The sequence below is a fragment of the Deinococcus sp. KSM4-11 genome (assembly GCF_004801415.1).
Classification (GTDB): domain Bacteria; phylum Deinococcota; class Deinococci; order Deinococcales; family Deinococcaceae; genus Deinococcus.
In genome coordinates, this window is the sequence record NZ_SSNX01000002.1 from 518,310 (window position 1) to 575,980 (window position 57,671).

General features: G+C 67.0%; 46 protein-coding genes and 1 riboswitch (2 of these 47 cut by a window edge). Of the genes, 18 read left to right on the plus strand and 28 right to left on the minus strand.

What is annotated here, in order from left to right:
* The 3 genes from E7T09_RS22085 to E7T09_RS09435 all read right to left on the minus strand — a co-directional run.
* Positions 1–162, minus strand: partial view of an NPCBM/NEW2 domain-containing protein gene (locus E7T09_RS22085; protein WP_240741712.1) — the beginning only. Its footprint begins 2,094 nt before the window's first position; only the first 162 of its 2,256 coding nucleotides appear in the window; it begins with the start codon at positions 160–162; its stop codon lies off the left edge, out of view.
* Positions 163–174: 12 nt separating this feature from the next.
* A riboswitch (cyclic di-GMP riboswitch) is annotated at positions 175–253 on the minus strand.
* A 774-nt stretch (positions 254–1,027) separates the two neighbouring features.
* The gene (locus tag E7T09_RS09430; RefSeq protein WP_168734783.1) at positions 1,028–2,509 is read right to left on the minus strand and encodes a lipopolysaccharide biosynthesis protein; all 1,482 of its coding nucleotides are present in this window, start codon (positions 2,507–2,509) and stop codon (positions 1,028–1,030) included.
* On the minus strand, positions 2,502–3,791 hold the full coding sequence (locus E7T09_RS09435) for a glycosyltransferase (RefSeq protein WP_136388908.1): 1,290 nt from the start codon (positions 3,789–3,791) through the stop codon (positions 2,502–2,504). Before E7T09_RS09435 ends, E7T09_RS09430 begins: the two co-directional genes overlap by 8 nt.
* Before the next feature lie 215 nt (positions 3,792–4,006).
* Here E7T09_RS09435 and E7T09_RS09440 point away from each other — a divergent pair, with 215 nt between their 5' ends.
* Both E7T09_RS09440 and E7T09_RS09445 read left to right on the plus strand, forming a co-directional pair.
* The gene (locus E7T09_RS09440) at positions 4,007–4,723 is read left to right on the plus strand and encodes an NAD-dependent epimerase/dehydratase family protein (protein ID WP_136388909.1); all 717 of its coding nucleotides are present in this window, start codon (positions 4,007–4,009) and stop codon (positions 4,721–4,723) included.
* A gap of 99 nt (positions 4,724–4,822) precedes the next feature.
* Positions 4,823–7,039: a glycosyltransferase gene (locus tag E7T09_RS09445; RefSeq protein WP_136388910.1), complete on the plus strand. Its 2,217-nt coding sequence runs from the start codon at positions 4,823–4,825 to the stop codon at positions 7,037–7,039.
* Positions 7,040–7,403: 364 nt separating this feature from the next.
* Here E7T09_RS09445 and E7T09_RS09450 read toward each other — a convergent pair whose 3' ends face one another.
* Positions 7,404–9,245, minus strand: a complete 1,842-nt coding sequence (locus E7T09_RS09450) for an NPCBM/NEW2 domain-containing protein (RefSeq protein ID WP_136388911.1) — start codon at positions 9,243–9,245, stop codon at positions 7,404–7,406.
* Between the two features lie 875 nt (positions 9,246–10,120).
* Between E7T09_RS09450 and E7T09_RS09455 the strand changes: the two genes are divergently transcribed.
* The 7 genes from E7T09_RS09455 (at position 10,121) to E7T09_RS09485 (ending at position 18,658) form a co-directional block, all read left to right on the plus strand.
* On the plus strand, positions 10,121–11,572 hold the full coding sequence (locus E7T09_RS09455) for an exopolysaccharide biosynthesis polyprenyl glycosylphosphotransferase (protein ID WP_240741713.1): 1,452 nt from the start codon (positions 10,121–10,123) through the stop codon (positions 11,570–11,572).
* 4 nt (positions 11,573–11,576) lie between these two features.
* A complete protein-coding gene (locus tag E7T09_RS09460) occupies positions 11,577–12,755 on the plus strand; it encodes a glycosyltransferase (RefSeq protein ID WP_168734784.1) in 1,179 nt (392 codons plus the stop codon).
* A gap of 11 nt (positions 12,756–12,766) precedes the next feature.
* A complete protein-coding gene (locus E7T09_RS09465) occupies positions 12,767–13,921 on the plus strand; it encodes a glycosyltransferase (RefSeq protein ID WP_240741714.1) in 1,155 nt (384 codons plus the stop codon).
* A gap of 107 nt (positions 13,922–14,028) precedes the next feature.
* Positions 14,029–15,249 carry a hypothetical protein gene (locus tag E7T09_RS22230; RefSeq protein WP_136388914.1) on the plus strand — a complete coding sequence of 407 codons (1,221 nt, stop codon included), beginning with the start codon at positions 14,029–14,031 and terminating at the stop codon, positions 15,247–15,249.
* Between the two features lie 153 nt (positions 15,250–15,402).
* The gene (locus tag E7T09_RS09475; RefSeq protein WP_136388915.1) at positions 15,403–16,899 is read left to right on the plus strand and encodes an O-antigen ligase; all 1,497 of its coding nucleotides are present in this window, start codon (positions 15,403–15,405) and stop codon (positions 16,897–16,899) included.
* A complete protein-coding gene (locus E7T09_RS09480; RefSeq protein ID WP_205746972.1) occupies positions 16,896–17,675 on the plus strand; it encodes a WecB/TagA/CpsF family glycosyltransferase in 780 nt (259 codons plus the stop codon). The genes E7T09_RS09475 and E7T09_RS09480 overlap by 4 nt, the downstream gene beginning before the upstream one ends.
* Before the next feature lie 170 nt (positions 17,676–17,845).
* A complete protein-coding gene (locus E7T09_RS09485; RefSeq protein ID WP_136388916.1) occupies positions 17,846–18,658 on the plus strand; it encodes a hypothetical protein in 813 nt (270 codons plus the stop codon).
* A 100-nt stretch (positions 18,659–18,758) separates the two neighbouring features.
* Here E7T09_RS09485 and E7T09_RS09490 read toward each other — a convergent pair whose 3' ends face one another.
* The 3 genes from E7T09_RS09490 to E7T09_RS09500 form a co-directional block, all read right to left on the minus strand.
* Complete coding sequence (locus E7T09_RS09490) at positions 18,759–19,742, minus strand: WD40 repeat domain-containing protein (protein WP_136388917.1); 984 nt, start codon at positions 19,740–19,742, stop codon at positions 18,759–18,761.
* Between the two features lie 209 nt (positions 19,743–19,951).
* Entirely contained in the window at positions 19,952–22,492 is a 2,541-nt protein-coding gene (locus E7T09_RS09495) for an Ig-like domain-containing protein (protein ID WP_136388918.1), read from the minus strand.
* 199 nt (positions 22,493–22,691) lie between these two features.
* Complete coding sequence (locus tag E7T09_RS09500) at positions 22,692–24,098, minus strand: phosphoglucomutase/phosphomannomutase family protein (protein WP_136388919.1); 1,407 nt, start codon at positions 24,096–24,098, stop codon at positions 22,692–22,694.
* Between the two features lie 149 nt (positions 24,099–24,247).
* Between E7T09_RS09500 and E7T09_RS09505 the strand changes: the two genes are divergently transcribed.
* The 5 genes from E7T09_RS09505 (at position 24,248) to E7T09_RS09525 (ending at position 29,248) form a co-directional block, all read left to right on the plus strand.
* Positions 24,248–25,303, plus strand: a complete 1,056-nt coding sequence (locus tag E7T09_RS09505) for a mannose-1-phosphate guanylyltransferase (protein ID WP_136388920.1) — start codon at positions 24,248–24,250, stop codon at positions 25,301–25,303.
* A 72-nt stretch (positions 25,304–25,375) separates the two neighbouring features.
* Positions 25,376–26,446, plus strand: a complete 1,071-nt coding sequence (gene galE, locus E7T09_RS09510) for a UDP-glucose 4-epimerase GalE (RefSeq protein ID WP_136388921.1) — start codon at positions 25,376–25,378, stop codon at positions 26,444–26,446.
* A 90-nt stretch (positions 26,447–26,536) separates the two neighbouring features.
* Entirely contained in the window at positions 26,537–27,583 is a 1,047-nt protein-coding gene (gene gmd / locus E7T09_RS09515) for a GDP-mannose 4,6-dehydratase (protein ID WP_136388922.1), read from the plus strand.
* Complete coding sequence (locus tag E7T09_RS09520) at positions 27,583–28,539, plus strand: GDP-L-fucose synthase (protein ID WP_136388923.1); 957 nt, start codon at positions 27,583–27,585, stop codon at positions 28,537–28,539. The genes gmd and E7T09_RS09520 overlap by 1 nt, the downstream gene beginning before the upstream one ends.
* Positions 28,540–28,987: 448 nt before the next feature.
* Positions 28,988–29,248: a cold-shock protein gene (locus tag E7T09_RS09525; protein ID WP_136389026.1), complete on the plus strand. Its 261-nt coding sequence runs from the start codon at positions 28,988–28,990 to the stop codon at positions 29,246–29,248.
* Positions 29,249–29,368: 120 nt separating this feature from the next.
* Here the strand turns inward: E7T09_RS09525 and E7T09_RS09530 are convergent, their stop codons facing one another.
* The 12 genes from E7T09_RS09530 to E7T09_RS09585 form a co-directional block, all read right to left on the minus strand.
* Entirely contained in the window at positions 29,369–29,869 is a 501-nt protein-coding gene (locus tag E7T09_RS09530; protein ID WP_136388924.1) for an ankyrin repeat domain-containing protein, read from the minus strand.
* A gap of 128 nt (positions 29,870–29,997) precedes the next feature.
* Positions 29,998–30,900: a hypothetical protein gene (locus E7T09_RS09535; protein ID WP_136388925.1), complete on the minus strand. Its 903-nt coding sequence runs from the start codon at positions 30,898–30,900 to the stop codon at positions 29,998–30,000.
* An 85-nt stretch (positions 30,901–30,985) separates the two neighbouring features.
* Complete coding sequence (locus E7T09_RS09540; protein ID WP_136388926.1) at positions 30,986–31,840, minus strand: fumarylacetoacetate hydrolase family protein; 855 nt, start codon at positions 31,838–31,840, stop codon at positions 30,986–30,988.
* Between the two features lie 133 nt (positions 31,841–31,973).
* Entirely contained in the window at positions 31,974–32,726 is a 753-nt protein-coding gene (locus E7T09_RS09545) for an SDR family oxidoreductase (RefSeq protein ID WP_205746973.1), read from the minus strand.
* A 20-nt stretch (positions 32,727–32,746) separates the two neighbouring features.
* Positions 32,747–33,742, minus strand: a complete 996-nt coding sequence (locus tag E7T09_RS09550; protein WP_136388927.1) for an aldo/keto reductase — start codon at positions 33,740–33,742, stop codon at positions 32,747–32,749.
* 9 nt (positions 33,743–33,751) lie between these two features.
* Positions 33,752–34,075 carry an L-rhamnose mutarotase gene (locus E7T09_RS09555; protein ID WP_136388928.1) on the minus strand — a complete coding sequence of 108 codons (324 nt, stop codon included), beginning with the start codon at positions 34,073–34,075 and terminating at the stop codon, positions 33,752–33,754.
* Positions 34,076–34,092: 17 nt separating this feature from the next.
* On the minus strand, positions 34,093–35,283 hold the full coding sequence (locus E7T09_RS09560) for a UxaA family hydrolase (protein ID WP_205746974.1): 1,191 nt from the start codon (positions 35,281–35,283) through the stop codon (positions 34,093–34,095).
* Positions 35,284–35,425: 142 nt separating this feature from the next.
* On the minus strand, positions 35,426–35,773 hold the full coding sequence (locus E7T09_RS09565; RefSeq protein ID WP_136388930.1) for a UxaA family hydrolase: 348 nt from the start codon (positions 35,771–35,773) through the stop codon (positions 35,426–35,428).
* Entirely contained in the window at positions 35,770–36,660 is an 891-nt protein-coding gene (locus E7T09_RS09570; RefSeq protein ID WP_136388931.1) for an amidohydrolase, read from the minus strand. Before E7T09_RS09570 ends, E7T09_RS09565 begins: the two co-directional genes overlap by 4 nt.
* 4 nt (positions 36,661–36,664) lie before the next feature.
* Positions 36,665–37,636 (minus strand): ABC transporter permease, encoded by a 972-nt coding sequence (locus E7T09_RS09575; RefSeq protein WP_136388932.1) that lies wholly within the window; start codon positions 37,634–37,636, stop codon positions 36,665–36,667.
* A gap of 46 nt (positions 37,637–37,682) precedes the next feature.
* Complete coding sequence (locus tag E7T09_RS09580) at positions 37,683–39,146, minus strand: sugar ABC transporter ATP-binding protein (protein WP_136388933.1); 1,464 nt, start codon at positions 39,144–39,146, stop codon at positions 37,683–37,685.
* Positions 39,147–39,217: 71 nt separating this feature from the next.
* Positions 39,218–40,213, minus strand: a complete 996-nt coding sequence (locus tag E7T09_RS09585; RefSeq protein WP_136388934.1) for an ABC transporter substrate-binding protein — start codon at positions 40,211–40,213, stop codon at positions 39,218–39,220.
* 510 nt (positions 40,214–40,723) lie between these two features.
* On the opposite strand from E7T09_RS09585, the gene E7T09_RS09590 reads away from it, so the two are divergent.
* Together E7T09_RS09590 and E7T09_RS09595 are read left to right on the plus strand one after the other, a co-directional pair.
* On the plus strand, positions 40,724–41,431 hold the full coding sequence (locus E7T09_RS09590; protein ID WP_136388935.1) for a FadR/GntR family transcriptional regulator: 708 nt from the start codon (positions 40,724–40,726) through the stop codon (positions 41,429–41,431).
* A gap of 22 nt (positions 41,432–41,453) precedes the next feature.
* Positions 41,454–43,058, plus strand: coding sequence for a fucose isomerase (locus E7T09_RS09595; RefSeq protein WP_136388936.1), 1,605 nt, complete (start codon positions 41,454–41,456; stop codon positions 43,056–43,058).
* A gap of 77 nt (positions 43,059–43,135) precedes the next feature.
* On the opposite strand, the gene yicI is transcribed toward E7T09_RS09595, so the two are convergent.
* The 6 genes from yicI to E7T09_RS09625 all read right to left on the minus strand — a co-directional run bounded on the left by yicI (position 43,136) and on the right by E7T09_RS09625 (position 53,696).
* Positions 43,136–45,403, minus strand: a complete 2,268-nt coding sequence (gene yicI, locus E7T09_RS09600; RefSeq protein WP_136388937.1) for an alpha-xylosidase — start codon at positions 45,401–45,403, stop codon at positions 43,136–43,138.
* On the minus strand, positions 45,400–47,436 hold the full coding sequence (locus tag E7T09_RS09605; protein ID WP_136388938.1) for a beta-galactosidase: 2,037 nt from the start codon (positions 47,434–47,436) through the stop codon (positions 45,400–45,402). Before E7T09_RS09605 ends, yicI begins: the two co-directional genes overlap by 4 nt.
* Positions 47,433–49,802 carry a glycoside hydrolase N-terminal domain-containing protein gene (locus E7T09_RS09610; protein WP_136388939.1) on the minus strand — a complete coding sequence of 790 codons (2,370 nt, stop codon included), beginning with the start codon at positions 49,800–49,802 and terminating at the stop codon, positions 47,433–47,435. Before E7T09_RS09610 ends, E7T09_RS09605 begins: the two co-directional genes overlap by 4 nt.
* A 175-nt stretch (positions 49,803–49,977) precedes the next feature.
* On the minus strand, positions 49,978–51,639 hold the full coding sequence (locus tag E7T09_RS09615; protein WP_136388940.1) for an ABC transporter substrate-binding protein: 1,662 nt from the start codon (positions 51,637–51,639) through the stop codon (positions 49,978–49,980).
* A 43-nt stretch (positions 51,640–51,682) separates the two neighbouring features.
* Positions 51,683–52,576, minus strand: coding sequence for a carbohydrate ABC transporter permease (locus tag E7T09_RS09620; protein WP_136388941.1), 894 nt, complete (start codon positions 52,574–52,576; stop codon positions 51,683–51,685).
* 160 nt (positions 52,577–52,736) lie between these two features.
* The gene (locus E7T09_RS09625; protein WP_136388942.1) at positions 52,737–53,696 is read right to left on the minus strand and encodes a sugar ABC transporter permease; all 960 of its coding nucleotides are present in this window, start codon (positions 53,694–53,696) and stop codon (positions 52,737–52,739) included.
* A gap of 222 nt (positions 53,697–53,918) precedes the next feature.
* On the opposite strand from E7T09_RS09625, the gene E7T09_RS09630 reads away from it, so the two are divergent.
* Positions 53,919–54,932 (plus strand): LacI family DNA-binding transcriptional regulator, encoded by a 1,014-nt coding sequence (locus tag E7T09_RS09630; RefSeq protein WP_136388943.1) that lies wholly within the window; start codon positions 53,919–53,921, stop codon positions 54,930–54,932.
* Positions 54,929–55,690, plus strand: a complete 762-nt coding sequence (locus E7T09_RS09635) for an SDR family NAD(P)-dependent oxidoreductase (protein WP_136388944.1) — start codon at positions 54,929–54,931, stop codon at positions 55,688–55,690. The genes E7T09_RS09630 and E7T09_RS09635 overlap by 4 nt, the downstream gene beginning before the upstream one ends.
* A gap of 16 nt (positions 55,691–55,706) precedes the next feature.
* On the opposite strand, the gene E7T09_RS09640 is transcribed toward E7T09_RS09635, so the two are convergent.
* The 3 genes in view from E7T09_RS09640 to E7T09_RS09650 are tightly spaced (each overlapping or abutting the next) and all read right to left on the minus strand, a layout consistent with a single transcriptional unit that may run on beyond the window.
* Positions 55,707–56,669 carry a DMT family transporter gene (locus E7T09_RS09640; protein WP_136388945.1) on the minus strand — a complete coding sequence of 321 codons (963 nt, stop codon included), beginning with the start codon at positions 56,667–56,669 and terminating at the stop codon, positions 55,707–55,709.
* Positions 56,662–57,657: an aldo/keto reductase gene (locus tag E7T09_RS09645; protein ID WP_136388946.1), complete on the minus strand. Its 996-nt coding sequence runs from the start codon at positions 57,655–57,657 to the stop codon at positions 56,662–56,664. The genes E7T09_RS09640 and E7T09_RS09645 overlap by 8 nt, the downstream gene beginning before the upstream one ends.
* A protein-coding gene (locus E7T09_RS09650; protein WP_205746975.1) for a carboxymuconolactone decarboxylase family protein crosses the window boundary here: on the minus strand, positions 57,654–57,671 show its end. Its footprint extends 237 nt past the window's final position; the window shows 18 of its 255 coding nt (coding positions 238–255); its start codon lies beyond the right edge, outside the window; it ends in the stop codon at positions 57,654–57,656. Before E7T09_RS09650 ends, E7T09_RS09645 begins: the two co-directional genes overlap by 4 nt.

Sequence of the window (57,671 nt, forward strand, 5' to 3'; positions counted from 1 at the left end):
CACGTCCGCGCCGGTCGGCAGCGTGGCGTCCTCGGCCGCCGGGACGCTGGCTTCCGCGGGGACGTCCGGAGTGGAACTGGAACAGGCGGCCAGGGACATTGCGAGTGTGAAGGCGAGCAGCGTGGCAGAAACAGGGGCACGGGAAGAGCGGAAAACGTTCATGAGGTACCTTCCTTCGGTAGCCCGGCGGACTCGATGAGCGAGTTCCGTGGCTTTGCGTCCCTTCCTCACGGAAGGTTTGCCGTTTCGGTGATAGGTCTCGGATGACGCGGATGCGTCTGCTCTCTGACGGGTTCATGATGCTCAACGCTTCACGACACTTTCATCACATTAAGAGTGGGCTGAAGAAAGCTTCATGAAGTCCTCGTGCGTGAAGATGGGAGCCACGCGCTCAGGCTGCGTTCCCACTGGAACGGAGTGGAGAGGGTTCCTCGTCATGCTTCACTTCGTTAAGAAGGTGAGATTGGGCCGTCAGAAGCCTGTCAGGAATCCAGCGTGTCGTCATTGCCCGTTTCCAGGGCAAACGGCCGGGGATGACGTCTGAGCCGACATTTCCCGATTTCATGGCTCCAGGCGTCCCCCATTCAGGGGCGTGTCATGGGCTGGATAAATACTTGGATTCTTGAGGTGCAATCTGACAACCGCCAGTCGGGTGTACCGTGACGCCATACATGCTGAATGTGGCGTGCTAAGTGGCTCCAAGCGTCTGCCAACTCGCCTGACCTGGCCGGGTGACTTCAGATTGAAAACGGAATCTGACCTCAGGTGACTCTCAGGCACTTCACCGGGCAGAAGTGGTCGAGGTTCGGCGGATTCCAGAGCGGTGATGTAAGCGGGACGCCGTAGGTCTCTGCGTGGCCCGACTCCCCGACCCGGCGCCTGCGAGCCATTGGATGGCGCCCCACTTCCTTGAGGTCACTGACCTTCGCAATCGTTGGCTGGATTGTCCGAGCAGAACGGACTCCGCATGGATGAAGCCGCGCTCGCAGATGGCTGGCGCGGCCTCACACTGGGCTTTCGAAAAGGCTCAGCCAGGGGTGCCGGCCAGTCTGCCCCGAAGTTGCTGCAGACTGGTGCGCGCCATCTGCTGCAGTTCGCTGGGCGGCCCGAGCAGAACGACACCCGCCAGCACGGCCGCACCGAGGAGGAGTTCCGTTACGAACAGGAGCGGGAGGGGAACATTGATGGCCCTGAGGGTGAAGACGACGGCGGCTGTCAGCAGGGCCGAGCCCACGAAATAGAGGCCGCCCAGCCCGTACGACAGGGCAATCTCACGGCCGCTGCCTCCGATGATCTGGCGGGCCACGAAGGCGTAGGCGACGCTACGCACCATGCTGGCTGCCACGAGCACGATGGCAATCTGTTCAACCTGCCCGCCCAGGCGGTAGGTCGTCCAGAAGGCTGTGGCCAGGGCGACGAAGTACACCGCCTGAATGGCGATCTTCACATTCAGGCGTGCCGTGGCCTCTGCCAGCACGGCCGAGAGGTTGGTGAGGACGGCAAAGGGAATAAACAGCGCGAAGGTCTGCATCAGCGTGATGGAATCGAGGTACTGGGGGCCGAGCATGACCTTCACGATTTCGGGCGCGTCGATGATGATGCAGCCGGCGGCGCTGAAGATCACCAGTGCCATCGCGCGCAGGCCCGACAGATAGGCGCGGCGCAGGCGTTCGGGTTCATCCTGCACGGCACTGAACGATGGCGCCAGTACCCTCGAGAGGCTCATGGCGAAGTTCGTGGCGGGCATGGCCAGCGTGCTGAACGTCCGGCTGTAGGTGCCCAGTGCCGCTTTCGAGTAGAACTTCGCGATCAGGAAGGTGTCCAGGCTGGCGCTGATGAACTCCAGGAAGTTGATCACCGTGGCCCGCATCCCGAAGGTGTACAGACCCTGGTAGGCCGACACGCGGAAGATCGGCCGCAGCGTGTGCCGGGTGGCCGAGTACAGGATCACGAGCTGGATCAGGCCCTGCGCGACGGCACTGATCACGAGGCTCTGCGCGCCGTAGCCGAGATAGGCCGCGCCCAGGCCCAGCAGGCCGTGCCCGAGGATGTACGAACTGAGTTCCGCCGTGACGAGCGGCTTGAAGCGCAGGGCCCGCCGGAGCAGGCTGGCCGACAGCGTGTTCGCGCCGTACAGCACGTATACACACGCGTACCCGCGGAACACCGGCGCGACATCCGGGTTCTTGAAGAATTCCGCTGCGAAGGGCGCCGCCAGCCACGCCAGAGCGGTGGCGACGAGGCCCAGCGCCATCGACGAGGTGAGCCCGGCCCGGATGTCGTCCTGACTCAGGGAGGACTTCTGCACGATGGCCTGACCGATCCCAAGGTCCGCGATGAACTGTCCGAACCGCTGGAGCAGCGATGCCGTCGCCCAGATCCCGAACTGTTCCTTGGTCAGGAGACGCGACAGGATCGCCGCGAAGAACAGTTGCAGGCTCAGGCTGGTAAACATGGAGAAATAACTCCACTTGATGGCATTGACTGTTTTTGACTTGAGGCTACTCACGCGCATCCTGATCATAGTTGAATGGAGCGTCGTGCCGCGCCGCGCGGTCTGACCTGGTCGCCGGCAACAGGCGTTGGTACAGGTCGAGATACGCCTGAGCTTGCTGGTCGAAGGTATACGTTTTCATGACATGCGCCCGGGACTGCGTGGCCAGTCGCTCTGGATCCGGCGAATCCAGCACATATTCGAGACCGGCCGCGAGGTCGGCGATATCGAGTGGGACAGCCTGATATCCATGTTCGAGGTGCGTGACGATCTCGGCCGTTCCCGTCCCCCGGAGGCATACAACGGGGGTGCCGCAGGCCATGGATTCCATGGCGACCTTCCCGAAGGCCTCTTCCAGTGAGGGCATGGCCGTCACCTCGGACGCCGCGTACAGCTGGCCCATGGTGCGGTCGTCATTGATCATGCCGAGGAACCGGGTCGGAATGGGCATCTCGGGAAGGTCACCATAGACGGGGCCGCCCACGAGCAGTTCCAGCCGATCGGCGTCGGGGCGGCGGGCCAGGATCTCCAGGGCCTCGCGCAGCTGAGGAAACCCTTTGCGGTGATCCTCAAGCGGGTTCATGGCACTGAACAGGATGGAACGGCGCTCCGGATCCAGCCCCAGCGCCACGCGGGCCTCCACCCTGGACTGCGGCTTGAAGCGCTCGACGTCCAGTGCGTTCGGAATGACGAGGGTTTCGTGCTCCCGCAGCAGGGTGCTGCGGCGCGCCTCGCGGGCAATCCACTCGCTGAGCGCCACGAAGGTCAGGTTCAGGCCTTTGAAGGCGCGTTCCTTGCGGTGCCACAGCCGCCTGGACAGGTCATTCTCGCGGTCGGAACCGAGGGCTGGGCAGCGTCCACATGAGGCGGTGAAGCGTTCGCAGCTGCGGGTGTAATGACAGCCGCCCGTCATGGGCCACACGTCCCGCAGCGTCCACACGACCGGCGCGGCGATGCGGCGCACATTCTCCGGCGTGACGAACCCCTCGTTGATCCAGTGCAGATTGACCACGTCAGGCCGGAGCGCGTTGACCCGGCGGTGCACCAGCCGGGGCAGCGTCGCCGTGGAGAACAGGCCCTGCGCCTGTGGGTAGGAGCGCAGCGGGAGGCGTTCGGCCCGGCGGGCCACACGGGCCATCAGGGTGGTGCCGTAGTGGATCACCTGATCGTCGGTCGTGACCTTGTCCTGAACGAGCATGCGTGACGTGATCCGCTGGGAGAGTGCCTGGTGAAGCCAGTACGCGCCGCGTGCCGCGCCACCACCACCGTCAGAGGTATTGAGATGCAGCACCTGCATCAGGAGCGAACCGCGCCAGGGAACCGGTGCCTTGTCGGAAGGCGGTGCGGGGAGCTCATCATTCAGGCAGCGTAGACGCCGCCACGTTACGGGAATGCAAACGGCCGTCCTGGGAGAATCACCCGCGGCGGTTCAAGAGGGCATGACCGGCGGACGCGCCGTATGGGCGTCACTTTAACGGCGAGGTAACGCTGGAATGGGCACACTGCTGGCACATGAGCATGCGACTTCCGCTGGACGCACGAATATATGTGGCCGGGCATGACAGCCCCCTGGGCCGCATGCTCTGCCGCAAACTTCACCTGGGCGGGTACCGCAACGTGATCATCCGTGAAGCCCATGAACTGAACCTGCGCAACCAGCTCGACGTGAATCTGTTCTTCGAACAGGAACTGCCCGACTACGTCTTTCTGGTCAACGACCACACCAGCGGCCAGATCGCGCAGGTGATGAATCCGGCCGAGTACCTGTACTCCCGCTTGCTGGGCCTGTCCAACGTCATTCATGCCTCGTACGTCTACGAGGTGAACAAGCTGCTCAACATCATTTTCACCGTGGATCAGGACGCCGCGCCGCTCCAGGGCCTGACCACCACGCTGGGCCAGTCCGAGGAGCCCACGACCGAAGAGCTGATCGAGCAGCTCACGCTGGGACTGTGCGACCGGTACCGCAGGCAATACGACTGCGACTTCATCTCGGCCCGCTTTCACCTGGATCTGCTTGACGACGCTGCGCCTGGGCGCGTGGGCACGGCGCGGGCCGACAGCGAGCTGTCTCGCCCACATCCAGCGGGCATGCTCGGCAACTGGGCCAGCGGCGACCAGCTGTATTCCCTGGATCCCACGGACGCCTGCCTGTTCCTGATGGAGCATTTTTCCTCGGCCGGTGCGATCTCCGTGCGTTCCGGCTCGAGCAGTTTCGCCTCTCCGTAAGCGGGAGGCCGGTGTGCGTGGATGGAGTTGGGGAGGGCCAGTGGTTCCAGGAGTGAGACGCGATCGTGATCCGGCGCGGGGTAGCCTGGGTTCGATCTCATGACATCCCCTCCTCTTCCTTCTTCTGCCAGCCCGCGTGTGAGCGTGGTCATCCCCACGCGGGGCCGTCCACACCTGCTCGTGTCGCGCGCCCTGCGCACCGCCCTGGGTCAGACCCTCCGGGACATCGAGGTGATTGTGGTCGTCGATGGCCCCGATACCCCGACCCTCGACGCCCTGAACGCCGTGACCGAAGCGGACGCGCGGGTTCATGTGATCGCGCTGCCGCACTCGGTCGGGGGCGGCGAGGCCCGCAATTTCGGGATCCGCGCGGCCCGGGCCGAATGGATTGCCCTGCTGGACGATGACGACGAGTGGCTTCCCGTCAAGCTGGAGCAGCAGTTGGCGGTGGCCGCGCAGGAAGGCCCGAGGGTGATCGTCGCCTGCCCCTGGATCGAACGGACACCCCGTGGGGACACGGCCATGCCGCCGCGCCGACCGGAGCCAGGGGAACCGCTCGGCGAGTATGTCCTGGCCCGCCGTACGGCCTCCGAGAAGGCCAGCGGTCTGGTCAGCAGCCTGCTTTTCACGTCCCGTGACCTGCTGCTCGACGTGCCCTTCCATCCGGGGCTCCCCAAACACCAGGACTGGGACTGGTTGCTGCGCGCGGCAGCCCGGCCGGGCGTGCACCTCGCCTACAGCGCGGATGTGGGGGCCATCTGGTACTACGAGGAGCCACGGGCCTCGGTCAGCCGCTCGCTGGACTGGCGCTTCTCGTTGGCCTGGGCGCAGGGGCACCTGCGCCGCGGCACCATGTCGGACAAAGCCTTCGCGGCGTTCCTGAACTCGCACGTGAGCACCGCCGCGCAGCTCAAGCGAGATGCCTCGGCCGCCCTGCCCCTGCTGGCAGCGTTTGCCCGTGCCCGGCCACGGGCCTTCGAATGGGTACGGTTCATTTCCGGCTGGTTGATTCCTCTGGAACGCCGCCGCGCGCTCCGGGCCGGCCTGGAACGGCCGCTCGCCTTCGTGCGTTCGCGGGGGGCTGGCCGGCCTTCCATACCGGCGCACAATGACACCGCGCCCGCCTTCCCCCGCCGCGTCGCGCTGATTGATCCGCTGGACACCGGCCATCACACAGGTTACGCCGCCGTGCTGGCCGCCGGACTCGTCGCCCAGGGCTGTCAGGTACAGGTCATCGGGTCGAGCCAGCTGGTGGACGCCGTTCACGCTCAGGTTCCACAGGTGCAGACCGACGTTCTGCCCCTGTACGCTTCTGGGGCGGAGGCATATTACAAGTTGTCCCGTCGCACCCGGGAACAGGTGAACATCCGGTTTTTTCGCGCTGCCCTGGCCCTGGCCCGTGCCCAAGATGCCGACGTCGTCCACCTGCTCTACCTCGACAGTTACACCCAGTCCTTCCTGATTGCCCTCGCCTCCATGAAGGTGCGCCTGGGCCGCATCCGGGTGCGTGCCACGCTGCACTGGCTCTACTTCCTGCGGGCCTACAAGTCCCCCCCGGGCCACCCGCTGGCCGAAGGCTTTCACCGGCTGATCGTGGGCCTGCTGGGCGCTCTCGGCGTGAGGATCATGGTGCACTCGCGCGCCCTGGCCGCCCAGCTGCAATCCAAGGTGCCGGGCCTCGCGGTCGACGCGGTACCGTATTTCGCCGAGCCGCCACGGCTCAGTGGCGAGGCGCGTACGGCGGCTCGTCGTGCCCGGCGTGCGGATCTGGGGTTGCCGGACACGGCCATTGCCCTCCTGGCGTTCGGCGGCACGCGGCACGACAAGGGCAGCGACGTCGCCATTCGTGCCCTCGCCGAGCTTCCGGAGGCCTACCACCTGTTGATCGTGGGGCCAGCCCGCAGCTTTGACGCGCAGGCCCTGGTTGACCTGGCACAGGAGCACGGTGTGGCCGACCGCGTGCACTTCCGGGTCGAGTTCGTGCCGGATGACGAGGTCGAGGGGTATTTCGTCGCCGCTGATGCGGTCGTGCTGCCCTACCGCCGCGTGTTCGCCGGGCAGAGCGGGCCGCTGCTGATTGCCGCCTCACTGGGTGTGCCCGTCATCGCATCGGACGTGGGCGTGCTGACCGAGACCGTCCAGGCCTATGACCTCGGCGTCCTGTGTGCCCCGGAGGATGCCACGGCCCTGGCGGAGGCCCTGCGTCAGGTTCCCAGCCTCGCACCACGCACGCAGACCGCCCGCTTCCAGGTCGACCACACCCCGGCACAGTTCACCCAGTCCACGCTGGAGAGTTACCGTGCTGGTCGCCGCTGAACTGAAACCTGCTGCAAGGCGTAAGGAGGCCGGGCACCCGTAAAGTTCCCGGCGCGGGCGCTGAACGGTAACGTGTCTGCCCGTCATGTCACCTAAGAAGGCAGTGGAGAACAGATCGGTGTCTGGAGAGGCGGAGTAGGAACGGCATTGAGCATGTCAGCCAGCTCACCAGGGCGCTTGACCTGCCAGTTGTCATGGCACTTCTGAGGCATGGCACTGAGCTCGGTTGAGTCCGTTCTTTTCCCAGCAAGGCCGTGATGCCTGGCCTTGCCCGGCCGGAGGGGCCTTGATCACCGGAAAAGTCAGACCCCCAGCCTTGGCTGGGGGTCTGACATCAGGTCGATCTTGCCCAAGGAGCCTGCGCTCAGTTCGTGCCGGCTTTCTGGCTGGCCGAGATGGCGCGGCTCTGCCAGGCGGCGAACTCGGCCGCTTCCGTGGCGAGGGTCGCGAGCGTGGTCAGCGCGGTGTTGTTGTAGCACAACCCCGAGGTGCAGTCAGGCAGCCAGGTGTTGCCCAGGGACTTCGCACCGGTGCTGCTGTAACGCATCCAGGCGATCTTGTTGTCGTGCACGGTATTGTTGTACCAGTTGCCGCCCGACTTCGAGCCCTGCTGATCCCAGACGTAGATGCCGACGTTCTGCGCCGCGATCTTCTGGCCGTTGGGCAGCAGCCCGCTCGACAGCACCCGGTTGTCGTGCACGTTGTGGTCGTGCCCCCCGGCGATCCCGATGCCCTGGTTGCTGGTGCTGATGATCGTGTTCCCGTACACCTCGAAGTAGCCACCGGCCGTGCTGGCGCTCTTGGCATTGCCGTCACCGAGCAGGATGCCGCCGCCCGCGAAGCCTTTGTCCGTGGCCGCATTGATGGCGTAGGCGCCCCAGATGATGTTGTCGTGGATCTTGACGCGGCTCGCGGAGGTGCCGGTGGACTGGTACATGTTGATGTTCTCTTCCAGCGCGCTCTTGCCGGGTTCGTTGATCACCTGGTTCCAGCCGATCTCCGCGTTGCGGAGATTGCGGGCGGTGTTGAACTGCACGAACTGGTAGCGCACGAAGGCGTTCTGGTACCCGCCGCTGCCGTTGCTCTTGCGGCCGTCGATGTTGCGGACACTGTTGCGCAGGATCTTGATGGTCTGGCCGGCGCCGCTGTTGCCGATGAAGTTGCGCACGTAGATGCCGCCGGTGCCTTCCATGTAGTTGTTGTACACGTTGAGGTTGACGGTGTCCTCGGAGTTCAGGAAGCGGCCCATCGCGCGACCGGCAATGTTGGGATTCACGCCGTAGCCCTTGGTGTTGCGCAGGGTCAGGTTCATGTGAAAGCCGCTGATGAGGTTGCCGGGGCCTTTGACGGTGGCGTTCTCGATGGTGACGGGTTCCGTGGTCTTGACGGTGATGGCCGGGACGTTGGGGTTGGTGCTCTGGTAGTTGCCCGTGTACGTGCCACCCTTGGTGATGACCAGCGGCCCCTTGTAACTCACGTTCCCGCTGGGGGTCGGGGAGGGCGTGGGCGCCGGGCTCGGTGTGGGGGCGGGCGCCCCACCCGAGCTGGTGGCCGTGCAGCTGAGCACGCGGGCGTTCGCCCAGTCGGCGTGATCGTAGTAGTTGTTGTCGCCGGCGTCTGTCACGACGAGCTTGAGTTCCTTCTTACCGGAGACGCTGACACTCACGGACTTGGTGCTGCTCGAACCGGTCATCTTGCCGGAGTCGTAGAGTTTGGTGCCGTCGGCCCACACCTGGAAGACCGCTGTGCCTTTGGTGCCGACCTCGTCGTCAAGGCCGATGTCGCTGGCGAAGGTGGCGCACTGGCCGTTCAGAGCGAAGGTGACGGTGGAGTTCGAGTGCGTGCCCAGCCCCGTCGAGTAGGTCTTGCCGTTCAGGGTCAGCGTTCGGCCGTCGCCTGATTTGACTTCGGCGTTGCTCTTGTTGCGCTCGACTGGGCCCCAGCCGCTCTTGGCCGAGGTCCAGCCCAGGCTGGACAGCTGGTTGGTGCCGGAGGTGAGCGCGAGGGCGCTGAGGTCACCCAGACCGTTGTCGGTCGCTTCCCAGGAACGGTCGATCCCGTCGTAGGGGGAGTCGGCCAGGCCAGCTTGATCACCGCTCACGGCGGATGCCTCGGGGACGCTGGGCGACTGCGAGCAGGCGGCCATGGCCAGGGGAACCAGGAGGAGGAGGGCGGTGCGGAAGCGGGCAGGGGAGATGTGGGTCATGTGGTGTCCTCTCGATACGTCTGGCGCGGGGCCACTGGCTCAGAAGGGAAAGATGTTGAATTTGGGTGGCGCACTTCTGAGGACGGGGATGGGGTTCTTGAAAGTCTTCATAAGACCTTCAGATGCCCTGTGACGTACCTTAACCAAACGTTGTGAAAGCTTTATGTACAGCGGAATGTGGAGTTTGTTGTATGTGAGCAAAGATGAGGACGTCTGAATTGACGATTCTGTTGTGTTGGTAACCTTCGATGTTTCGACGTTGCTTTATCATCGAGTCGCCTCCTCATGTAACAGTTCTCATACGTCCGGATCGGTTGAAGAGACCGGATTCCCGTAACCTTCGTTGTCATCAACAGAAAGGATGATGTCGGGCAAAAGAGAGCTGTCTAGACATGATGGTTCGATTTCACTTGGGCCTGAAGCGGCCAATGCCGAGTTTCACGCGACTGGATGGCCATTTCGGTCTCAGCCATCTGCGGCCACTTCGAAATGCTGGTCAGATTCAGATCAGACCATTGACGTGCAGTCCTGCTTGGTGCATGCCCCCAATGGGGTGACCAAGGGAGTGCCGCGGGCTGGCTGGATCACACTCCCGGCAGGAAAACCGGGCAAAGCGCGTTCTTCTCATGGCCGCATGAGTCGAAAAAAACGCTTCCCTCACAGTCGTCGGTACGATGCTGTCACCCGCCAGCATGAACGGTGGTGGGCAGCGTGAACGCTTGTTACTCCCTCTCCAGTCGTCACACTTTTTCGCCTGACGCATGATCCTCGTTTACGATTCCTTAGCGAGCTCACACGCACTGTGAGGGCACGAGAGACCACGAGTGGAAGTCCACTCATCTACCCGATTCGCCTTTTTCCTGAGGAGCCACGAGATGCAGGCCACCAGCAATCCTTCCCTCCTCCGCCAGACGATGCTCGGCCTGAACCGGCGTGACATCGGCCCGTGGAAACTCTGGCGGATTCTCAATGGTTGCGCCGTTGCAACAGGTGACCTCTGCGCGATCATTCTTGCCACCATGCTCGTCTCCGCCCTGTGCGGTCAGGCCGTCCTGGCCCCGTTGTCGTCGGGGTGGCTGACCCTGATCTCGATCGTGTGGCTCCTTGGTGCCAACGTCCTGCACCTGCTCCCGGACTGGGGCATGTCCCCCCCCACGCAACTCGAACGGCTGTCCAAGCTGATGGGAGTGGTGTTCGCGACGACTGCTGCCGCGATGTACATCAGCCACGATGAACCCCAGAGTTTCCACCTGATCCTTCTCGCTGCCATGCCGATCGCCCTGGCGTTTATCGTCGTGACCCGATCCATCCTGAAATCGGCCCTCATCCACTGGAACGTCTGGGGCGTCCCCGTGGCCGTGTACGGGGGGGCCATGACCGGCACCATGATCATCGAGGCGCTGCGTGGCAATCCCGGATACGGCTACCGCCCGGTGGCCGTCTTCGATGACAACGACGCCCTGCAGGGCACCAGCATCCACACGGTTCCGGTCGTCGGGGGAACGGCGAGTTCGCTGGACGTTCCCGTGGCGATCCTGGCGATGCCCGGTATGGGACGGCACCGGCTCGTGGAAATGCTCGAAGGCCCGCTCGCTCCGTATCCCAAGGTCATCCTGATTCCCGACCTGTTCGAGGTCGAGAGCATGTGGGCCCAGACACGTGATTTCGGGGGTGTCATGGGACTCGAAGTGGCCCGCAACCTCCTGAACGGCCCGGCACAGTGGGTGAAACGCACCCTGGATATCCTGCTGGTGACCCTGAGTGCGCCGCTGTGGCTTCCCGTGTGCCTGCTGCTCGCTGGCCTGATCTGGCTGGAAGACCGCACCAATCCCGTGTTCTTCCAGAAGCGCGTCGGCTTCCGCGACGCTCCCTTCACCGCCTGGAAATTCCGGACCATGGTGCCCGACGCCGAGGGTGTGCTGCAGCAGAAGCTGGCCACGGATCCTGCGCTGCGTGCCGAATGGGAGGCGAACTATAAGCTCCGCAACGATCCCCGCATCACCCGGATCGGCCGGTTGCTGCGCCGGACGAGCCTGGACGAACTGCCCCAACTGATCAACGTGCTGCGCGGTGACATGTCCCTGGTGGGCCCGCGCCCACTGCCGCAGTACCACCATGAGCAGCTGTCCCCCCAGACCCAGAAACTGCGGCTGCTGGTGAACCCCGGAATGACCGGGCTGTGGCAGGTCTCGGGCCGCTCGGAATCCGGCAACCTGGGCATGGAACGCTGGGATCCCTACTACGTGCGCAACTGGTCGATCTGGCTGGATCTGTACATCCTGATCCGCACATTCAGTGTCGTGCTCAAAGGCTCCGGTGCATACTGAACCCGTGCAGAGCGAGGGCGTGACCAGGAAACCCAAGGTGTTACAGGTCATCACCCACCTGGCCCTCGGCGGAGCGGAAGAAGTCGCCATCTCGCTTGCAGAATCGCTGCATCAGGACGTCGACTTCACCTTTTTCGTGGTTCAGGGCGGCCCGCGCAGCGAGATCGGCCGGGACTTCTACCTGCGGCTCCAGGCCTGCAACATCCCGGTGTACACCGGCACCATGGTGCCCATGAAGCTCGGCGGCGCGATGGTGGCGGGGCTGAGGCTCAACCGACTGATCTGGCGTGTCCGGCCGGACATCATTCACCTGCACACCGAGATTCCCGAAACCACCTACGCCTGCGCGACCCTGTTCGGTCTTCCCGGCCCGATGAAACTGGTGCGCACCATCCACAACACGTCGCTGTGGCCCGCGTGGGCCCGCATCGGGGCCTGGGCGGAGCGCCGGCTCGGGGGTGCCCGGGTGGGCTCCGTGTCCAAGGGCGGGCTCGACGGCCTGATGCGCTTCCAGGACGCCTACCGGATTCCCCGGACGCCCGAGCAGCAATCCCAGGTGATCTATGCCGGCGTGAGCAGGGACGAGCCGCGCGGCCCTGGCCCGGCCACGTTGAACGGGGATGGCGTTCCGGTGCGCGTTCTGTTTGCAGGTCGCTTCGAATACCAGAAGGGCGTGGATCTGATCCCGGAAATCGTGGAGCAGGCCGCACACCTGACCACTCGGCCTGTGGAGCTGCACATTGCCGGCAGCGGTACCTTCGAGCGCGGCCTGAGGGACTGGGTGGCCACGCAACGCACGTCCTGGAAAATCACGATAGGGCCGCCCATTCCGAACCTGGCCGCCTACCTCAACAACGGCAACCAGGATCTGATCCTGATGCCGTCGCGGTTCGAGGGGCTGTCGTTGGTGGCGGTCGAATCCTTGATGGCCGGCGTGCCCATCATCGCGACGAAAATCGCCGGACTGCAGGAAGTCTTCCACGGGGAGTACGCCCTGCTGGCGGAGGCCGGCGACATGAAGGGCCTGGCTGCCCTGCTGGCCCTGGCGATCAACGATCTTGAGGGTGCCACGGCTGAGGCGCTGGCGCAACGGCCCACCATGTTCGACCGCTTCAGCCAGCGGGGCATGGGCACCAATTACCTGCAGCTCTACCAGCGCGCCCTGGTCGACGCGCCGACGTGAATATCCTGTTGGTGCACAATTTTTACCAGCAACCGGGAGGCGAGGACGTCGTCTTCCGGGCGGAATCCAGCCTGCTGAGCGGCGCCGGTCACTACGTGCAGGAATACACCGTCACCAACGACGACGTCTCTCAAACACCCAGACTGACGCTCGCGGCCCACACCGTCTGGAATGCCGGCGCAGCCTCCAGGCTCGCTCAGGAAGTGAGACGCGGCGCGTTCGATGTCGTCCATTTTCACAACACCTTCCCGCTGCTGTCCCCTGCGGTGTACAGTGCCGTCCGCTCCGCCGGAGCGGCGACCGTGCAGACCCTGCACAACTACCGGCTGCTGTGCGCCAACGCGCTGCTGTTCCGTGATGGCCACGTCTGTGAGGCCTGCGTGGGCCGCCTGCCCCTCCCGGCCGTGCGCTACCGGTGCTACCGGAACAGCCTCGGGGCCTCCGCGACGGTGGCGGCCATGCAGGTCACGCACCGCATGCTGGGCACCTACCAGCATCACGTCGACGCGTACATCGCCCTGACGGACTTTGCCCGCGACAAGTTCATCCAAGGGGGACTGCCGGCGGGCCGCTTGCACGTCAAGCCGAACTTCCTGTCCCCCGATCCGGGCATGGGGCAGGGCGGGGGAGGGTACGCCCTGTTCATCGGCCGGCTCACCCCGGAAAAAGGCATCCGAACCGTCCTGGACGCGTGGAAGGAACTCGGCCACGACCTGCCCCTCAAGGTGCTCGGCGACGGCCCGCTACGTGCCGAGGCCGAGCAGGCTGGAAGTCAGCTGCCCGGCGTCACGTACCTGGGACAGCGGGGACGGGATGAGGTCATGGCCCTCGCCGCCGGGGCCGAGTGCCTGATCTTCCCCTCCGAGTGGTACGAGGGCTTTCCGATGACCATCGTGGAGGCGCTGGCGGTGGGCCTCCCGGTGATCGCCAGCCGGGTCGGGGCCATGCAGCATCTCATCAAGCCCGGCGTGACCGGTGAGCATTTCACGCCCGGTGACGCTGCCGATCTGATCCGTGCCGTTCGCCGGTTTCTGGACTCCGACCGCCAGGCTGCCCGGTCACGCGCGCGCGCAGACTTCACCGATCACTACACCAGCGCCGAGAACCTGCGCCAGCTCATGTATATTTACGATCAGGCCAGACAGGCGCACACCACGCGGCCCTGAAGCTCGTGGGCCGCAGGATCAATCGACGCCCGGGCAGCTCATGATGTGGCGGCCCGGCGTGGCAAAGGCAGGTGGTCATGGGGTTCAGAGGCCCGCGCGGGAAGCCCGTGCAGCGCGCAACAATCAGCTGGTCTACGGTCGTGCTGGTCGGCTGTCTATGTGGTCAGGGTGAATCGGCCACCACCATCAAGTACGCCGGGCCGATCACGATTTTCAAGGGCGGGGTGTACCGGGGCAACTGGGAAAGCCAGAACGCGATGGTGCCAGCCGTGACCATCACCACAGCCCAGCCGGTGACCATCGAATACTCGAACATCCGCAGCCGTGGACAACTGATATACAGCGCGTTCAAGAAGGCCAATGTCACCGTGCGGAATACGCGTGGCGAGGCCCTGAATCCGGGCCGGCCCATCAAGGAGCACCGCGCGCCCGGACGCTTCGTGCACCTTGAAGAGTTCGGCAGCGTCCTGATCCAGAACAATGAGATGATCGGCACGTCTGGAATCTACTTGCGCGCCTACCGCGGCCTGGCCACCCTCAAGCAGACGGTCAAGGTGCTGCGCAACAAGGCCCGGAACATCGACGGCCGGTACAGCACCGGCAAGGATCAGTTTTCCGACACGCAGTTCCAGGTCGCGCAGTTCGTGCAGTTCAACCAGGTGCAGCACATCTCCGGAGCTGAGATCGCCTGGAATGAGGTCATCAACGAGCCCGGCAAGAGCCGCACCGAGGAAGTCATCAACATGTTCCTGTCGAGCGGCGTTCCAAGCAGCCCGATCAAGATTCACGACAATTACATCCAGGGTGCCTACAACGTGCAACCCACCAAGCTGCGCTACGACGGCGCGGGGATGAACATCGGCGACGGGTCGTCGAAGACGGTGGCCGGCGCTGCCGGGTACGTCCATGCCTTCAACAACCAGCTTGTGGGCACGAACTCCGGCATCGCCCTGTCGGCCGGACATGACCTGCTGGCGTACAACAACCGTCTGGTTTCCAGCGGCTTCCTGCCCGATGGCCGGCTGATCACCGGTCAGAATGTCGGCGTGTACGTCTGGGACATGCGTGGGAATAAACGCTACAGAACCTTCTTCAACAACATCGCCCGCGACAATGTGATCGGCTGGGCCAATCCCCGCCGGGGCAAACTCGTGCAGAACCCCACGTGGTTCCCGGACTGCGCCGTCGGGGACAGCGGGCTCACGCTCTGCCGGAACAACGTCTCGCTGCCCGGTCCCATCACGCTCCGGATGGAACAGCAGGAAGCGGCTCGCTGGCAGGCGAAACTGAAGTCCAACGGCATCCGGATCGGAGTTCTCCCGAAATAATCCGGGGGAGTCGCCGCCCCTGGGGGCTGGATACCTTCCGTTAACGCAGGGCATGATTCTCTGTGCTCAGGACGTGGTGCGGCGCACGCTGGTCTGTGACGGCCGCGCCACACATGACGCCCGGAATCCCCTCGTCCCTCCCTGGAGTGCTTCATGACCCTGCCCATCCCTGAACCCCCTGCGCGTCGGCTGCGCCCCGTCCGGCCCGTTCATACCGCCGTGATCGTCGTGGCAGCGCTGGCCGTGGGCCTGCTCGCCACCCAGCAGTTGACCCTGGCCGTCCTGGCGGGCGTGGGGCTGCTCGCCCTGACCTTCTTCGTGCAGGTCGGTCAGCGTCTGCCCGCCTACGCGATGGCGCTGGTGGGAATCTCACTGGCCGGCTACGCCTTCCTGGGACGCGGGTACGCCTACTTTGGGGTGCCTCCACTGTTCATCGGGGAACTCACCATGATCCTGGGGGTGCTCGGCGCTGGCATGGCGCTGTGGCAGGGCACGCGCCTGCGGCACACCTGGGGCCTCGCGGCGCTGGTCGTGGTCTTCATCCTCGTGGGGCTACGCAGCACCGTCCCGCATTACTCCCAGTACCACCTCGATGCCATCCGCGACGCGGCGACGTGGTACTACTCGCTGTTCGCCCTGATCGTGGCCGTGCTGGTCGTCCAGCAGGGTCGGCTCAAGTGGGCGATCGACCGCTACGGCACGCTCATTCCGTACCTGCTGGTCTTCGGACCCATCGCCCTGTGGACGACCAACCTGGTGCATTCCAAGATTCCCACTTGGCCCACCAGCGGCGGGGAGATCCTGTACGTCAAGGCGGGCGACCTGGCCGTCCATCTGGCCGGCATGATGGGCTTTCTCCTGCTGGGGCTCGCGCGGGTGCGGGTGTCCGCGCCCTCCGTGATCCAGTCGGTGCTGTCCAGACGGCATGAATGGTGGTGGTGGACCGTGTGGCTGCTCGGCACGGCCGGCCTGATCAGCAGCCGCGCCTCACTGCTCTCGATCATCGCGGCGCTGGCGTGCATCCTCGCCTTCCGGCCGCTGGCGCGGTGGGGCAAACTGCTGTTCGTGGCGGCGGCGATCTTCTCGCTGCTGGTCGTCATCAATCCCCGCTATGAAACCAGGAGCGGCCGTGAACTTTCCATCGACGGCCTGATGATCGCCCTGGAGAGCGTGGCGGGCGGCACCGGCGACACCGCCGTGGACGGCACCCGCACGTGGCGCCTGAACTGGTGGCACAAGATCGAGGGCTACACCCTGCATGGCGATTACTTCTGGACCGGGAAGGGCTACGGCGTCAACCTCGCAAACTCCGACGGCTTCCAGGTGCATGCCGACCAGTCGCTCCGCAATCCGCACTCCATCCACTTCTCGATCCTGGGCCGCTCCGGAGTGCCCGGACTGGCCAGCTGGATCGTGCTGAACGGCGCGTTTGCCTTCAGCCTGTTCCTGGCCTTCGTGCGCGCCCGGCGCCAGGGGCAGATCATGTGGGCGAACGTCCACCTGTGGCTGCTCTCGTACTGGCTGGCCTTCATCGTGAACGCCTCGTTCGACGTCTATATCGAAGGGCCGCAGGGCGGCATCTGGTTCTGGAGCGTCATGGGCTTCGGGATAGCGGCGCTGGAGCTGTACCGGCGCGGGGAGGAACTATGACGACCATCACTTCGGGCCTACCGGCCCCCACCCACCGCGAGATTCTCGGAATGCGTGTGGACGCCACCGATTATGCCGATGCCACGGAACGCATTGCCCGCTGGGCCGCCCAGGGCGAATCCCGCTACGTGTGCTGCTCGAACGTGCACATGGTGATGGAAGCCCATGACAGCGTGGAATTCAAACAGGTCGTGAACAACGCCAGCCTGGTGACCGCCGACGGTGTGCCGCTGGTCTGGGCCCTCAAGGCCCTGAAAGTTCCGAACGTGAGTCGCGTCTACGGTCCGGAGCTCACCATGCACGTGTGCGAGCGGGCCGCGCGCGACGGTCTGCCCGTCGCCCTGTACGGTGGAACCCCCGAGAGCCTGGAGGCCTTCGCGGCGGTGCTGCGCGAGCGCTTCCCCGGTATCCAGCTGCCCTGCCTGATCTCGCCTCCGTTCCGCACGCCCACCGCCGAGGAGGACGCCGAGTACACGCGGCAGATCGTGGAGTCCGGCGCACGCATCGTCATGGTGGGTATCGGCTGCCCCAAACAGGAACGCTGGATGGCCGCCCACGCCGGCCGGATCCCGGCGGTCATGCTCGGCATCGGGGCCGCCTTCGATTTCCATTCCGGACGGGTGCGGCAGGCGCCTGGCGCCCTGCAACGCATGGGTCTGGAATGGCTGTTCCGGCTGGTGATGGAGCCCCGGCGCCTGTGGAAGCGGTATGCGCGGCACAATCCCCGGTTCGTGGGCCTGTTCCTGAAGCAGTTGCTCGGCTCCCGCACCGGCTGAGCGGCCCCCGGCGGGGGCACCATGCACTTCAGCGTTATGTTTACGGCAGGGACGTCAAGCTGGTGATCGAGATGAGGTACGCGCCGTCCTTCCGTGACCACCCAAAAGGAACTTCTATGATTGACTCCGTTCAGCGCCCGCGCGCCCTTGATGTTGACACCCTTCCCGTGATGAGTACGCTGGCACGGTCTGCCTTCCCGATCGTGGGAGCGGCTGTCCTGGCGGGTGTGCTGGGCTACGTCGTGACCTCGGGGCAACCAAAGGTGTACCAGGCCGGAAGTTCCGTGCTGGTCAGCTCCAGCAACAACAACCAGCTGGGTGACAGCCTGTACTCGGCTCCGGCACTGCCTCAGGGCGCGCTGCGACAGGCCCTGATCTCTCCGGCAGTCGTGCTCGACGTGATCAGCCGAGTTCAAGCCTCCGGCCTGCCGCAGGGTCAGATCAGCACCATCGTGACCAGCCTGAAGAGCGAGATCACCGCCGACAGCGTCAAATCCCTTCAGCTCGTGACTGAGAACGAGACGAACAACGGCGGCGTCTACACCATCAATGGCCGGGCGGGCACCCCCGCCGCCGCCCGCGTCCTGGCCAACGCCGCCGTGACCTCCCTGGTCGCCTGGGACACCAAGCGTGCCCAGGCCCGCATGGCCAAGGCCCGTGCCAGCCTCCAGCAGCAGCTGACGGCCTTGAACACCGAGACGCCCGACAACAACATCAATGCCTCGGCCTACCAGGACACCCGCGCCCGCCTGCTGCAGGATCTCGCCCTGGTCGGTGCGTCGGTCAGCAGCGCAGCCGGCACCCTGGACGTCGTCTCGCCAGCCATCGATCCGTCCGGCTCCGTCGCGCCCCGTCCGCTGCGCAGCGCGCTGCTCTCCGCCCTGCTGGCCATGCTGACCGCCACGGCCCTGGCCCTGCTGCTCGCGAACCTGCGCCAGACCCCCAGTACCGAGATGCGGCCTGAACGGTACACCGGCCGCTGACCGTAGCGGCGCCCTCTCAACCACGTCAAGCGTAGAGCCTCCCGATCTGATCGTCGGGAGGCTTCTCACTGGCCATCAGATGTGTGCAGCTCAGGCCCTCCTAGGGAGAACCGGTCTTCAGCTGCCAGAGGTTGACCTGTCGCACACTTCCGGCGGCAAGCAGGCCGCGCGTGCCGAAACTCAGGGCCTTGATGCTGTCCTGCATGCGGCCGACCTCACCGATCGCCTGGCCATCCTGGGTATTCCAGGTCAGGATGCGGCTGTCTTCTGCGCCACTGGCGAGCACCGCGCCATCTTTCGAGAACGCCAGGCTCACCACGGGAGCCGTGTGGCCCTTCAAAGTGGCTCGCGCCGCGCTGTCCGCCACGTTCCACAGGCGGACACCCGTATCCCAGCTGGCACTGGCGAGGGTCCGTCCGTTTGGACTAAAGGCCACGGCACTCACGAAATCGCTGTGCCCTGTGAGGACGCGCTCCTGCGTCAGGGTCGCCAGCCGCCACAGCCGCACACTGCGGTCGCGGCTGCCGCTGGCGAGAAAGGTGCCTGTAGGATCGAACGCCACGGACGTCACGACATCGTCATGTCCGTTCAGGGTGCTCCTCAGGTTTCCGGACATGACATTCCAGAGCTGCACCTTGTCCGCCGAACCGGGTAGAGGGTTTCCGCCACCACTTGCGAGGGTGCCACTGTCCGGACTGAAAGCCACCGACGTGACGTAGTACGCACCTGTCGCGCGATCCCACTTCTGCTGCCGGGACGGTACGTTCCACACCCGAACGTGCCCATCCGTCCCTGCCGTCGCCAGCCAGCGACCATCTGGGGAGAACGCCACGGCACTGATCCCGGCCGGTTGAACGAGTTGGCCCATCGCGTGGCCACTGCGTGTCCAGAGGTCGAGATGACCGGCGCTGTCACCTGTGGCCAAGACGTCGCCACGGGCGCTGAAGGCCACGCTCTGCACGGTGCCACTGCTGAGCGTGATCTGGGTGACTGGGGGGCTGGGCCGAGTGGATGCTGGAGCGGCGGCAAGGCTGGCACCCACCAGCAAGGGAAGAAGGAGTGTCCAGCGGTTCATGGTGGGCATGGTGGTCACCTAGGGGAAGGAAGAGGAAACTGCTCCCCTCCAGTGTGGACGTCCTTGATGATGAAGCGCTGACCACGCATGATCGCGAACTCATGCGCCCCAGATGCTGGCCTGCGGCCTTCAATAGCTCAGTGTGGCCCGGTGGTCGCCCTCGACAAATAAGGCCGCCCGCCAGCGTGAGCTGGTGGGCGGTGGTGCGGTGTTGGTTGTTACTTCGGCTTGGCGAGCTTGATCAGACCGTTGCCGTTCGATTCATCGAGCAGCGCGACGTACAGGTTGCCGTTGGCGCGGTTCTCGGTGATGTCCAGCGGCGAGAGGGACGTGCCGTTCCCCGCGAAGGTCAGGCCAGCTACACCAGTCTGAACCCCGGTGTCAGGGATGTTGCCGGAACTGTCCGGCGTCAGGACAATCACGTCCTTGCCGACGCTGTAACGCACCACCAGCAGCTTGTCGTTGACGTTCTGGCCGCCTGCAGTGGTGTATTCCTCGATGGCACCGTCGGCCGAAGCATGGAGGCCGAAGTTGTAGGCGAAGCCCCGCCAGTTCGCATCGGGCATGGTGCCGACCGGATAGCCGGCGTTCTGCCCGGACGCGACCACCTCGGCAGGATCGGTGACGTTGGTGGGATTCCCGCCGTTCATCACAAACTCGCAGCGCAGCGGGTTCGGGTGGCCGTAATAGCCACCCTTCACCACGCGGAACAGGTAGTCGTTCTGCACGGTCGCGTTGGTGAGCGGGGGAACAACCGGGCCATTGTAGGTGGTGCCGTTGGCGCACTGCGCCCCAGCGGTACTCCCAGGCGTGTTGCCACCGGCAGCCGAACCGTTGGTAGGCGTGTAGATGTTGCCGTTCTTGTGGAACACCAGGTCATACGCGTTCCGGATACCGGTCGCGTACAAGGTCAGGGGAGCGTTTGCGGCGTAGGAGTTATAGCCGCTGGAATCCGCGACGTTGAGCGGCAGCGTCGACAGCTTGCTCAGGTCAAGCCGCAGCATGGCGCCGCTCAGCAGTGACTCGTCTCGGTTGCCCCACGTGGCGTCGCGCGCTCCCATGGCGGAGTTGCTGCCCTGCATGAAGTACAGCACGCCCGCTTCCTTCGGGTTGAAGTTCACGGAGTTGGTCATGTGATCCTTCACCGAGCGGGGCAGGCCGATCACGTAGTCCTGCACGGTATCCAGGTTCGGACCGCTCAGGAGGGTAATCTTGCCCGTGAAGTTCGCGGGCGGGTTGGACTTGTCGAGCACGTTGTAAAAGGCGTTGTTGCTGATCCATAGCTTCAGGTTGTCGGCGGTGGAGCTGGGATCGAACTTCAGGCCGATCACGGTGCGCGGGCCCTGTGCATTGATCAGGCCCTTGAGGATCTCCGGGGTGCCCAGCGTGCCGTCGGCGTTGATGGCAAAGCGCAGAATCTCCCCGGTCAGGGTCGAGGCATAGAGCTTCCCGTCCGGGCCCATCTCGACGGAGGTGTAGGCATACGTCGTGGGCACGGTGGGCAGATTCACCTGGGTGAAGGCCAGGCCACCCGTGTTGTTGCTCGCCGTGCCGGTCGTGAAGGTCGTCTCGTAGGGCAACAGCAGGAGACCGTTCACGTCTTTCACGCCGCTGCTGATCCTCAGGCGGTATTTGGTGTTCTCTTTGAGGGTCGCCGTGGGCTTCACCACGATGACGTCCCCGCCGCCCGAGGTGTTCGGGGAAATCGCCACGGCGGTGCCCGTCACGTCTTCCTTGAGGCTGACGGTGCTGCTGGTCAGCGTGGTGGAATCCAGCCCGCTGCCCTTGGCACCCGTACTGGCGATGACGTTCAGTTCCGCGCTGAATGACCCAGCCGGGTTGAACATGGTCTGTCCTTCCTGCGGGGTGGGCGTGGCGACGCTCGGGCGGTTTCCGGGGGCGATGATCACGTAATCGAGCTTGGTGTTTGTACCGCCGATGGCGTCGACCGTGATGCGACCGTCACTGACCGTGACCCGACGGGTGATGCTGGTGAAGTGCTGGGTGGCCGTCGGCGTGAAGGCCGTGATGGTTGGCTGGCTCTCCACATTGATGACATGTTTGGAATCCACTGAGTTGCTGGCATCGCCCACGGCGACCGTCACGGTGTAGGTGCCGTTGGGCACCTTGTACTCCCACGCGGCTGGTGTGGCCACGCCGCCCTGGCTAGAGCTGCCGGCCACGTACTGCATGTGGATCAGGGTGTTCAACCGGGCGTCCACGCCGGCGATCGCGCGGTCACGGGTGTTCGCGCTGATGTTCAGGCCCGTATGCGTACCCTGCGTGACCCAGCCGTAGCCGGTCGCGTCGGAGTAGGCGCCGCCGCTGTCGACCACATACCCGGCGGGCGCGGTTGAGGTCGACGGCTGGAAGTTGATCTTCACGCCCTCGCTTGGGAAGGCGGTCGGGTCGACCTTGACCGTAGCCGTGCCACTCTGGCCCGTGTCCGTCGTAGAGGTGGCGGTGATGGTTGCAGTGCCGGCCTTGATGCCCTTGGCCACGCCGTTGCCGTCCACAGTGACAATGGTGGTATCGCTCGACTTCCAGGTCACAGCCTGACTGAAGGATCCCGTACCTGTCACCGTGGCGCTGAAGGCCACAGTGTCGGCGGGACGCACAGTGGCGTTCGGAGGCGACACACTGACACCAGTGACAGTGCCGCTCGATCCGCCGGGCGGGTTGCACGCCGTCATCAGGGCGGTCAGGAGGAAGGCGGAGGCGGTGATCTGGCGGGCGGGCAGGCTGGAGAGTCGTCTCATCAGAGGGGAAAAATCCTTTGTGGGGGTGCGGGGCAAGGGCGCCACGGGCCGGATTTAGGTGTGCAAGCCGGTGGCGGGCCGTCTGGGCGAGGCTAGCGGCCCCATCGCTAAGCAATCGCTTCACTTGCACGCCCCACACGTTCATGAAGGCTGACTTCAGGCTTGCTGAGAGTCGCCTGAGCGGCCATGACGGCTTCGGTCAGTGCACGAAACGCCGCGCGAGTTCCTCGAGCTGGCGTAGGGTGGCCTGCACCTCGTCCGGGCTGGGGGCTTCCACGTACAGCCGCACCACCGGCTCGGTGCCCGAGGCGCGTACCATGCCGAAGCCTCCGTCGAAGACCAGTTTCACGCCATCGAGCGTCACGACCTCCGTGACTGGGTGGTGGAGCAGCGCCTTCGTGGCCATAGTGGCCTGCTTCAGTCCCTCGCGGTCGAGGTCGCCCGACAGGTGAAGATCCACGCGGTCGTAATGGTGCTGCATGCCGGTCAGCGCCTCGATCTCCGCGAACTGCTCTCCGAGGCCCTTGCCACTCGCCGCGACCGTCTCCAGCAGCAGCAGGCCATTGAAGAGCCCATCACGTTCCGGCAGCCAGCCCTGGACGCCGATTCCGCCCGATTCCTCCCCGCCGATCAGCACGGCCTTCGCGGGATCGGCGTCGCCCTCCAGGAAGGCTTCGGTGATGTACTTGAAGCCCACCGGGGTCTGCACGACTTCCAGTCCGTGGTGGTCGGCCAGCCGCTGGATGATGCCGCTGGTCGACACCGTGCGGATCACGCGGCCGCGCTTGCCCTGCTTCGCGAGGTGGTGCAGCAGCACGGCAAAGATCTGGTGCGAGTTGAAGAAGCGGCCGCCAGCGAGCACCGCGCCCACCCGGTCGGCGTCCCCGTCGGTGATCACCGCGAAGGCCGGCCCGGGCACGTCCCGCATGGCGTCCATCGTGGCGCCGAGGTTCGACTCGATCGGTTCGGGATTGACGCCCCCGAACAGGGGGCTGGGGGTGTTCCGCAGGCCGTGGAACGGCACCGTCAGGAAACGCGCCGCGAAGGTTTCCAGCCAGCCGCTCGCGGCCCCGTGCATGGCGTCGTGGTACAGCGGTACGCCCGCCCGGTTGATCGCGCCCAGGTCGATGTGTTCACTGATCGCCCGCAGGTACTCCTCCTGCACGGACGTCTCGGTCAGGGTGCCGCCCGGTGCTGGGGCCGCGGGCGCGTCGATGCGGCGCTCGACCTCGCTCACCAGGGCGGGAGTGGCGCTTCCCCCGTATGGGCCCTTGAGTTTGTAGCCCTGGTAGATCGGCGGGTTGTGGCTGGCGGTGATCATCACGCCGCCCGCCCGCCCCTCGGTCTTCACCGCATACGACAGCGCGGGCGTGGGCGTCGGCCCCTTCAGGAGCGTCACGTCCAGCCCGGCCGCCTGCAGGGTCTCGGCGGCCGCTCGCGCGAAGCGGTCACCGAGAAAGCGCGTGTCGTGCGCCACGGCCGCCGTCGTCCCGCCCGTCTCCTTGAGGGCCAGCGCGTGGGCCAGCGCCACGCGGCGCGTATTGGCGACCGTGAACTCGTCGGCGATCACGCCTCGCCAGCCATCCGTACCGAATGTCAACTTCATCACCCGACAGGGTAGCCTGTCAGGGGAAGCGCTTCCCGAGAATGTTCCCATCGTTCGGGGGCCGTCGGTGCCATCATGGGGGGGGCTGCAGCGGCCCCGCGCGGGCACGCTCCTCCCTCCCGATCTCACCGTCCCAACAAGGAGTGACGATGTTCTACCCGGTGATCCTGGCTGGTGGCAGCGGCGAGCGGTTCTGGCCCCTGTCCCGCAAAAGCAAACCCAAGCAGTTCCTGACCCTCGAAACGGGCGGCCGTTCCCTGATTCAGGTGACCGCCGCCCGCCTGAGTGCCCTGAGTGACGGTATGGAGCAGTTGATGGTCGTCACCGCGAACGACCAGCGCAGCAACGTTCTGGAGCATCTGCCGGACCTGCCCCTGGAAAACCTGCTGGTCGAACCCGTCGCGCGCGACACGGCCGCCGCGATCCTGTACGGCGCGCTCACCATTGCCAAGGACGACCCGGACGCCATCATGGGCGTCTTTCCGGCCGATCACCGCGTGGACGATCCGGAGGCCTTCAACGCCGTGATTCAGAAGGCCGTGGCGCACGCCACGGCACACGACGACCTGATCACCATCGGCATGACGCCCGCCTACCCTGCCACCGGCTACGGCTACATCGAGCTCGGCGCGGAGGTCGGCAGCGGCATCCACCGCGTGGCGCGTTTCACCGAGAAGCCCGACGCCGACACGGCCCGGGCGTTCCTGGCGACCGGCAACTTCATGTGGAACTCCGGCATGTTCATCTGGCGGGTGCAGAGCATTCTCAGGGCCTTCGAGACGCTGGTGCCGGAGCTGTACACCCCGATGGCCGAGGCCGCGAAAGTCCGGGGCGGTCTGCGCGCCGTGTACCCGAACCTGCCGAAGATCAGCGTCGATTACGCGATCATGGAACGGGCCCAGAACGTGGTCGTGATTCCCGCCTCCTTCGGCTGGGACGACCTGGGCGACTGGAACGCCCTGGAACGCCTGCTCAAGGGGGACGGCAGCAACGTCACGGTGGGGCGCACCGTCAGCCTCGATACCGGCGGGGCGATCATGTACACCACCGGCGGCGACGATCTGATCGCCACCATCGGCCTGGAGGATGTGGTCGTGGTGCGCGCCGGAGACGTCACCCTGGTCGTGCGCAAGGACCGCACGCAGGACATCAAGCAGGTCGTGCAGCAGCTCAAGAAGTCCCCCGAGCTCGAACGCTTCGCGTGACGTGGCGTCTGCCCCCGCCGGGGGAACAGCCGGAGCGCTGAGCAGCGCTGACCCCCCTGTTAAGCTCCGGGTATGACCACGCTTTCACCGCCCGCCCCGCTCACCGTGCTCGTCACGGGCGGGGCGGGCTACATCGGTTCCACGGTCTGTTCGGCGCTGGAAGACCGTGGCCACACGCCGGTCGTGCTGGACTCGTTGGTGCAGGGCCGTGAGGAATTCACGCGCGGCCGCCCCTTCTACCGCGGGGACATTGCGGACACGGCCCTCGTGGAGCGGATCCTGGAGGCGCACCCGCAGATCGGCGCGGTGATTCATCTCGCGGCCCTGATCGTGGTGCCGGAGTCGGTGGAGCAGCCGGGCCGCTACTACCGGGCGAACGTCGCGGGCGCCCTGGCCCTGTTCGATACCCTGATCGGGCGGGGCGTGCGGCGGCTGCTCTTCTCATCCAGCGCCGCCGTCTACGACGCCTCGGCCACCATGACCGTGTCGGAAGACAGCCCCCTGCGGCCCCTGAGCCCCTATGCCCGTACCAAGGCGATGACCGAGCAGATCCTGGAGGACGTGTGCCGCGCGGGCGGCGCCCGTGGGATTGCCCTGCGGTACTTCAACCCGGTCGGGGCCGATCCGCAGCTGCGTTCCGGGCCGTACCTGCGCCAGCCGTCACACGTGCTGGGCCGCATCATGGAGGCCGCCGCCGGGCGCTCGCCCGTGTTCAACATCACCGGCACGGATTTCGATACCCGTGACGGGACAGGCCTGCGCGACTACATTCACGTCTGGGATCTGGCGCAGGCGCATGTGCAGGCGGTGGAGTCCTTCGATGTGATCTTCGCCAGGGCCGCCACAGCGGGCATGGACGACACCTTCCTGCCGATCAACCTCGGCACCGGGCAGGGCGTGACGGTTCGCGAACTCGTGCAGGCGTTCGGAAGGGCGTCTGGTGTGCCCCTGACTGCGGGCAAGGCGCCCCGTCGGCCCGGCGACTCGGCCGGAGCGTGCGCCGTGATCGACCGGGCGCGCACCCTGATGGACTGGGCACCGCAGCTGTCCACCGAGCAGGCAATCCGCGACGCGCTCGCGTGGGAGCGCCACCGCGCCACGGTGCTCGCCGGTGTTGAGCCGTCGCGCGCCCCATTAGCGTGACAGTAACGCGAAGTGTGGCCTGATACGGCACAGTAGGCGGCCAGCACACGCGGCCATACCGGAGCCGCTCGGAAGGACAGGAGTTACACCATGAAGAAAGCACTGCTGACGGGAATCACTGGACAGGACGGCTCGTACCTGACCGAACTGCTGCTCTCCAAGGGCTATGAAGTGCACGGCATCATCCGCCGCGCCTCGACCTTCAACACAGACCGCATCGACCACCTGTACAAAGATCCCCACGAGAGCGGCGCGAAGATGCTCCTGCACTACGGTGACCTCTCGGATGCCAGCGGCCTGCGCCTCCTGATCGAACGTGTCCAGCCCGACGAGGTGTACAACCTGGGCGCACAGAGCCACGTGAAGGTCAGCTACGACCAGGCCGAGTACACCGCCGACGTGACCGGCCTGGGCACCCTGAGATTGCTGGAAGCCATCCGTGACTATCAGGACCGCACGGGCAAGCAGGTGCGCTTCTACCAGGCCAGCTCCAGCGAGATGTTCGGGGCCGCGCCCCCACCGCAGGGCCTGCACACGCCCTTCCACCCGCGCAGCCCCTACGCGGTCGCCAAGGTGTACTCGTACTGGCAGACCGTGAACCACCGCGAGGCGTACGACATGTACTCCTGCAACGGCATCCTGTTCAACCACGAGTCCCCCCGGCGCGGCGAGACCTTCGTGACCCGCAAGATCACCCGCGCGGTCGGCCGCATCAAGCTGGGCCTGCAGCCCAAGCTGTACCTGGGCAACCTGGAAGCCAAGCGCGACTGGGGCCACGCCCGCGACTACGTGGAAGCCATGTGGATGATGCTCCAGCAGGACAGCCCCCGCGACTACTGCATCGCGACCGGCGAGGCGTACTCGGTGCGGGAGTTCGCGCAGCGGGCCTTCGACCTCGTGGGCCTGGACGCCGACGAGTACATCGAGATCGATCCCCGCTACTTCCGCCCGGCCGAAGTGGATTACCTGCTCGGCGACGCCACCGAAACCCGCGAGGCGCTTGGCTGGACGCCCAAGACGTCCTTCGCGCAGCTCGTGCAGGAAATGGTCGACCATGACCTGGAACTCGCCACGCAGGAACGCACCCTGATCGACGCTGGCCACCAGATCGCCCTCAAGGGCGTGGGGAACACCTGATGCCGGTGCTGCAGCCGGACTCGCGGATCTACGTGGCCGGGCACCGTGGCCTGGTGGGCGGAGCGATCCTCAGCCGCCTCCAGGCGGCCGGGCACACGAACCTCATCACCCGCACCAGCCGCGAGCTGGATCTGCGTGACCAGGCCGCCGTGCGCGACTTCTTCGCCGCCGAGCGCCCTCAGTTCGTGTTCCTTGCGGCTGCGAAGGTGGGCGGGATTCTCGCGAACTCCACGTACCCCGCGCAGTTCCTGTTCGACAACCTGATGATCGCCGCGAACGTCATCAATGCCGCCCACGAACACGGCGTCACCAAACTGCTGAACCTGGGATCCAGCTGCATCTACCCGCGTCTGGCCCCGCAGCCCCTGAAAGAAGAGTACCTGCTGACTGGCCCGCTGGAGGACACCAACCGCGCATATGCCGTGGCGAAGATCGCCGCCATCGAACTGTGCGACTCCTACCGCACGCAGTACGGTGCGGACTTCATCTCGGGCATGCCAACCAACCTCTACGGCCCCGGCGACAACTTCGACCTGAAGGGCTCGCACGTGCTGCCCGCGCTGCTGCGCAAGATGATCGACGCCAAGGAAGCGGGGGCAAAGACCGTCGAGGTCTGGGGGTCGGGGACGCCCCTGCGTGAATTCCTGTACGTGGATGACCTCGCCGACGCCTGCCTGTTCCTGATGGAACGGGTGTCGGAGCCCGGCCCGATCAACATCGGCACCGGCGAGGATCTCACCATCCGCGACCTGGCGCACCTGATCGCGGATGTGGTCGGCTTCCAGGGTGATCTGGCGTTCGATGCCAGCAAGCCCGACGGTACGCCGCGCAAGTTGATGGACGTCTCCCGACTGGCGGCTCTGGGCTGGAGTGCCCACACCGGCCTGCGTGAGGGCCTGGAGAAGACCTACGCCTGGTATCTGGCCCACCGCGAGGAAGCGCTCACCACCCGCTGACGCGCCACCGTTTCCCAGACGCCCGGTCAGCGCCGGGCGTTCTGTCATTTGTGGAGAGGCGACGGAATGAACCCACGGCGGAATGGTGCCTGAGCGCCGTATCACTCGGATCAGGAGTTCCCTATGGTTTATCTGGCCTGACGGGCCCGACTGCAACCCGTCGAGATCTCGCCGTTCGACCCACCTGTCGACTATGTCCGGATTGCCCTGTACCGCGGACAGACCTGTGCATCTCATGCTGCCAACGGGCAAAATCGCACCAGAACTCCGTGAAGCAGATCTGGTCAACGGTGCGCCTGCGGGCTGTCGAGGTGACCTGCTCGGATGGGTGTACATGTGGGCCGACATGAACTACAATGCTCAGGTAGTTTTCCTTCACGACGCGAATCAGGCGGCGCCAGGTAACCACCCGGTGCCGCCCCGTCTATGGAAGACCAAGGAGTATAAGATGGCTGCAGGGAAAGTGAAATGGTTCAACGCGGAAAAAGGATTCGGATTCATCGAGACGCCCGGGAGCCCGGACGTGTTCGCGCACTTCAGCGCAATCCAGAGCACCGGCTTCAAGAAGCTCAACGAAGGTGACGAAGTCGAATTCGACGTCGAACCCGGCGAACGTGGCAAAGGCCCCCAGGCCAAGAACATCGTGGTGACCAAAGCTGCGCCCATGGGCGAGAGCAGCCGTCCTGCGCGTCGCGACGACCGCTGGTAACAGCACACCTATTCAGGAAGGAGCCCTCGCGGGCTCCTTCTTTTTATGGTTCGTCTGGACTGACCTGCTGCAAAGGGCCAGGTCGACCGGCACCATCCTGAATCCCCGAGGACACTTCCTTCAGGCTCCGATCAGCGCTTCGAGTTGCCGGGTGGTGGCGTGGGCGCCCATGGTGCGGGCGGCGTCGAGGGCAGTGGCTCCCCCAGGGTCACGTGCGTGCACGTCTGCGCCACGCACGATCAAAACCTCTACCAGATCCGTCCGGTCAAACATCGCCGCCAGCATGAGCGCCGTGCGCCCGTTGCCGCCCCGCCCTTCCACGGCCGCGCCATGGTCGAGCAGCAGTTCCAGCATCTCGCGGTTCCCCTTGAACGCGGCCCCCTGCAGGGGCGTCTGGCCCTGGTCGTTGCCGACATCCGGGTCAGCCCCGCGTTCGAGCAGCAGGCGGGTCGTGTCGAGCAGGCCGTGGTAACTGGCAAGCATGACCAGCGAGTCGCCCTTCTCGTTGCGAAGGGTGGCCGGCACCCCTTGGTCGAGCAGGCCGCGTAGGGCGGCGGTGTCACCGCTCCGGACGTGGGTAAAGGCCGCCTGCAGCAGGGCCAGAATCGCGTCGTCATCCATACCTGTGGCCTCCAGCACCTCAGGCGGGCGGAGCCGGCCAGTCGGTGATCCCTGTAAAGATACCGCTCGAGTCCCATCCTGCCGCGTCCTCAGACTGGACGGATCCAGAGTCAACGGTTTACTCGTCCTCAGGAACTGGGCCGGGTGGAACGCCGCTTGGCTTCTGGCGTGGGATCGTCTGCTCCCACCGCCTGACGGGCCAGAGTCACCGCCCGCTCGAAGGCCAGCGGATTGCTGAAGCCGGCGTCGGCCGCCTGCAGGGGATAATCCCGCAACGCGGAGCGGCGCAGGCCACTGGGAGGCAAAAACGCCAGCCCGGCCCGCTGACACGACTGGAAGATCCGCAGGCGCAGCGCATCCTGCGAGTCGTAGGGGAAGATCCGGCGACCCGAGAAGGTCTCCAATTGCATCGGCCCGCCCTGCTGCGCGAGCATGTCGTCCAGGGCCCGCAGGGTCGGGTCGTCCAGGCGGGTGGCCGTACGGTGACGCAGCAGGGTGCCGCTTTCAGGCTGGTAGGCGCTCCAGCGGGCGGTCAGGATCTCCGTGACCTGCACGGCGTGGTGCGTCAGAAGCAGCAGCGCCGCCGTGAGGGCCGCGTCCTTCTGGGCGCGCGCCTCGGCGATCAGCGCCTCGATGTCCGCCCGTGTGGGCAGCGGCGTCTTCCCAGTCTCGCCACTGGGAGCCGCGTAATCCAGCAGGGGATCGATGTACAGCAGGCCCTGGGCGCGCAGGTCACGGTAGAGGGTGCGCAGCGCGCTCAGGCGAGACACGACCGAGTTCGGCTTGGCGGGCGTTCCGTTCTCGTTGGTGGTCAGGGTACGCCGAAGCCACGGGTGGAAGTCGTCCGGGGGAACGAGCAGGTTGATGTGCTCGCTCTCGGCCGCGCGGAACACGCGCACAAGGTTCGCGCGGCGCTGCTTGGTCGCGCGCGCGCCGCCATGGGCAGTGAGGGTGTTGAGCAGGGTGTCGAGGTCGTAGCTTTTCAGGGCCTGCGTGAGTGTCAGGGCGACGGGGTCGGGCGTGGCAGTCATGACGTCCTCCGTAGCCAGAGGATACACGACTGGATATGCAGGCGGTCAAGCTTCAACAGGCAAGGGCCTCACCCCGCGCCTCACCTCATGGCGCGGTCTCGAAGGCCCGTACCTGCTGGGTCTGCACCCCCAGGCCCTCAATGCCGAGCTTCATGACCTGGCCGGCGCGCAGGTACTCGGGCGGCGTGCAGCCCAGTCCTACGCCGTGCGGCGTGCCGGTGCTGATCACGTCGCCCGGGTGCAGGGTCATGAAGTCGCTGACGTAACTGACGATCTGCGCCACGGTGAAGATCATGTTCGCAGTGGTGCCGTCCTGACGGCGCACCCCATCCAGGTCGAGCCACAGGCGCAGCGCCTGCGGATCCGGCACCTCGTCGCGCGTGACCAACCATGGTCCCAGCGGCCCGAAGGTATCGCAGCCCTTGCCCTTGTCCCACGTGCCGCCCCGCTCGATCTGGAATTCGCGTTCCGAGAGGTCGTTGATCACGCAGTATCCCGCCACGAAGTCCAGGGCCTGGGCCTCCGTGACGTGCTTGGCCGCGCGGCCGATCACCACGCCCAGTTCGACCTCCCAGTCGCTCTTGACGCTGCCGCGCGGCAGGATCACGTCGTCGTCCGGCCCCTGGATGCTGCTGGTCGCCTTCATGAACAGGATCGGTTCGGCAGGGTAGGGAGCCCCGGTCTCGTCGGCATGGTCGCGGTAATTCAGGCCGATGCACACGAACTTCCCCACGCCCGCCACGCACGGTCCCAGGCGGCCCGGCGTGGCCACGACCGGCAACGTGTCCGGATCGAGCGCCCGCAGCCACGCCAGGGTGGCGTCGTCCAGGGTGCCCGGTCCGAGATCCGGGATCAGGGAAGACAGGTCGCGGAGCTGTCCGCCGGCATCGAGCAGTCCCGGCCGTTCGTGGCCCGCCTCGCCGTAGCGCAGCAGTTTCATGCGGCTCCCGATGAACCGGCTTCGGAGACACTTGAACCTCCGAGCGGCTGCGGGCAGGGAACCATACCGGCTTCGCGGAATGAAACCGCAAGTGGCATGTTCCCGGTTGTGGCGCCGTCAAGCAGAGTCCGTATCAGTTCGACCACCCCCCGTCGATCACGTGAACCTGCCCGGTCGTGAACGCGGACTCGTCACTCAGCAGGTACGCCGCGAGCGCCGCGACCTCACCTGGCGTGCCGACCCGGCCCATCGGCTGCCGGGCCACGAATTCGGCCTCGACGACCTCGCGGGCCACGCCGCGCGCCTGCGACTGCTCATCCACGCGCCCGCGCCACGACGGCGAATCCACGGTGCCGGGGCAGATGGCGTTGGCGCGCACGCCGCGCGTCACGTAGTCGGCGGCGACGGCCTTGGTCATGCCGATCAGGGCCGCCTTGGTCGCGCCGTACGCGAAGCGGTTCGGGGCGCCCTTCACGCTGGAGACCACGCTGGCGATGTTCACGACGCTGCCCCCCTGCGCGAGCAGCAGCGGCACGGCGGCGCGGGTGGTGTGGTAGGCGGCGTCCACGTTCAGCGTGAAGGCGCGGCGCCACTCGGGTTCATCGCAGGCCAGGATGTCCCCGTGGGGCACCATCCCGGCGCAGTTCACCAGCCCCTGGAGGGCATCCAGGCCTCCGATCAGCGTGCGGATGGCCGCGCCGTCGGTCACGTCCAGCGCTTCCAGGCGGCCCGGCAGGCCGTCCAGGAGCCCGTGCCGCAGGTCCGTGGCGATCAGATCCGCGCCCTCGGCGGCCAGCCGCTCGGCGATGGCGCGGCCGATGCCCTGGCCCGCCGCCGTCACGAGAATGGTTTTTCCGGTCAGTCGTTTCATGGATGGCTCGGTCATGGGCTCCTTTGAAGGGCGGGTCATCGGGCGCTCGCCGTCGGGGGTCGGGGCAGGGGGGCGGCCGGATCGATCAGGCCCTGGGCGCGCAACTCCGTCCACAGGGCCCCGGGCACGGCGGTCTGGAGTGCCGCCACGTTCTGCAGGATCCGCTCCGGATGGTGATCCGCGACCAGCACTGACGCCACCGCCGGATGCCCGTAGACGAACTGGAGGGCCGCGGTGGTCAACGGCACGCCGTGCGCCGCGCAGACCTCCTGGAGCCGTAGCGCGCGCTCCAGCACGCCCTCTGGCGCGGCCGCGTAGTTGTAGTTCGCGCCGGGTCGGGGGTTGGCGAGCAGGCCGGAGTTGAACACCCCGCCGATCACCACCCGCGCGCCGCGCCGCGCACACTCGTCCATGAACGGCAGCGACTCCTGTTCCAGCAGCGTGTAGCGGCCCGCCAGCAGGAAGGTGTCGAAGTCCCCGGCGCGCACCAGTTCCAGCGGCAGCTGCCACTCGTTCATGCCCGCCCCGAAGCCCCGGATGGCGCCCTGGTCGCGCAGGTCCACCAGCGCCCGGTGCGCGCCGGCCATCAGCTCGCGCACGCCCACCCCGACCACGTCCGGATCGTGGATGAACAGCACGTCGATGTGAGCCACACCCATACGCTCCAGACTCTCCTCGTACGAGCGCATCACGCCGTCGTACGAATAGTCGTACACGACGTTTCTGGGCGTGTTCACCTCGAAGGCCCCGATCTGGCTGGCGTGGGGTGGGACGTCCTCGCGCAGCAGGCGGCCCACCTTGCTCGACAGCTGCCAGCCGTTCTTGTCACGCAGGAACGCACCGAGGCGCTCCTCGGCCAGCCCGCGGCCGTACCACGGAGCCGTGTCGTAGTAGCGCAGGCCGGCGTCCCACGCGGCCTGGAAGACCTGCTCCGCCTCGGCGTCGCTCACGGCGCGGCGCAGGTTGCCCTGCGTGCCGGTGCCCAGGCCCAGGGGGGGCAGGTGGAGGGGGAACGTGGCGGGTTCAGTCATGGGTGTCCTTCATTCGAGGAGAAACACGGGCGTCATGGTCGACCACCACTCGCCGGGCCGGGCGCCCGGCACGGGTTCCTGACAGGGATCGGTGTGGGTCCACCACTCGCGCGTCTTCGGATCGCGGGCAATCTCGGCCTGCGCTTCCTCCCACGAGTTCCCGTGGAATTCCAGGTACGAGAACAGCGTGTCGCCATGCAGGAAGATCGAGTAGTTGCTCACCCCCACGCGCCTCAGGGTCGCCATGACCTCCGGCCACGGGTTCGCGTGCAGGCGCAGGTACTCGTCACGGTGCTCGGGTCTCAGGCGGATGACGCTGGCGATTCGCTGCATGGCCGGAACCGGCGCTGTCACGCCAGCGGCAGGCACGCCGGCCCGCTCGGCTCGAAGGTCTTGTACGTCAGCACGAACTCCTGGTGGCCGAGTTCCTCGCTGACACTCTGACGACCGCTCGCCACGGCCTCGACCAGATCGACGATCTCCTGCGAGACCTGCGGCAGGGTGGCCCCGCCCTCCAGGATCTTGCCCGCGTTCACGTCCATGTCCTCGCTCATGCGTCGGTAGGTCTCGGGGTTCGCGCAGACCTTGATAACCGGACTGATGGCGCTGCCCACCACGCTGCCCCGCCCGGTCGTGAACAGGATCAGGTGCGCGCCCGAGGCGATCATCTCGATGTTCTCGGCGGTGTCGTTGATGTTCGGGAAGCCGAAGCGCACCTCGCCGTCCGGGATGACGTCCATCAGGTACAGGCCCGGCGCGGGCGCCCGCTCGCCGGGACGGATCAGACCGTGGATGGGGCCCAGACCGCTTTTCGCATACGCCCCCAGCGACTTCTCCTCCTGGGTGGTCAGGCCGCCGTCGGCGTTGCCCGGCGCGAAGCTGCCGTGCCCGAGCGTGGTGTAGTACCGCGCCGCCTTGTGCACCGAGTCGACCAGCGCCTGCCCCAGCTCCGGCGTGATCGCGCGGCCCGCCATGTGGTGCTCGCAGCCGATCAACTCGCCCGTCTCCTCGAAGATGCAGGTCGCGCCCCGCTCCACCATGGTGTCGAAGGCCCCGCCGACCGCCGGGTTGGCACTCATGCCGCTGGTGCCGTCTGACCCGCCGCACACCGTGCCGACGATCAGCTCCGACCAGTCGAGCGGCACCTGCGGCACACGGTCGAGTGCCGTCCGGGCCTCACGGATCCACGCCACGCCCTCGCGGGTGGTCGAGCGGGTGCCGCCGCGCTCCTGGATCACCAGCGTCTGCACCGGGCGGCCCGAGGCGCGCACGGCGTCCTCCAGCCGGTGGCGGTTGAAGCCCTCGCAGCCCAGCGAGACCAGCAGCACGCCGCCCACGTTCGTGTGGGTGCACAGCTGTTCCATCAGGCCCTGCGCGTAGGCGTTGGGGTAGCAGCCGGAGAAGCCGATCAGCTGCACGTCGTGCCCCCGCGCCTGCACGCTGATCTCGCGGGCGACGTGGTGCGCGCACTCGACCAGATACCCGACCAGGATGACGTTGCGGATGCCCTTGCGGCCGTCCTGGCGCAGGTAGCCCTTCACGGGCGTACCGCCGGCAGCGTGAGCCGGGAACCGGGCGCTCCGAGCGGCGGGCGCGGCGCGGCCGAGGAGGCGATCCAGGAACTGCGGGATGAGGCAACAATCGGCGCTGTCCCGGTGGTCGCCGCACGAAACGGGGAATAGGTCATACGTGGTCCTCTGTGGGTGGGGGGTCGTCCGTGGGGCCGGTCGTCACGAAGTCATTGCCAGAGTCGAGGGTGTACGTGTGCAGGTAGTCACTCTGAAGGTTGTGCAGGTGCACGTGCTCGCCCGCCTGCGCGGTGTGGGTCATGGAGCCGATGGGCGCGCCGTAGCGGAAGACCCGGTCGCCTGCCCGCAGGTCGGTGCGCGCGAGCTTGTGACCCAGCGCGACCGAGGTGCGAACCAGCAGCGGTGTCCCCGCCACGTCCACAGTCTCACCCGCCTGGATGGCCCGGCACGCCACCACGATGGTGTCGTCCGGGTGGAGCAGCAGTACGGCGTGCGCGGTCATGGATGGGCCTCCTTGGACGTGGACGTGGGGAACAGGCCCAGGCGGTAGACCCGGTCGGCCGTTCCCGCCCAGAAGCCGTGCGCCCGGGCGGAATCGAGGGGCGGCAGCGTGGCGCGCAGGGCGTCCAGCGTCGTGGCGTAGTCGGCCGCCAGCGTCGAGACGGGCCAGTCGCCGCCGTACATCAGCCTCGACGGCCCGAAGAGATCGAAGGCGTGGGCTACGGCCCGCCGCAGGGAGCCACGGTCCTGGCCGGGCCGCAGGCGGGTCAGCAGGCCCGAGACCTTCGCCGTCACGTTCGGCAGCGCGGCCAGGGCCGCCAGGTCGTGCGACCAGGCGTACAGGTCGTCGTCGGCCAGGGGTGGGTTGCCCAGGTGGTCGAGGATCACGCTGAGATCTGGGTGGTCGGCCACCACCTCGGCCGCCAGCGGAAGCTGTTCCGGGCGCAGCACGAGATCCAGACTCAGGCCCAGACCCGCCAGGGCGTCCAGCGCCCTCCCGACGTCGGCCCGGGCCAGCCAGTCGCCCTGCGGGATGTCGTGGGTCAGGTGGCGCACGCCCCGCAGGCGGTCGTCCAGCAGCGCCTCCTGAGCGGCGTCCAGACCGTCCGGCGCGGTCAGATCGAGCCAGCCGACCACGCCGCGCACCCACGGAAAGGCGCGGAGGATTCGCAGCGCCCAGGCCATCTCGCGCGGGTCGTGACTGGCCTGCACGTACACGCCGTGCGTGACGCCTGCCGCCAGCCGCTGCGGTTCGAGTTCGTCCAGCGTGACGACCCGGCGCAGCGATTCGTCGGCCCCGTCCAGCCAGAAATACTCGATCACCTGCGGGTTCCAGCAGTGCACGTGGCTGTCCACGATGACGTGCTGGCCCGGAACGGCGGGGATCATGCCCTCAGCCCTCCCGCCGCTTGCGCAGCTGGTCGAGGTACACGATCACGGCGATCAGCAGGCCGGTGATGATCTGCTGCCAGAACGGGTCGACGCCCAGCAGGTTCGCGCCGTTGGAGATAGTGGTGATCAGCAGCGCGCCCAGGATGGTGCCGAACACGCCGCCCTCGCCGCCGAACAGGCTCGACCCGCCGATCACGCTCGCGGCGATCGAGTCCAGCTCGTACCCGGTGCCGGCGGTCGGAACGCCCACCCCGATGCGGCTGACGACCAGCACGCCGCCGATGGCCGCGCACAGCGCGCTGATGCCGTACACGAAGAACACCACGGCGCCGATGTTCACGCCCGAGAGCCGCGCGGCCTCCTTGTTCGAGCCGTACGCGAACACGTAGCGGCCCCAGCGGCTGCGGTGCAGCAGCACCCACCCGACCGCCGCGACCAGCAGCAGCACCACGAACAGGCTGGGCACGGGTCCCACGTTGGTGGTGGAAAAGGTCGTGAAGCCGGAGCTGGGCATGCTGATCGACTGGCCCCCCGTGAGCAGCAGCGCCGAGCCGCGCGCCACCGACAGCATGGCCAGCGTGGCGATAAACGGCGGCAGGCCCAGCTTGTGGATCGCGAAGGCGTTGATCATGCCGATCCCGAAGCCCAGCAGCAGGGCCAGGAAGATCGCGGGCACCAGCGGCATGCCGTGGCTGGCCAGCAGCGCCAGCGTCACGCCCGTGACCGCCACGACCGAGCCGACCGACAGGTCGATGCCGGCCGTGATGATCACGAAGGTCTGCCCGATGGCCAGCACGCCGCCGATGGCGGTCTGGCGCAGCAGGTTGGTGATGTTGCCCGGCGTGGCGAAGGTATCGGTGCTGAGGCCCAGCGCGATCCACACGGCCAGCAGCAGCGCGACCAGACTGAGCTGCATCAGCATCTTGACGTTCAGCGAGCGGGTGGGCTTCAGGGTGGCGTCGTTGGCGCTCATGCGGGACTCCAGCGGGAACGGGGCAGCGGGGGGCGGGCGGCGCGGCTCATCCGAGCGCCAGGTGGAGGATGTCCTCCGGGCTGGTCACGGCCGGATCGACCTCGCCGACCACCCGGCCCGCGCGCATCACGATCAGGCGGTCGCTGATCGCCATGACCTCTGGCAGGTACGACGACACCAGCAAGATGGCCTTCTTCTCCTTCACCAGGGTGGAGAACAGCCGGTAGATCTCCAGCTTGGTGGGAATGTCCACGCCGGTCGTGGGTTCGTCAAACATGAACAGGTCGGCGCCGTGGTTGAGCCACTTGCCGATCACGACCTTCTGCTGGTTCCCGCCGCTCAGCTTGCGGGCGGGCAGATCCAGCGTGGGCGTCTTGATCTTCAGGGAGTCCTTCTGCACCTGCGCGGTGCGCTGCTCGGCCGCGGCGGAGACCAGCCCGCCGCGCGCGTCGCGGTCGTAGGTGGGCAGGTTCACGTTGAACTTGATCGACTGCGACAAGCACAGGCTCTGGTGCCGGCGGTCCTCGGGGATCAGGGCCACGCCCTCCTTGAGCGCCGATTTGACATTCGCCGTGTTCAGCGTGTGGCCGCCCTTGAGCAGTTCCCCGCTGTAGGGCCGCGCGCCCGCGATTGACATCATGACCTCGCTGCGGCCCGCGCCGACCAGGCCGAAAAAGCCCAGGATCTCGCCCTCGTGCACGGTGAAGTTCACGTCCTGAAAGCCGTGGCCGCTGAGGTGGGCGGCGCTCAGCATGGGCGCGCCTCGCGGCACCTGCTCTTTGTAGTAGAAGCTCTCGATGTCGCGCCCGGCCATCAGCGACACCAGCCGCTCGCGCGTCACGGCCGCCGTGGGGCCGGAATGCACGACCGCGCCGTCGCGCAGCACCGTGACCGTATCCGACAGGTTGAAGATCTCCTCCATGCGGTGGCTGATGTACACGAAGGTGGTGCCCTGCGCGTGCAGCCGGCGGATCAGGCGTTCGAGCTGCTCGGCCTCCTGCGTGGACAGAAAAGCGGTCGGCTCGTCCAGGATCAGCAGGCGCGTGCCGCGCAGCACGGCCTTGGCGCACACCACCAGCTGCTGCTGCCCCACACTCAGGGCCGACAGCGGACTACGCGCCGAGATCTGGAAGCCCAGATCGTCCAGAAAGCGCTGGGCCTCGGCGTCCATCTGGCGCTGGATCATCAGGCCCAGGCGCGATGTCTCGATGCCCAGGTAGAGGTTCTGCGCGACGCTCAGGCTGCGGCACACCACGACCTCCTGGTGAACCGCGTCGATCCCGAGCCTCTGCGCCTGGAGTGGGGTCTGCAGGTCGGCGGGCTGGCCGTCGACCAGGATCTCGCCGGAGTCGCGGCGGTACACGCCGGTCAGGATCTTGATCAGGGTGCTCTTGCCCGCGCCGTTCTCGCCCACGATCGCGTGGATGGTGCCCTGCTCGACCGCCAGGTTGACCGCCTTCAGGGCGTGCGTGCCCGGAAAGCGTTTGTCGATCTCGCGCAATTCCAGCATGGTTCTCCTTGCGTGCAGGTCAGGGCCGCCTGCATCCAGCCCAGGCGGCCCCGACCGTCAGGACGTGGGCGTCAGAAGCCCAGCCCCAGCTTGTTCTTGTCGATCTTGCGCTTGCTGGAATCGAGCAGTCCCTGGATCTGCGCCGAGTTCATGTTCTTCAGCGTGACCGAGTACGCGCCGGTGTCCACGTCCTTGGGCAGCTTGCTGCCGCTGGCGGCCAGCATCGCGGCGCGCACGCCGCCGTAGCCCATCATGTACGGATCCTGGATGATCAGGCTGTCGATGGCGCCGTTCTTGAGATAGGTCACGAGCTGGTCGCTGGAATCGAAGCTCACGGCCGAGACCTTGTCGCCCAGCTTCTGCTCCTCCAGCGCCTTGCCCACGCCCACGCCCATGGTCAGGTTGTCCGCGAAGACCCCCACCAGGTTCGGATTGGCCGACATGATGTCGAGCATGACCGACAGCGCCTTGGTGGCGTCGTCGTCGCCGATGCGGTTGGCGACCACCTTCAGGCCGGGGTACTTCTTGGCCAGCTGATCCTTGAAGCCCTTGTCGCGGGCGGTCAGGGAACCCACGCCCGGCAGCGACGTCATGATCGCCACGTTGCCCTCGATTTTCCCGGTGTGGGCCTTGATGTCGGCGGCCAGCGCGTCGGCCGCGAGCGCCCCGGCGGCCACGTTGTTGGTCGTCAGGAACGAGGTGTAGGCGGTGGTCTTGGCGCCCGAGTCGATCATGATCAGCGGGATTTTCGCCGCCGCGACCGCGTCGATCGGGGCACCCAGCGGATCGTTGGCCGTCGGGGAGATCACGATGGCCATGGGTTTGCGCGCCGCGGCGTTCTCCAGGATGCTGATCTGCCCGGCAATGTCGCTCTCGGCGGCGGCCCCCTGCGCGATCACGTTCACGCCGTAGTCCTTGCCGGCCTGTTTGGCTCCGCTCAGGACGATCTGCCAGTACGGCGAGTTGGTGGCCTTCACGATCACGATGATGTCCTTGCTCTGCGCCAGGGCGGTGCCCAGCAGCAGGGTGCCCAGGGCAGCGGCGGTGAACTTCTTGACTTGGGTCATGTGATCCTCCAGCGGACGGCAGAGAGCGGCAGGTGGGGCGGCAGAGGGCAAACCGACAGGTCACCGTGGTGTCCGCACCCCGCTCCGGGACGTCGGAAGGCGTCCACGCCGGGCCAGAACTGTCCCTGGCAACCATGAATTGTGATGCTGAGGGGAGTGTAGACGCCACTCCAGGGCCTGTCAAGTGGCCTGACCACCCGTGGAAGCGCCGCGCCATTCTGGGGCAGGCTGCTGAACGTCCGCGCAGAACATCCATCCTGGTCGACCGAAGGCGTTCGATGCCCAGGCGCACTCCTTCCCCGCCAGCCACGTGTCTACACTCTGGTTCCCATACTGGTCAGGCCACTTGACACCGTCACATTCGGTGACCATCATGAGCGGTGCCTCGCCCGTCCATTCCGTCTGCCGCGCCCATCACCCCGGGATCGGAGTGCTTCCTGATGACCACCGACACGCTCCGCTCCGTCACGCCCGCCCACCCGCGCACGCGGCCACCCGCTCCGGGGCACCGTGCCGCTTGAAGCGCTGGAATCGCGGCGGCTGTACGCCCAGATCGCCGATCAGGTCGCCACGCTGATCGCCACCGGCGAGTACCGTCCGGGCGACCAGCTGCCGTCGGAACGTGACCTGGCCGAACAGCTGCGCGTCAGCCGCCCCACGGTTCGGGAGGCCATGATCGCGCTGGAAGTGCGCGGTCTGATCGACATCCGCGTGGGCGTGGGCATGTTCGTCCGGCCGCGCGGCGCCCGGCCCGGGCGCCGCACGGCCCTGCCGCGCCACACGGCCCTGGAGGTCATCCAGGCGCGGGTGCTGATCGAACCCCAGGTCGCGGCGCTCGCCGCCGAGACGATCACGGACAGGGATCTGACCTCCCTAAACAAACACCTGGAGGCCCTGAAGGTGGCCTTCGACCGGGGGCAGTGGTCGGCGGCCGACGACCGCGCCATCCACGAGACGGTCGCCCGCGCGACCGGCAACCAGCTCCTGGCCGATCTGATCGAGGAACTCTTCAATGACCGTGACAGCGCCGTGGCCCTGAAATTCGACGAGCATCTGGGCCAGATGCCGCACGTGCGCGAGCATTCCTTCGACGATCACCGCAAGGTCGTGGAGGCGCTCGAACGCCGTGATCCGGACGCCGCCCGCGCCGCCATGCACGACCACCTCGCGTATGTCCAGAGCGAGATGCTGGCCGGCTGGTCCGGCGACGCCACCTGACCCGGATCCACAAGGAGTCCCCATGCCCGCCACCGCGCACGCCTACCTTGTCGCCAGCGGAGACCTGCGACTCAGCGCCAACCGTACCTGCTGGCCCGCCCAGGCGCTGATGGAAGCGCAGCTCACGGCCGCCCTGGACGCGCTCGGAACGCAGGTGACGCGCGCCCACCCCTACGATGATCGCGAAGGCCACGGCTTCATCTCGTCGCAGCGCATGGGCATGGACGTGTTCCGCGCGATTCCCAAAGGCAGCGCCGTGATCGTCGCGGAAGCCGTGTGGCAGTACAGCGCCCATGTGCTGGCCGGACTGCGGGATCACCAGGGCCCGATCCTGACGGTCGCGAACTGGAGTGGCGAGTGGCCGGGCCTGGTCGGTCTGCTGAACCTGAACGGCAGCCTGACCAAGATGGGCGTGCGCTACAGCACCGTGTGGAGCGAGGACTTCCGGGATCCATGGTTCCTCGATCGGCTGCGTGAATGGGTTGAGACCGGCCGCATCGAGCACGACCTGAGCCACGTCCGGCCGCTGGAACGGGCCGCCCTGAGCGCCGGCCCACGCAGCCTCGGCGAGCGGCTGGCCGCCGAGCTGCGCGACCGCAAGGCGATCCTGGGCGTGTTCGACGAGGGCTGCATGGGCATGTACAACGCCATCATCGACGACGAGCTGATGAACCCGTGCGGCCTCTACAAGGAGCGCCTGAGCCAGTCGGCGCTGGTCGCCGAGATGGCCCTGGTGTCCGGCGACGAGGCGCACCGGGCGCTGGAGTGGCTGCTGGCCAGGGGCATGTCCTTCTCCTGGGGCAGCGATCCGGCCACCGACCTGACCCGCGCGCAGACGGTGGAACAGCTGAAGATGTACATCGCCGCCACGCGCATCGCCGACCGTTTCGGGTGTGACGCTGTGGGCATCCAGTACCAGCAGGGCCTGAAGGACACGGTGCCCGCCAGTGACCTGGCCGAGGGCCTGCTGAACAACCCGGATCGCCCGCCCGTGTTCCACGCCGACACGGGCGCGGAACTGTACACCGGCGCGGCCCTGCCGCATTTCAACGAGGTGGACGAGGGCGCCGCCATCGATCTGCTGGTCACGAACCGCGTGTGGACGGCCCTGGGCTTCGAACCGTCCAGCACGCTGCACGACCTGCGCTGGGGTGAGGAGTATGGCGGTGAGTTCGTCTGGGTGTTCCTGATCTCCGGCGCGGCGCCCGCCTCGCATTTCGTGAACGGCTATGCCGGGGCCGACAGCCAGCGCCAGCCACCCATGTACTTCCGGCTGGGAGGTGGCACGCTGCGCGGTGTGAGCCGCGCCGGGCCCATCGTGTGGTCCCGGGTGTACGTCCAGGGCGGCGCCCTGCACGCGGACCTGGGCCTAGGGCGGGCGGTCGATCTGCCGGACGCGGAGGTGCAGCGCCGCTGGCACGCGACCACGCCGCAGTGGCCGATCATGAACGCCGTGCTGCACGGGGTAAGCCGCGACCAGATGATGGCCAAACACCAGGCCAACCACCTCAACGTCGCCTACGCCCCGGACGACGCGGGCGCGCGGCAAGCGCTGGAGGCGAAGGCCGCCATGTTCGCCGCGATGGGCCTCCACGTAAACCTGTGCGGCGTGACCGCCTCGGGCTGAAGGAAGCGGGCCTCCAGAGCGAAGCGAGAGAAATGGCCGCTGCTCCGGGTACGGCCCGCGTCTGGTCTGGGTCGAGATCAGGTGCCGAGCGGTACTGTGGCAGTGTCCGCGCTCACCTCATGTATGGCGTCCTGCCCGGCGACGCGCAGGCGGAAGGGACGGGCTGCCCCGGAACGCGTGACGTGCAGGATTCGGCCTTCGCGCCTCACCTCGACGGTGAAGTCCTCACCGCCGTCCAGTGTGGGGATCACGGCGCGGGCCACGCCGCCGTCGGCCAGCGCGTACAGCGTGAGCAGGGGCTGGTTGCCGTAGTCGTACTCCGGACGTTCCAGCTCCGTACCCGTGGCCAGCAGCGTGCCGGGCCGCACGTACAGCGGCAGGCCCAGGACGCCATGGGTCTCGGTGCGCCAGCACGGGCCGGTGACGGTCTCGCCGCCGAGGAGGGGAGTCCACGTGCCTTCGGGCAGATAGACCTGTACGCGGCCGTCCTCGCGGAAGACCGGCGCGACCAGCAGGGCGTCACCCAGCAGGTACTGCCGGTCGAGTGCCGCGCACGTGGGATCGTGCGGGAAGGCCAGCACCATCGCGCGCATCATCGGCAGTCCCTGTCGGTGCGCGGTCAGGGCCTGCGCGTACAGGTACGGCATCAGCGAGAGCTTCAGGCGCGTGAAGTGCCGCAGGACCTCCACGCTCTCCTCGTCGACCGTCCACGGCACGCGGTAGGTGTGGTTGGCGTGCAGGCGGCTGTGCGAGGACAGCAGCCCGAACGCGACCCAGCGCTTGTACAGCGCTGGAGGGGGATTGCCCTCGAAGCCGCCGATGTCATGGCTCCAGAAGCCGAAGCCGCTCAGGCCCAGCGACAGGCCGCCGCGCAGGCTCTCGGCCATGCTCTCGAAGGTCGAGTCGCAGTCGCCGCCCCAGTGCACCGGAAACTGCTGTCCGCCCGCCGTGGCGCTGCGCGCGAAGAGGGTCGCCTCGCCGGGCCGCTCCGTATTCAGCGCGCGGAACACGGTCTCGTTGTACAGCTGTGGGTAGTAGTTGTGCATGCGCGCGGGGTCGCTGCCGTCGTGCCACGTCACGCCTTCGTGTGGAATCCGCTCGCCGAAATCGGTCTTGATCGCGTCCACGCCCTGCCGCGCGAGCCGCTGGATGTGCGCGGCGAACCACGCCCGCGCCGCCGGGTTCGTGAAGTCCACGATGCCCATGCCCGGCTGCCACAGGTCGCCCTGCCACACGCCGCCCCCCTCGCGGCGCAGCAGATAGCCCTCGCGCGCCGCCTCCGCGAACAGGGGAGACTTCTGCGCGATGTACGGGTTGATCCACACACTGACCCGCAGGCCGCGCCCGTGCAGCCGCGCCAGCATGCCCTCCGGATCGGGGAACACGGCGGGATCCCACTGGAAATCGCACCACTGGAAGGCCTTCATCCAGAAGCAGTCGAAGTGGAACACCGACAGCGGCAACTCGCGCTCCCGCATGCCCTCCAGGAAGGAGGTGACGGTTGCCTCGTCGTAGTCGGTGGTGAAGGACGTGCTCAGCCACAACCCGAAACTCCACGCAGGCGGCAGCGCCGGGCGGCCGGTCAGGCGCGTGTAGCGTTCCAGCACCTCGGCCGGGGTCGGCCCGGCGATCACCAGATACTCCAGCGATTCCCCGGGCACGCTGAACTGCACCCGCGATACCCGCTCGCTGGCGACCTCGAAGGACACCGCGCCGGGGTCATTCACGAACACGCCGTAGCCCTTGCTGGTCAGGTAGAACGGCACGTTCTTGTAGGCCTGGTCGCTGCCGGTGCCGCCGTCGCGGTTCCAGATGTCCACGCTCTGCCCGTTCTTCACGAAGGCTGTGAAGCGCTCGCCCAGGCCGTACACGAGTTCCCCGACGTCCAGCGTGAGGCCCTCATGCAGGAAGGTCTGCCCGTCGTCCCGGCGGATGTAGCCTATCCCGCGCCCGGCGGAGCGGGTCAGCGGCTCGTCCCCATGGAAGAATCGCAAACTCCACGGAAAGCGGGTGACTTCGGCCCGCAGCGGTCCGCTCGTCAGGGAGGCGAGCGCGTCGTCGATGTGAATGTCCACGGGCGCGTCCGTGCCGCACAGGTGGAAGGCTGGCCCGGCGTCCGGCGTGCCCTCGAAGTGCGTGACCCGCACCCGGATCACGCCCGGCAGCGGCGAGGACAGCCGCACCGTGAGCAGCGGTCCCTCCAGCGTGTCGCCCCGGTGCCGGACCGGACGGGTCGGCGCGTACAGTTCCAGCGTGGTTCCGTCCTGACGCGCGTCGTAGGCCTCGGCGGGATACGCGGGCTTGATACCGGGCAGGGTCAGCCAGTTGCCGTCCGTGAACTTCACGCCTGCGCCTCTTCGCGGATGACCCGTACGCCGCGCGGTGGCAGGGTCACGGACTCGCCCAGCACCTCAGCGCTCAGCAGGTCGGTGCCCACCAGGCCCGGCACGTTCACCTGCCGCTCCTCGGCCGTGTGGTTGAGGAGGAACAGGAACCGGCCGCCGTCACCCTCGCGCCGCGTGACCTCCACACCGTCTGGCAGGTTCGGCACCACGGGAGACACGCCGGCCGCGTCGCACAAGGCGCGGGTCAGGGCGCGCAGGCCCGGAGCATCCACGCTGGTGCCCAGCTTCCACGCCTGCCCCCGTCCGGCCCGGCGGCGCGTCAGCACCGGTGTGCCCGCGTAGAAATCCTGCCCGTAGGTGGCGAGGATCTCAGCATCCTCGACGCGCACCTGTTCGAACAGCAGCGAACACGCGAAGGTGCCCTCCAGGCCGCCCTGCATCACCACCACGTTCTCCTCGCCGGGTGGGCGGGCGTCCACCTCCTCGACCCACACGCCCAGCAGGTCGCGCAGCGGGCCGGGCGGGCCGCCGGCAAAGACCCGGTCGGACTCGTCGGCCACGCCGCTCAGCAGGCCCGCCAGAAACACCCCGCCGCCTTCCACGAAGGCTGTAATCTTTTCGGCGGTTTCCGCCGGCAGCAGGTACAGCAGGGTGGAAGCCACCACGCCGTACTCCCCCAGGTCGCTGTCCGGGCCGACCAGATCGACGGCGTACCCCTGCGCGTGGAAGGCCGTGTACAGGGCCGTGACCTCGCGCAGGTACTCCAGCGCGTTCGACGGCCCCATCGAGTTCTCCACGGCCCACCACGCGGGCCAGTCGAACCACACGGCGACCCTGGCGGGTACGCGGGCGCCCAGCGTCACGTCGCCCAGCGCCTTCAGTTCCGCACCCAGCGCCGCGACCTCGCGGAACACGCGGGTGTCGGTGCGGCCATGGTGCTCCATGACCGCGCCGTGGAACTTCTCGCACGCGCCCACCGAGCGCCGCATCTGGAAGAACATCACCGCGTCCGCCCCGTGCGCGACGGCCTGCCACGACTGGAGGCGCATCACGCCGGGCCTCTTGAGCGCGTTGACCGGCTGCCAGTTCGTCTGGCTGGGCGTCTGCTCCATCAGCATGAAGGGCTGGCCCGACTTCAGGCTGCGCATTAGGTCGTGCTTCAGGGCCACGGCGGCAGGCGGGTCGTGCGGCGCGGGATACGAATCCCACGCGATCACGTCCAGGTGCGGTGCCCACGCGCGGTAGTCCAGCGGACGGTACGGCCCCATCAGGTTCGTGGTGACCACCGCGCCCGGGATTTCGGCGCGGATCGCGTCGGCCTCCAGCCGGTACGCGCCCAGCAGCGCGTCTGACATGAAGCGCTGGTAATCCAGCGTCAGGCCCTGCACGGCGGTGGAGCGCTCGCTCCACTGCACGGTCAGGACGTTCGGCACCACGATCTCGTCCCAGTCGGTGATCGTCTGGCTCCAGAAGGTGGCATTCCACGCGTGGTTCAGGGCGTCCAGCGTGCCGTAGCGGGCGCGCAGCCACACCCGGAAGGCCGACTCGCAGCGCGGGCAGTAGCACGCTCCGCCGAACTCATTCGACACGTGCCACAGCGCCACCACGTCCCGTCCCGCGTAGCGCCGCGCCAGCTGTCCGGCCAGCGCGGGCGCGAAGCGCCGGTACGTGGGACTGTTCGGGCACGCGTTGTGCCGGTCGCCGAATTTATGTGCGCGGCCCTGGAAGTCAGTGCGCAGCACGTCGGGAAAGCGCGTCGCCATCCACGCGGGGATCGCGGCGGTGCTGGTGCCCAGGCACGCCCGCAGACCGCGCGCTTCCAGCAGCGCCAGGATCTCGTCCAGCCGCGCGAAGTCATAGGTGTCCTCGTCCGGCTGCAGGGCCGTCCACGCGAAGATGTTGACGCTCAGCAGATCGATACCAGCCTGTTCGAACAGGGCCACATCCTCGTCCCACACGGGCCGCTCCCATTGCTCGGGGTTCCAGTCGCCGCCGTACGGCATTTTTGTGAAGGGTGGCACGCGGGTGGTCATGGGGTCTCCAGGGAAGGGTCGCCGGATGGGGCGGAGGGGGGTGTAAGGGTGGGGCCGAGGGTGACGGGAGCGGCGGAATCGACCTTCACTGGGATCTGCCGGTCAAGGTAGTGCACCGTGACGGGGCGGGCCGGATCACCCGCGACGCGCCGCAGGATCACTTCGGTCAGGTGGCCATCCGCCCACGCCACATCGACGCTCAGGCCGCCGCGGGCCCGCAGGCCGCGCACTGCTCCCTGCGTCCAGTGTGGCGGCAGGGCCGGAAGCAGCCGCAGGTCGCCCCCCTGGCTTTGCAGGAGCAGTTCCGCGATCCCGGCCGTGCCGCCGAAATTGCCGTCGATCTGGAAGGGCGGGTGGTTGTCGAACAGGTTCGGCAGGGTGGATTTCGAGAGCAGCTGGCGCAGCATGGCCGCGGCCGCCGCGCCGTCGTGAAGTCGGGCGTGCAGGTTCAGCAGCCACGCGGCACTCCAGCCGGTGTGGCCGCCGCCGGCCGCCAGGCGAAGTTCCAGCGTGCGGCGGGCCGCCGCCTGCAGGTTCGGCCGCTCTCCCCACAGGTGCGCCGGATACAAGCCGTACAGGTGCGAGACGTGCCGGTGCCCGGGTTCGGACTCGGGGAAGGGGCGGCTCCATTCCAGCAGCTCGCCGCGTTCGCCCACCTGAAGTGGTCGCAGGCGGGGCAGGGCCAGCGAAATCTCCTGACGCAGCTCGGATGCGGTATCCAGTGTCTCGGCGGCCTGCGCCGCGATCTGGAGCAGGTCCTGGATGATGCTCAGATCCATGGTGCTGCTCTCGCTCACGGCGCAGGGGCGGCCCTCCGCGTCCAGAAAGCGGTTCTCCGGGCTGGTCGATGGACTGGTGCCCAGCGTACCCTCCCCCTCCTCGACCAGCCAGTCGAGCAGGAACCGGGCCGCGCCCTCCAGCACCGGCCAGTGGCGGGCAAGCACCTCGGGATCCGGGCGGAACAGCTGCCGCTCCCACAGCTGCCGCGCCAGCCACGCTCCGCCGAGCGGCCACATCGCCCAGCTGGCGTCGCCGCCGGTCGGGGTGCTCATGCGCCACAGATCCGTGTTGTGGTGGGCGGCCCAGCCGCGCGCGCCGTAGTTCACGCGGGCGGTGCGCTGGCCTGAGGCGGCCAACTCATGCAGCATCGTCTCCAGTGGCCCGCTCAGCTCGCCCAGGCCGCAGGGCTCGGCGGGCCAGTAGTTCATCTGGGTGTTGATGTTGATGGTGTAGTCGGACTGCCAGGGGGGCTGCACGTGGGGATTCCACAGGCCCTGCAACGTGGCGGGTTGCCCGCCGGGCCGCGAACACGCGATCAGCAGGTAGCGGCCGAAATCGAAGTACAGCCGCTCCAGGTCGGCATCGGGTGTGCCCTGCGCGTATTGCCGCAGCCGCTCGTCGGTGGGCACGTCGTCGCGGCGCTCGCGGTTCAGATCCAGCGTCACGCGGTCGAACAGGGCCGCGTGATCCTGCCGGTGGCGATCGGTGAGCGTGTCGTCGCTCAGGGCGGATGCGTCGTCCAGCACGCGGATGCACCGCTCCAGCGGTTCCGGGTCTCCGGATCGGGGCGCGACGTTCCACCCGGCGAAGCTGCTGGCCGCTGTGAACAGCAGCGTGAACCCGCTGGCCCCCTCGATCTGGAACCGGGCCGCGTGCCCATCGTCCGCGGGGAGAAACCCCACCTGTCCATCCGTCACGCGCACACGCAGCAGGCCGTGGCCCTCCAGCCCCAGGCCTGGCTCGTACAGCACCGGTTCCGGGTGCGGGGGGAGCCACGGGAAGGCGTCCAGCACGCGGGTCGGCAGGTGGATGTGCAGATGAAGGTCACCAGATCGCCCATGAACCCGGTGGGGATGAGGCGACCCGAGAGAGACCACGTACCTGACGGCCGGATCCAGGCCGGTCCAGCGGCCCACCAGGACGTGATCCGGGGCGCTGATGAAAGTCTCCCGCCGCTCTGCACCGAGCTGTACGGCGTGAATGGCGCTGCCCAGGTCGAGCGTCCGGCGGTACTCCACCTGCGGCTCCCCGCCGCCCACACGCTGCACGCGCAGGGTGCCGAGTGGCTGGTAGGCCTCGCCGAGGCGGCCTTCCAGGTGCGTCTCGACGACCTGCTGGGCGTCGTACCAGCGTTCCTCCTTCAGGAGGGCACGGGCCAGTGGCAGGTACCGGCGGGCCTCGTAGTTGACGTCGTCGCGCGGCTGGCCAGACCACAGCGTGCCCTCGTTGAGATCCAGGTGCTCACCGTGTGGGTCGCCATGCAGGCCGCCGTGCACCATGGCCCCCAGCCAGCCATTGCCGACGGGAAGCGCCTCATTCCAGTCGGCCGCCGGGCGGGGGTACCACAGGGTGGAGCGGTGGGTCATGGGTGAGTGTCCTTGGAGGAGTGGCGCCACCCTGCGGGGATCAATATGGGCAGGCGCAGAACGGGAATCGGGCAGGCCAGCGTGATTCGGGGTGCCGGTTCCAGTTGGCCCGGAAGGGGATACAGGTCATGGCGGCGCCCGCCGGGAGCGTGGCGGGCGCGGCACCAGCGACGCTTTACTTGATCACATTCCAGAGGGTCAGGCGATCCTTGACCAGCGCGGACTCCATGTCGGCGTACTTGCCGACCTTGGCGGTCAGCTCGGCCAGGAACGCGTCGTAGGCCTTGTCGAAGTCGGCGGGTTTGCCGAGGATCATTCGGGGAATGGCCTTGCGGGCGATGTCCTGTTCCTTGTTGAAGAACTCGTTGAGCGGGTTGTCCTGCGAGACCTGGATCGACCACGCCGCGCCCCACGGCTTGGGCTGGAAGGTGCTGGCCTTGGGCAGCAGGTCGTTCCAGAGTTTGGCCTTGTACGCGCTCAGCGCGGCCTTCTCGGAAGGCGTGTAGGCGTCGATGATCTGCTCGGGGTAGGTGGTGGTGTAGTAATTGCCGCCCGGGTCCTTCACGCCGTCACCGTATCGGATGGAGATGTTGTAGTTCCCGACGCCGGTGGTGCGCTGGAACGTGGCGGGGTCGCCGTTCTTCTGCTTGAGCACGGCGTCCGGGATCACGCGCTTGCCGCCCTGCACCACATACTGCTTGCCCTGCACCCCCCAGTTCTTCAGCACCTGTCCTTCCGGGCTGGCGAGGTAGTCGAGGAACTTGATTGCCGCGATGGGATCCTTGCACGACTTGGTGATTCCGATGCCCCAGCCGCCGACGAAGCCGGTGGGCTGGTTGTACGCGACCTTGATGCCGGGCTTGGTGGTCACGCCGAAGCGGCCGTACATCTGGTCGTGCTTCCCGGCAGCCTTGAGCGAGTTCACAGCGTCCCCGATCTCCCACCCGGCGTCGATCACGCCGACCACGCGTCCCGAGGCGATCTTGGCGAGGTACTGGTCGTACTTCTGCGTGAAGCTCTCCGGGTCGAGCAGACCGATGTCGTTCATGTGGTTGAGCCAGCGGAAGTACTCGCGTTCCTCCGGCTTGAAGAAATGCAGCGTGGCCTTGTACGTCTTGGGATCGATGTACCATTCGCCGTCGTCGCTCCCGCCCGTCGCCCAGAACGCCGGGTTGGTCACGCTGATCAGGAAGCGCCAGTCGTCCGCCAGCAGGCTCAGGCCGATGGTGGGACGGCCGTCGGCGGTCTTGGGGTGCGCCTTGATATACGTGGCGATCACCTTCTCGTAGTCCGCCAGGGTCTTCACCTGCGGGTACTTCTGCTCCTTCAGGGCCGCGAGCTGCAGCTTGAACCACGCGTCCGTGTCGAAGTACGTCTGGTTGATCGCGTCGTTGGTGGGCACGAAGTAGATGCCGCGATCCTTGTTTGAGAAGCGCATGCGGTCGAACTGGTTGCCGATCACGCGCTTGATGTTCGGCGCGTACTTGTTGATCAGGTCGGTCAGGTCGAGCATCGCCCCGGCGTCGACCAGCACGCCGGCGGCGCCCTTGGGCGAGATCAGGTCCGGGTACTGGCCGGACGCGGCGATCAGGTTGATCTTCTCGTCCGGGCTGCCGACCGCGAACTCGGCCTTCAGGGTCACGCCGGTCTTCGCGGTGATCACCTTGCCGACCTCGTCCTGCATGCCGTTCCAGTTGGCATTGGGATCGGCGAAGAAGGCCGTGAAGGTGATCGGCTTGGGCGTTGTGCCCTGCGCGGTCACGGTGCCCGCAGCGGTCAGGGCCAGGGTCAGCAGGGCGAGGGTGGTGCGGGCGGTCACGCGGCGGGTACGGTTCATGGGGCCTCCTTGGGCGGGGAACAGGAATGGGACGGGGGGTGGTTCAGCCCTTGACGGCGCCGAGGGTCATGCCGGCCACGAAATACCGCTGCAGGAACGGGTAGACGACCAGGATCGGGGTGATGGTGATGATGGTGATCGCCATCTTGATCGAGTCCGGGGTGATCTGCTGGGTCTTGAGTTCGCTGCTGTGCATGGCGTCTGCGCCGGACTGGGTGGACTGCAGGATCTTCATCAGCTCGAACTGCAGCGTGCTCAGCTGCGGGCTGCTGCTGTTGTACAGGTACGTGTCGAACCACGAATTCCACTGGCCCACCGCGATGAACAGCGCGACCGTGGCGAGCACCGGGGCGCACAGCGGCAGGATGATCCGCACGAAGATCACCAGGTCGTTCGCGCCGTCGATGCGGGCACTTTCCTGGAGTTCGACGGGCAGTTCGTCCATGTACGAGCGGATCATGAAGATGTTGAAGGCGTTGATCAGCGTGGGCAGGATGTACACCCAGAAGGTGTTCATGAGGTGCAGGTCGCGGATCAGCAGGAAGCCGGGGATCAGGCCGCCGCTGACGTACAGCGTGATCGCCAGGAAGCGCGAGAGCAGCCCTCGCCCCAGGAAGTCCCGGCGGCTCAGGACGTACGCGACCATGGCGCACGCGCCCAGGCTGAGCACCGTGCCGATCACCGTCCGGGCGACCGAGATGAAGAAGGCCTGCGGGATGTTGCCGTACGCGAAGATCGCGCGGAAGTTGTCCAGCGTGGGGTGGCGGGGAAACACGGTGATGCCGCCGCGCACGGTGTCCTGCGACTGGTTCAGCGCGATGGCCAGCACGTTCAGGAAGGGGTAGACCGTCACGATCAGCACGAGCAGCATCAGCGCGCCGTTCACGAGGTCGAAAGTCGAGGGCCGGGCACGTGGCCCCGTGGGAAGGTGCGTCATACCGAACCTCCGTGATTCCAAGACATCCCGTGGAAAGATCGGGCTGTCCTTCCATCACTCCAGTTCGGTACGCGGCTTCTGCTCGCTCTCCTGCGGAGCTTTGCAAGTCCGCTCGGGTTCGTCTTCGCCTCACCTGAAGTTGGTCTCATGTCCAGGCCTCCTAGATAATGCTGTCGCCGGTCTTACGGCGGAAGAAGGCGTTCGCGCCGAACAGCAGCGCCAGCCCGACCAGGGAATTGACGACACCGATGGCCGTGCCGAAGCTGAATTTGTTCATGCCGATGCCGTTCTGGAGCGCGTACAGGTCGAGCACCAGGGCGCTGTCCTTGACCACTGGGTTACTGAGCAGCAGCTGTTTCTCGAAGCCGATGGCGGTCAGGTGCCCGATGCTCAGCACGAACAGGATGATCACCACGCGGCTGATGCCGGGCAGCGTGATGTGCCGCATCAACTGCCAGCGTCCGGCTCCATCGACGCGCGCGGCCTCGTACAGGGCCGGCTCGATGGCGGTCATGACGGCCAGGTAGATGATGGTGTTCCAGCCGATCTCCTTCCACAGGTCAGAGAGCACGACCACACCCCAGAAGTAATTGCTGTGCGCCATGAACTGCACGGGCGGCCCGCCGAAGTGGGCGATCAGCTGGTTGATGGGGCCGCCGTCGGTGCTGAGCATCTTGTACACCAGCCCCGCCACGACCACCCACGACACGAAGTGCGGCAGGTACGACACGGTCTGCACGGTGCGTTTGAACAGGCCGGCGCGCATCTCGTTGAGAAGCAGCGCGAAGATGATGGGCAGCGTGAAGCCCAGGATCAGGCCCAGCACGCTCATGCCCAGCGTGTTCTTCAGGGCCAGGTAGAAGGTCTCGTCCTGGAAGAGGTCGGTGAAATTCTTGAGGCCCACCCACTGCTGCTCGAAGAAGGGCCGGCCGGGCCGGTAGCGCTGGAAGGCCATCAGCCAGCCCCAGATCGGCACGTAGTTGAACACGAACACCAGCGCCACGAAGGGCAGGGACATGGCGAGCAGGTAGCGCTGTTCGTGGGCGCGTTTCAGGAGGCGCGGGCGGCGTCTGGGTTCGGCGCGGGAGCGGGCGGCCGGGCTGAGTCCTGAACTGTGCATGGGGCCTCCAGGGTGGAGCGGGGGAACGCGGCGGGGCAAGAGCGGCAGACGACAACGGCGTCCACGGTCTCGGCGGGCCGGGGCTTGACAACGAACTGGTGTGGGATCACCGTACTATCGAAACGATTCGATTGTCAATGGGTGTGGTTCGACACCCCAAGCCAGACGTCACCTCGACACCGTCCACCGCGCCCGCTATGGTGAACCCACCACGAGGCCCCCATGCCCACGATCAAGGATGTCGCCGCCCACGCCGGAGTCTCACCCAGCACCGTCCACTACGCCCTGAACGGCAAACGCAGCATCTCGCCCGCCGTCCGCGAACGGGTATTGGCCTCTGTTGAGGCCCTGGACTACTCGGCCAGCGCCGTCGCTCAGCGCATGCGCGAGCACCGCTCGTACTCCCTGGGGCTGGTCGCTCCGGCCCTGCCCGCCAGCGACGCCGCCATGATGGAACTCCTGACCGCCACCGCCGCCCGCACCAGCAGCGCCGACCACACCCTGGGCATCTTCCTCAACCAGACGCCGCAGCAGGTGCTCGCCCTGCTGCGCGGCCAGTACGTCGACGGCGTGCTGCTGATCGAGACGGCCCACGACGATCCCCGCATCGAGGCCCTGCGCGGCAGCGCCCACCCCTTCGTGCTGATCGGACAGACCGGCGACATGACTGGTCTCAGTTCCGTGGACTTCGACTTCGAGGAGGCCTTCTACCTCGCCTTCGATCACCTCGCGCGCCTCGGCCACCGCGAGATCGGCTTTCTGGTGCCGCCCGGCGCGGCCGACGACGACCAGGGCGAGCGCAAGGAGAACTGGTACGCCACCCGGCGCGGTCTGTACCGCGCCCAGCAGCAGCACGGCTTCCGGGTCGAGCTTGAACCGGCCCCCCTCGACATCGAGAACGGCCACCGCGCCGCCCTGCGCCTGATCGAACGGTCTCCGCACCTGAGCGCGATTGTGGCCTCCGGGCACACGCAGGTCGGCGTGCTGCGCGCGCTGTATTCCAAGGGCCTGCGCGTCCCGGACGACTGTTCCGTCATCGGGGTCACCACGGCCCAGATTGCCGAGTGGACGATTCCGCGCCTCACCAGCGTCGATCTGCCGCTGGCCGCCATGAGCGTCGCCGCGACCGACCTGCTGCTGCGCAAGGTGAACGGCGAGGCCGTCACCGAACAGCTGCTGCTTCCCGCCGCGCTGGTCGAACGCGAAAGTACTGCTCCCCCCCGGAGGACGCCATGAACATCGATCTACGCGGACACACAGCGCTCGTGACCGGCGGCAGCGGACAGCTCGGCCGCGTCATGTGCCGCACCCTGGCCACCTGCGGCGCGGACATCGCCATCCACTACCACCGGAACGCCGCGCAGGCACACGCCCTCCAGGCGGAGCTCACGGCGCTGGGGGTGCGCGCCCACGCCGTCCAGGCCGACGTGACCGACGAAACAAGCGTGCTGGGGATGCGCGACGCTGTTCAGGCCGTCCTGGGTTCCCCGGACATCATCGTGAACAACGCCGTGGCGCAGTATGCCTGGACGACGGTTCTCGAGCAGCCCCTGGAGGACTTCGACAGCCAGTACCGCACGACTGTTCTGCACGCCGTCCTGATGGCCCGTGCCTTCGTCCCGGCCATGACTCTGCGCGGCGGTGGGCGCGTGATCGCCATCAATACCGAGTGCGCCATGCAGGCCGCGCCCACACAGAGTGCCTACGTGGCTGGCAAGCGCGGCCTGGACGGCGTGATGCGCGTGCTGGCGCGCGAGGTCGGGGAGCACCAGATCACCGTGAACCAGGTCGCGCCCGGCTGGATGGTCAGCGAGGATCACCCCGCCGACGGCAGCGACGCCCAGGCCGCCTACGCCAGGAACGTGCCCCTGCGCCGGCGCGGCACCGACCAGGACGTCGCCAACCTCGTCGCGTTCCTCGCCTCGGATCTCGCGGCCTTCATCAGCGGGCAGTACATCTCCGTCAGCGGCGGCAACGTCATGCCGACCATCTGACAAGAGCGCGCCGTGGTCAGGCGCGCACGGCGGGCACGGCCTTGGGCGACCGTCCGCCGGACACGACGGTGGCGATGCCGGAGGCCGCGATGATCCCCATCCCGAGCAGGGCCAGGGGGTCGGGCACGTGCCCGAAGACCAGGACGCCCAGCACGCCCGCCCAGAACAGCTGAAGGTACGAGACCGGCGCGATGGCCGACGCGGGCGCGTACCGGTAGCTGAGCGTGAGCAGGAAGTGCCCCACGCCGGCCAGCAGGCCCAGCGCCAGGAACATCAGGATCAGACTCCACGACAGGGCGTCGCCACTCCAGGAGAACGGCGTGAGGATGCCGAAGGCCACCGCGCCGACCAGGGCGGAGTTGAACAGCAGCGTCAGGGGCCGCTCGGCGCGCAGCGTGCGGGACATCAGGTTGTACGCGGTGGTCACGACGGCGCAGCCCAGCGCGAACAGTACGCCCAGTCCGTCCAGGTGCCCGGTGGGCCGCGCGATCAGCAGCACGCCCGTGAAGCCCACGGCGGCCAGCACCGCGCGCCCGGCCGAGAGCTTCTCGCCCAGCAGCGGCGCGGCCAGCAGCACGACGAGCATCGGCGAGGTGAACACGATGGCCTCCGCCTCGGCCAGCGGGAGCCGGCGCAGGGCCAGGCCCATGAAGAGGGTTGCGGCGACCAGACTGAACGAGCGCACGATCACCGGTATTGGCCGGCTTGGGATCAGGAGGTCACGGCCCTGCCGGGGGGCGAGCAGCGCCGTCATCAGCACCAGCTGCACGGTGTACCGCGCCCACGCGACCAGCGGCACCGGGTAGTGGTGGCTGGCCGTGAGCACCTTGGTGATGGTGTCCATGCTGGCAAACAGCAGCACGGCGACCACCGACAGCGCCACCCCGAACAGGGGCCGGTTGGGAGCCGCCGTCGGCGCGGCGTCCGGCGCGGGCAGGCCCGGTTCCAGCGCGAGGGTCGGCGTGGCCGGCTCAGCCATTCAGCAGGCCCATGCCACTCGCGGGCTGCCGGGTGCCCTGCGCCAGTCCGGGCGGAAAGGCCGCATCGATGCGCGCGAGGTCGTCTGGCGTGAGGATCACGTCGAGCGCCCCGAGGTTCTCCTCGAGGTAGCCCACGCGCTTGGTGCCGGGAATCGGCACGATGTCCTGCCCCTGGGCGAGCACCCACGCGAGGGCCAGTTGCGAGGGTGTGACGCCCTTCTCGGCCGCAATCCGCCTGATCTCCGTGACCACGTCGAGGTTCTTCTGAAAGTTCTCCCCCTGGAAGCGCGGGTGGTTGCGCCGCATGTCGCCCGGTTCCAGATCGTCCGGGGACGTCACAGTGCCGCTCAGGAAGCCGCGCCCCAGCGGGCTGTACGGCACGAAGCCGATGCCCAGCTCGCGGCAGGTGGCGAGCACGCCGTCTTCCGGGTCGCGCGTCCACAGGGAATACTCGCTCTGTACCGCGCTGATGGGGTGGATGGCGCTGGCCCGGCGCAGGGTGTCGCTCCCAGCCTCCGAGAGGCCCAGGGCGCGTACTTTGCCCTCCTGCACGAGCTGGGCCATCGCCCCGACGGTGTCCTCGATGGGCGTCTGCGGATCGACCCGGTGCAGGTAATAGAGGTCGATGTACTCGGTGTTCAGGCGTTTCAGGCTGGCCTCCACGGCCTGCCGCACGTACTCAGGCCGGCCATTGACGTGCAGGCCCGGTTCGGTGCGGCGCACGATCCCGAACTTGGTCGCCAGGATCACGCGCTCACGCTTGCCCTGCAGCCAGCCGCCCAGCAGCTCCTCGTTGCTGCCGTTGCCGTAGGCGTCGGCGGTGTCGTAGAAGGTGACGCCCAGCTCCAGGGCGCGGTCGAGGGTGCGCCGGTTCTCGCGGTCGTCGGCCGCGCCGTAGGACTGCGCCATGCCCATGCAGCCCAGGCCGAGGGCCGACACGCTCAGGTCGCGCAGGTAGCGGGTGGGCAGGATCGTGGTCGGGGTCATTTCTTCTCCTGTTG

Coding starts and splice junctions, on each gene's coding strand:
- E7T09_RS09435 (WP_136388908.1), bottom strand. CDS start 3,791: ATGCAGGTGCTGCATCTCAATACCTCTGACGGTGGTGGTGGCGCGGCA.
- E7T09_RS09440 (WP_136388909.1), top strand. CDS start 4,007: ATGAGCATGCGACTTCCGCTGGACGCACGAATATATGTGGCCGGGCAT.
- E7T09_RS09445 (WP_136388910.1), top strand. CDS start 4,823: ATGACATCCCCTCCTCTTCCTTCTTCTGCCAGCCCGCGTGTGAGCGTG.
- E7T09_RS09450 (WP_136388911.1), bottom strand. CDS start 9,245: ATGACCCACATCTCCCCTGCCCGCTTCCGCACCGCCCTCCTCCTCCTG.
- E7T09_RS09455 (WP_240741713.1), top strand. CDS start 10,121: ATGCAGGCCACCAGCAATCCTTCCCTCCTCCGCCAGACGATGCTCGGC.
- E7T09_RS09475 (WP_136388915.1), top strand. CDS start 15,403: ATGACCCTGCCCATCCCTGAACCCCCTGCGCGTCGGCTGCGCCCCGTC.
- E7T09_RS09480 (WP_205746972.1), top strand. CDS start 16,896: ATGACGACCATCACTTCGGGCCTACCGGCCCCCACCCACCGCGAGATT.
- E7T09_RS09485 (WP_136388916.1), top strand. CDS start 17,846: ATGAGTACGCTGGCACGGTCTGCCTTCCCGATCGTGGGAGCGGCTGTC.
- E7T09_RS09490 (WP_136388917.1), bottom strand. CDS start 19,742: ATGCCCACCATGAACCGCTGGACACTCCTTCTTCCCTTGCTGGTGGGT.
- E7T09_RS09495 (WP_136388918.1), bottom strand. CDS start 22,492: ATGAGACGACTCTCCAGCCTGCCCGCCCGCCAGATCACCGCCTCCGCC.
- E7T09_RS09500 (WP_136388919.1), bottom strand. CDS start 24,098: ATGAAGTTGACATTCGGTACGGATGGCTGGCGAGGCGTGATCGCCGAC.
- E7T09_RS09505 (WP_136388920.1), top strand. CDS start 24,248: ATGTTCTACCCGGTGATCCTGGCTGGTGGCAGCGGCGAGCGGTTCTGG.
- galE (WP_136388921.1), top strand. CDS start 25,376: ATGACCACGCTTTCACCGCCCGCCCCGCTCACCGTGCTCGTCACGGGC.
- gmd (WP_136388922.1), top strand. CDS start 26,537: ATGAAGAAAGCACTGCTGACGGGAATCACTGGACAGGACGGCTCGTAC.
- E7T09_RS09520 (WP_136388923.1), top strand. CDS start 27,583: ATGCCGGTGCTGCAGCCGGACTCGCGGATCTACGTGGCCGGGCACCGT.
- E7T09_RS09525 (WP_136389026.1), top strand. CDS start 28,988: ATGGCTGCAGGGAAAGTGAAATGGTTCAACGCGGAAAAAGGATTCGGA.
- E7T09_RS09530 (WP_136388924.1), bottom strand. CDS start 29,869: ATGGATGACGACGCGATTCTGGCCCTGCTGCAGGCGGCCTTTACCCAC.
- E7T09_RS09535 (WP_136388925.1), bottom strand. CDS start 30,900: ATGACTGCCACGCCCGACCCCGTCGCCCTGACACTCACGCAGGCCCTG.
- E7T09_RS09540 (WP_136388926.1), bottom strand. CDS start 31,840: ATGAAACTGCTGCGCTACGGCGAGGCGGGCCACGAACGGCCGGGACTG.
- E7T09_RS09545 (WP_205746973.1), bottom strand. CDS start 32,726: ATGACCGAGCCATCCATGAAACGACTGACCGGAAAAACCATTCTCGTG.
- E7T09_RS09550 (WP_136388927.1), bottom strand. CDS start 33,742: ATGACTGAACCCGCCACGTTCCCCCTCCACCTGCCCCCCCTGGGCCTG.
- E7T09_RS09555 (WP_136388928.1), bottom strand. CDS start 34,075: ATGCAGCGAATCGCCAGCGTCATCCGCCTGAGACCCGAGCACCGTGAC.
- E7T09_RS09565 (WP_136388930.1), bottom strand. CDS start 35,773: ATGACCGCGCACGCCGTACTGCTGCTCCACCCGGACGACACCATCGTG.
- E7T09_RS09570 (WP_136388931.1), bottom strand. CDS start 36,660: ATGATCCCCGCCGTTCCGGGCCAGCACGTCATCGTGGACAGCCACGTG.
- E7T09_RS09575 (WP_136388932.1), bottom strand. CDS start 37,636: ATGAGCGCCAACGACGCCACCCTGAAGCCCACCCGCTCGCTGAACGTC.
- E7T09_RS09580 (WP_136388933.1), bottom strand. CDS start 39,146: ATGCTGGAATTGCGCGAGATCGACAAACGCTTTCCGGGCACGCACGCC.
- E7T09_RS09585 (WP_136388934.1), bottom strand. CDS start 40,213: ATGACCCAAGTCAAGAAGTTCACCGCCGCTGCCCTGGGCACCCTGCTG.
- E7T09_RS09595 (WP_136388936.1), top strand. CDS start 41,454: ATGCCCGCCACCGCGCACGCCTACCTTGTCGCCAGCGGAGACCTGCGA.
- E7T09_RS09605 (WP_136388938.1), bottom strand. CDS start 47,436: ATGACCACCCGCGTGCCACCCTTCACAAAAATGCCGTACGGCGGCGAC.
- E7T09_RS09610 (WP_136388939.1), bottom strand. CDS start 49,802: ATGACCCACCGCTCCACCCTGTGGTACCCCCGCCCGGCGGCCGACTGG.
- E7T09_RS09615 (WP_136388940.1), bottom strand. CDS start 51,639: ATGAACCGTACCCGCCGCGTGACCGCCCGCACCACCCTCGCCCTGCTG.
- E7T09_RS09620 (WP_136388941.1), bottom strand. CDS start 52,576: ATGACGCACCTTCCCACGGGGCCACGTGCCCGGCCCTCGACTTTCGAC.
- E7T09_RS09625 (WP_136388942.1), bottom strand. CDS start 53,696: ATGCACAGTTCAGGACTCAGCCCGGCCGCCCGCTCCCGCGCCGAACCC.
- E7T09_RS09630 (WP_136388943.1), top strand. CDS start 53,919: ATGCCCACGATCAAGGATGTCGCCGCCCACGCCGGAGTCTCACCCAGC.
- E7T09_RS09635 (WP_136388944.1), top strand. CDS start 54,929: ATGAACATCGATCTACGCGGACACACAGCGCTCGTGACCGGCGGCAGC.
- E7T09_RS09640 (WP_136388945.1), bottom strand. CDS start 56,669: ATGGCTGAGCCGGCCACGCCGACCCTCGCGCTGGAACCGGGCCTGCCC.
- E7T09_RS09645 (WP_136388946.1), bottom strand. CDS start 57,657: ATGACCCCGACCACGATCCTGCCCACCCGCTACCTGCGCGACCTGAGC.